At 63.6% G+C, this 57,671-nt stretch carries 47 protein-coding genes (1 of these 47 only partly in view); 33 read left to right on the top strand and 14 right to left on the bottom strand.

The annotated features are described in order from the left end of the window. Positions 1-64: 64 nt before the first annotated feature. Both FFS30_RS18945 and FFS30_RS18940 read right to left on the bottom strand, forming a co-directional pair. On the bottom strand, positions 65-718 hold the full coding sequence (locus FFS30_RS18945; RefSeq protein ID WP_137914755.1) for a response regulator transcription factor: 654 nt from the start codon (positions 716-718) through the stop codon (positions 65-67). Then, complete coding sequence (locus FFS30_RS18940) at positions 715-1,878, bottom strand: sensor histidine kinase (RefSeq protein WP_249352551.1); 1,164 nt, start codon at positions 1,876-1,878, stop codon at positions 715-717. The genes FFS30_RS18945 and FFS30_RS18940 overlap by 4 nt, the downstream gene beginning before the upstream one ends. A gap of 332 nt (positions 1,879-2,210) precedes the next feature. On the opposite strand from FFS30_RS18940, the gene FFS30_RS18935 reads away from it, so the two are divergent. The 7 genes from FFS30_RS18935 (at position 2,211) to FFS30_RS18905 (ending at position 6,899) form a co-directional block, all read left to right on the top strand. Next, on the top strand, positions 2,211-2,813 hold the full coding sequence (locus FFS30_RS18935; RefSeq protein ID WP_137914754.1) for a GNAT family N-acetyltransferase: 603 nt from the start codon (positions 2,211-2,213) through the stop codon (positions 2,811-2,813). 23 nt (positions 2,814-2,836) lie between these two features. Next, positions 2,837-3,631, top strand: coding sequence for a septum site-determining protein MinC (gene minC, locus FFS30_RS18930; RefSeq protein ID WP_137914753.1), 795 nt, complete (start codon positions 2,837-2,839; stop codon positions 3,629-3,631). A 110-nt stretch (positions 3,632-3,741) separates the two neighbouring features. Then, positions 3,742-4,554 carry a septum site-determining protein MinD gene (minD, locus tag FFS30_RS18925; RefSeq protein WP_137914752.1) on the top strand — a complete coding sequence of 271 codons (813 nt, stop codon included), beginning with the start codon at positions 3,742-3,744 and terminating at the stop codon, positions 4,552-4,554. 1 nt (position 4,555) lies between these two features. Next, positions 4,556-4,828: a cell division topological specificity factor MinE gene (minE, locus tag FFS30_RS18920; RefSeq protein WP_137914751.1), complete on the top strand. Its 273-nt coding sequence runs from the start codon at positions 4,556-4,558 to the stop codon at positions 4,826-4,828. A gap of 200 nt (positions 4,829-5,028) precedes the next feature. Then, the gene (locus FFS30_RS18915; protein ID WP_249352550.1) at positions 5,029-5,502 is read left to right on the top strand and encodes a hypothetical protein; all 474 of its coding nucleotides are present in this window, start codon (positions 5,029-5,031) and stop codon (positions 5,500-5,502) included. A gap of 221 nt (positions 5,503-5,723) precedes the next feature. Further along, the gene (locus tag FFS30_RS18910) at positions 5,724-6,362 is read left to right on the top strand and encodes a YbhB/YbcL family Raf kinase inhibitor-like protein (protein WP_137914750.1); all 639 of its coding nucleotides are present in this window, start codon (positions 5,724-5,726) and stop codon (positions 6,360-6,362) included. Between the two features lie 84 nt (positions 6,363-6,446). Continuing rightward, positions 6,447-6,899 (top strand): hypothetical protein, encoded by a 453-nt coding sequence (locus FFS30_RS18905; protein WP_137914749.1) that lies wholly within the window; start codon positions 6,447-6,449, stop codon positions 6,897-6,899. 182 nt (positions 6,900-7,081) lie between these two features. Here the strand turns inward: FFS30_RS18905 and FFS30_RS18900 are convergent, their stop codons facing one another. From FFS30_RS18900 to FFS30_RS18890, 3 genes are all read right to left on the bottom strand, one after another. Further along, positions 7,082-7,492 (bottom strand): hypothetical protein, encoded by a 411-nt coding sequence (locus FFS30_RS18900; protein ID WP_137914748.1) that lies wholly within the window; start codon positions 7,490-7,492, stop codon positions 7,082-7,084. An 83-nt stretch (positions 7,493-7,575) separates the two neighbouring features. Then, entirely contained in the window at positions 7,576-8,874 is a 1,299-nt protein-coding gene (locus tag FFS30_RS18895) for a multidrug effflux MFS transporter (RefSeq protein WP_137914747.1), read from the bottom strand. 80 nt (positions 8,875-8,954) lie between these two features. Continuing rightward, positions 8,955-9,890, bottom strand: coding sequence for a LysR family transcriptional regulator (locus FFS30_RS18890; RefSeq protein ID WP_171014735.1), 936 nt, complete (start codon positions 9,888-9,890; stop codon positions 8,955-8,957). Positions 9,891-9,989: 99 nt separating this feature from the next. Between FFS30_RS18890 and FFS30_RS18885 the strand changes: the two genes are divergently transcribed. From FFS30_RS18885 to FFS30_RS18835, 11 genes are all read left to right on the top strand, one after another. Next, complete coding sequence (locus tag FFS30_RS18885; protein ID WP_212742526.1) at positions 9,990-10,343, top strand: carboxymuconolactone decarboxylase family protein; 354 nt, start codon at positions 9,990-9,992, stop codon at positions 10,341-10,343. 202 nt (positions 10,344-10,545) lie between these two features. After that, a complete protein-coding gene (locus tag FFS30_RS18880; RefSeq protein WP_137914744.1) occupies positions 10,546-11,247 on the top strand; it encodes a pirin family protein in 702 nt (233 codons plus the stop codon). A gap of 210 nt (positions 11,248-11,457) precedes the next feature. Further along, complete coding sequence (locus FFS30_RS18875; RefSeq protein WP_137914743.1) at positions 11,458-12,288, top strand: alpha/beta hydrolase; 831 nt, start codon at positions 11,458-11,460, stop codon at positions 12,286-12,288. Positions 12,289-12,394: 106 nt separating this feature from the next. Further along, positions 12,395-14,236 (top strand): amidohydrolase, encoded by a 1,842-nt coding sequence (locus tag FFS30_RS18870; protein WP_137914742.1) that lies wholly within the window; start codon positions 12,395-12,397, stop codon positions 14,234-14,236. A gap of 130 nt (positions 14,237-14,366) precedes the next feature. Then, a complete protein-coding gene (locus FFS30_RS18865) occupies positions 14,367-15,191 on the top strand; it encodes a glyoxalase (RefSeq protein ID WP_212742525.1) in 825 nt (274 codons plus the stop codon). Between the two features lie 53 nt (positions 15,192-15,244). Next, positions 15,245-15,955: a YoaK family protein gene (locus FFS30_RS18860; protein ID WP_137914740.1), complete on the top strand. Its 711-nt coding sequence runs from the start codon at positions 15,245-15,247 to the stop codon at positions 15,953-15,955. 76 nt (positions 15,956-16,031) lie between these two features. Beyond that, on the top strand, positions 16,032-17,564 hold the full coding sequence (gene ppx, locus FFS30_RS18855) for an exopolyphosphatase (RefSeq protein WP_283235229.1): 1,533 nt from the start codon (positions 16,032-16,034) through the stop codon (positions 17,562-17,564). A gap of 10 nt (positions 17,565-17,574) precedes the next feature. After that, entirely contained in the window at positions 17,575-18,180 is a 606-nt protein-coding gene (locus FFS30_RS18850) for a phosphoribosyltransferase family protein (protein ID WP_137914739.1), read from the top strand. Positions 18,181-18,428: 248 nt separating this feature from the next. Then, on the top strand, positions 18,429-18,923 hold the full coding sequence (locus FFS30_RS18845) for a peptidylprolyl isomerase (protein WP_249352560.1): 495 nt from the start codon (positions 18,429-18,431) through the stop codon (positions 18,921-18,923). Between the two features lie 46 nt (positions 18,924-18,969). After that, on the top strand, positions 18,970-19,659 hold the full coding sequence (locus FFS30_RS18840; RefSeq protein ID WP_137914737.1) for a UDP-2,3-diacylglucosamine diphosphatase: 690 nt from the start codon (positions 18,970-18,972) through the stop codon (positions 19,657-19,659). 104 nt (positions 19,660-19,763) lie between these two features. Next, positions 19,764-20,471, top strand: a complete 708-nt coding sequence (locus FFS30_RS18835) for an SH3 domain-containing protein (RefSeq protein WP_171014734.1) — start codon at positions 19,764-19,766, stop codon at positions 20,469-20,471. A 109-nt stretch (positions 20,472-20,580) separates the two neighbouring features. Here FFS30_RS18835 and FFS30_RS18830 read toward each other — a convergent pair whose 3' ends face one another. The 7 genes from FFS30_RS18830 to FFS30_RS18800 all read right to left on the bottom strand — a co-directional run bounded on the left by FFS30_RS18830 (position 20,581) and on the right by FFS30_RS18800 (position 38,217). Beyond that, the gene (locus tag FFS30_RS18830; RefSeq protein ID WP_212742519.1) at positions 20,581-22,137 is read right to left on the bottom strand and encodes a carbohydrate-binding protein; all 1,557 of its coding nucleotides are present in this window, start codon (positions 22,135-22,137) and stop codon (positions 20,581-20,583) included. A gap of 472 nt (positions 22,138-22,609) precedes the next feature. Continuing rightward, positions 22,610-25,477: a DUF1631 family protein gene (locus FFS30_RS18825; protein ID WP_137914735.1), complete on the bottom strand. Its 2,868-nt coding sequence runs from the start codon at positions 25,475-25,477 to the stop codon at positions 22,610-22,612. 478 nt (positions 25,478-25,955) lie between these two features. Next, positions 25,956-26,792 (bottom strand): ankyrin repeat domain-containing protein, encoded by an 837-nt coding sequence (locus tag FFS30_RS18820; RefSeq protein WP_249352559.1) that lies wholly within the window; start codon positions 26,790-26,792, stop codon positions 25,956-25,958. A 123-nt stretch (positions 26,793-26,915) separates the two neighbouring features. Next, positions 26,916-27,845 carry an ankyrin repeat domain-containing protein gene (locus FFS30_RS18815; protein WP_137914733.1) on the bottom strand — a complete coding sequence of 310 codons (930 nt, stop codon included), beginning with the start codon at positions 27,843-27,845 and terminating at the stop codon, positions 26,916-26,918. Between the two features lie 174 nt (positions 27,846-28,019). Continuing rightward, the gene (locus FFS30_RS18810; RefSeq protein ID WP_171014733.1) at positions 28,020-28,856 is read right to left on the bottom strand and encodes an ankyrin repeat domain-containing protein; all 837 of its coding nucleotides are present in this window, start codon (positions 28,854-28,856) and stop codon (positions 28,020-28,022) included. A gap of 116 nt (positions 28,857-28,972) precedes the next feature. After that, positions 28,973-29,548, bottom strand: a complete 576-nt coding sequence (locus FFS30_RS18805) for a hypothetical protein (RefSeq protein WP_137914731.1) — start codon at positions 29,546-29,548, stop codon at positions 28,973-28,975. Beyond that, complete coding sequence (locus FFS30_RS18800) at positions 29,545-38,217, bottom strand: FG-GAP-like repeat-containing protein (protein ID WP_137914730.1); 8,673 nt, start codon at positions 38,215-38,217, stop codon at positions 29,545-29,547. Before FFS30_RS18800 ends, FFS30_RS18805 begins: the two co-directional genes overlap by 4 nt. A 739-nt stretch (positions 38,218-38,956) precedes the next feature. Here FFS30_RS18800 and kdpF point away from each other — a divergent pair. The 11 genes from kdpF (at position 38,957) to FFS30_RS18745 (ending at position 50,560) form a co-directional block, all read left to right on the top strand. Further along, the gene (kdpF, locus tag FFS30_RS18795) at positions 38,957-39,049 is read left to right on the top strand and encodes a K(+)-transporting ATPase subunit F (protein ID WP_137914729.1); all 93 of its coding nucleotides are present in this window, start codon (positions 38,957-38,959) and stop codon (positions 39,047-39,049) included. Further along, complete coding sequence (gene kdpA, locus FFS30_RS18790) at positions 39,046-40,851, top strand: potassium-transporting ATPase subunit KdpA (RefSeq protein WP_137914728.1); 1,806 nt, start codon at positions 39,046-39,048, stop codon at positions 40,849-40,851. Before kdpF ends, kdpA begins: the two co-directional genes overlap by 4 nt. A 148-nt stretch (positions 40,852-40,999) precedes the next feature. Next, the gene (kdpB, locus tag FFS30_RS18785; RefSeq protein ID WP_137914727.1) at positions 41,000-43,066 is read left to right on the top strand and encodes a potassium-transporting ATPase subunit KdpB; all 2,067 of its coding nucleotides are present in this window, start codon (positions 41,000-41,002) and stop codon (positions 43,064-43,066) included. Between the two features lie 17 nt (positions 43,067-43,083). Beyond that, positions 43,084-43,287 carry a hypothetical protein gene (locus tag FFS30_RS18780; RefSeq protein WP_137914726.1) on the top strand — a complete coding sequence of 68 codons (204 nt, stop codon included), beginning with the start codon at positions 43,084-43,086 and terminating at the stop codon, positions 43,285-43,287. A 63-nt stretch (positions 43,288-43,350) separates the two neighbouring features. After that, the gene (locus tag FFS30_RS18775) at positions 43,351-44,769 is read left to right on the top strand and encodes an outer membrane beta-barrel protein (RefSeq protein ID WP_249352549.1); all 1,419 of its coding nucleotides are present in this window, start codon (positions 43,351-43,353) and stop codon (positions 44,767-44,769) included. 30 nt (positions 44,770-44,799) lie between these two features. Continuing rightward, positions 44,800-45,372, top strand: coding sequence for a potassium-transporting ATPase subunit KdpC (kdpC, locus tag FFS30_RS18770; RefSeq protein ID WP_137914724.1), 573 nt, complete (start codon positions 44,800-44,802; stop codon positions 45,370-45,372). A 13-nt stretch (positions 45,373-45,385) separates the two neighbouring features. Next, positions 45,386-45,667 (top strand): hypothetical protein, encoded by a 282-nt coding sequence (locus tag FFS30_RS18765; RefSeq protein ID WP_137914723.1) that lies wholly within the window; start codon positions 45,386-45,388, stop codon positions 45,665-45,667. Between the two features lie 365 nt (positions 45,668-46,032). Beyond that, positions 46,033-46,380: a hypothetical protein gene (locus FFS30_RS18760; RefSeq protein ID WP_137914722.1), complete on the top strand. Its 348-nt coding sequence runs from the start codon at positions 46,033-46,035 to the stop codon at positions 46,378-46,380. A 354-nt stretch (positions 46,381-46,734) separates the two neighbouring features. After that, complete coding sequence (locus tag FFS30_RS18755) at positions 46,735-47,481, top strand: hypothetical protein (protein ID WP_137914721.1); 747 nt, start codon at positions 46,735-46,737, stop codon at positions 47,479-47,481. A 228-nt stretch (positions 47,482-47,709) separates the two neighbouring features. Further along, positions 47,710-49,413 (top strand): hypothetical protein, encoded by a 1,704-nt coding sequence (locus tag FFS30_RS24460; protein ID WP_137914720.1) that lies wholly within the window; start codon positions 47,710-47,712, stop codon positions 49,411-49,413. 100 nt (positions 49,414-49,513) lie between these two features. Further along, the gene (locus FFS30_RS18745) at positions 49,514-50,560 is read left to right on the top strand and encodes a glycosyltransferase (protein WP_212742518.1); all 1,047 of its coding nucleotides are present in this window, start codon (positions 49,514-49,516) and stop codon (positions 50,558-50,560) included. 34 nt (positions 50,561-50,594) lie between these two features. On the opposite strand, the gene galE is transcribed toward FFS30_RS18745, so the two are convergent. After that, positions 50,595-51,590 carry a UDP-glucose 4-epimerase GalE gene (galE, locus tag FFS30_RS18740; RefSeq protein ID WP_137914719.1) on the bottom strand — a complete coding sequence of 332 codons (996 nt, stop codon included), beginning with the start codon at positions 51,588-51,590 and terminating at the stop codon, positions 50,595-50,597. A gap of 86 nt (positions 51,591-51,676) precedes the next feature. On the opposite strand from galE, the gene FFS30_RS18735 reads away from it, so the two are divergent. The 3 genes from FFS30_RS18735 to FFS30_RS18725 are packed head-to-tail and all read left to right on the top strand — an operon-like array spanning position 51,677 to position 56,537. Beyond that, positions 51,677-54,463 (top strand): sensor histidine kinase KdpD, encoded by a 2,787-nt coding sequence (locus tag FFS30_RS18735; RefSeq protein WP_249352548.1) that lies wholly within the window; start codon positions 51,677-51,679, stop codon positions 54,461-54,463. Next, complete coding sequence (locus FFS30_RS18730) at positions 54,460-55,164, top strand: response regulator (RefSeq protein ID WP_137914718.1); 705 nt, start codon at positions 54,460-54,462, stop codon at positions 55,162-55,164. Before FFS30_RS18735 ends, FFS30_RS18730 begins: the two co-directional genes overlap by 4 nt. Positions 55,165-55,184: 20 nt before the next feature. Further along, positions 55,185-56,537 carry a hemolysin family protein gene (locus FFS30_RS18725; protein WP_137914717.1) on the top strand — a complete coding sequence of 451 codons (1,353 nt, stop codon included), beginning with the start codon at positions 55,185-55,187 and terminating at the stop codon, positions 56,535-56,537. 63 nt (positions 56,538-56,600) lie between these two features. Here the strand turns inward: FFS30_RS18725 and FFS30_RS18720 are convergent, their stop codons facing one another. Next, positions 56,601-57,494, bottom strand: a complete 894-nt coding sequence (locus FFS30_RS18720) for an SDR family oxidoreductase (RefSeq protein ID WP_137914716.1) — start codon at positions 57,492-57,494, stop codon at positions 56,601-56,603. Positions 57,495-57,594: 100 nt separating this feature from the next. Here FFS30_RS18720 and FFS30_RS18715 point away from each other — a divergent pair, with 100 nt between their 5' ends. Beyond that, positions 57,595-57,671 carry the 5' end (the start) of a helix-turn-helix transcriptional regulator gene (locus FFS30_RS18715; RefSeq protein ID WP_137914715.1) on the top strand. It continues 763 nt past the right edge of the window, so 77 of the gene's 840 nt are visible here — the first part of the coding sequence; its start codon is at positions 57,595-57,597; the stop codon falls past the right edge of the window.

Genomic DNA, 57,671 nt, shown 5'->3' with positions numbered 1-57,671 from the left:
ACGGCCGCGCCGTATCGGGCACGGCAAGCCCTCCCGGCACGTTCGCGTGCCGGGCAGGCGCCGCTCAAACGATGCCGATCTCGAACGCCTTGAGCACCGCACGCGTGCGGTCGCGCACGCCGAGCTTGGAGAGAATGTTGGAGACGTGGTTCTTCACCGTCCCCTCGGCCACGGTCAGCGAGTTGGCGATTTCCTTGTTGCTGTAGCCGCCGGCCATCAGGCGCAGGATCTCGGTCTCGCGGTCGGTCAGCGGATCGGGCCGCTCCAGGCTGACGAAATCGTTCTGCATGCGCTCGAGGCCAGAGAGCAGGCGCTGAGTCACCACCGGCGCGACGAGCGAACCGCCGCCGGCGACGGCCTTGACCGCATCGACGAGCTGTTCGAGCGAGACGTCCTTGAGCAGATAGCCGCGTGCGCCGGCCTTGAGCCCGGCGAGCACGAGCTGGTCGTCGTCGAACGTGGTCAGGATGATGGTCGGCGGCAGTTCGTCGCGCGCCGCGAGCGCATTGAGCACGTCGAGCCCCGACATGCCCGGCATGCGCATGTCGAGCAGGACCACGTCGGGCTTTGCCTGCGGAATTAAAGTGACCGCCTGCGCGCCGTCGCCGGCCTCGGCGACGACCGAAATGTCGTCGGACAGTTCGAGCAGCGAGCGGATGCCCTGGCGCACCAGGGTCTGGTCGTCGACCAGGCATACGGAAATTTTGTTCGTCGTCATCGTGCAGCCTCCAGCGGCAGCCACGCGTCCAGCGCGAAGCCACGGTCGAGATTCGTATCGATATTCAGGCGGCCGCCGACCTGCGCGAGACGCTCGCGCATGCCTCTGAGGCCGTTCCCTTGTTTGAACGCGGCGGCGCCGCGGCCGTCGTCGCGCGCGTGGATCGCGAGCTCGTTCGCTTCGGTGCGCTCGCAGCGCAGCCACAGATTGGCGGCGCCGGCGTGCTTGACCGTATTGGTGATGATTTCCTGGGCGCAGCGCAGCATCACCTGCGCGCGCAGCGGATCGTCGACGGCGAAGCGCGGCGGCAGGTCGAGATGGATGATCAGCCCCGGCACGCCGTCGACCAGGGTCTTCAGCGCCGCGCTGAGGTCGATCGCGTCGCCCTCGCGCAGTTGGCTGACCACTTCGCGCACGTCGGAGAGCAGCAGCTTGGCCACGGTCTGTGCCTGGCGCACGTGCTCCTGCGCCGTGCCGTGGACGAGATGGCTCGCGACTTCGAGATTGAGGCTCAACGCGGTCAGATGATGGCCGACCAGATCGTGCAGCTCCCGCGAGATGCGCATGCGCTCGCTCATGCGGCTCGATTCGGTCAGCAGGGTGCGCGTCGCGCGCAGTTCGGAATTGAGGCGGCGCTGTTCCTCGCGCAGGTCGGCCTGCTGCTTGGCGACCAGCGAAGCGACGAAGGTCATCGAGGAGAAGCCGATGTACATGACGCACTGCAGGATCGCTTCGACCCAGGAGAATTTGTACTCGGGGTCGATCAGGTGCACGTACAGCGGCGCCAGCGAGAAATTCATCAGCGCGAGCAGGAACGCGCCGAGCGACACCGGCAGCAGCCACGGCAGGATCACCGCGATCACCATCAGCAGGCACGAAGCGAGCGCGGGCGAGCCGAAGTAGCCGATGGTGATCGCCATCACGTACAGAAGCAGCAGCATCGGCAGGCGCGACAGCCACGAGCGCCGCGCGCCCATATTGCCGGTCGCCAGCCAGTACGCGATGCCGAACACGGCATAGGCGACCACCCAGGCGACGCGGTTGCCGACCACCGCCGCCGGGCTGTTGCCGACGAGCAGGATTGGCACACCGACCGCCGCGTAGGTGATCAGGCCCGCGTAGCGCAGCAGGCGGACGTGATTGAACAGGGGCAACTTCATATGCGCATCATAGAATGCCGCGAGGCCCTGGCAACATGCAGAAAGTAACATCGGCGTCCGCTGCTTCAGCGCATCCGGCGCACTTGGCATGCCCGAATTCTCCGGCGTTGCTACCGCGCCGGCCGGCCGCCGCGCCGGGCCGAAGACACGGGACGGTCGCCGGGCGCCGGCGGACGATAGAAGCGCTCCGCCGGCCCGGCGGCGGCCGCCCGCCACTCACCTTTCTTTAACGAAATTGCCCGCGCCGCGTCATGGCTCCAGCCGGCGGCACATGCAATAATAGGCGCCATCAAGCGCGCCCCGACGCGCCCTCGCCCACGGAGCACGTCCGCATGAGCATCACCATTCGCGACGTTCGCGAGCATGAACTGGACTCGATCCTCGCGCTCAACAACGCCGCAGGTTCCACGATTTTGCCGCTGGACGCGACCAGCGTACGCAAGTTCTACAACGAAGCCGCTTATTTCCGCGTCGCCGAAGCCGAAGACCACTTAGCCGGTTTTCTCATCGGTCTGCGCGAGAACGCCGACTACGGCAGCGACAACTTCGCCTGGTTCCGCGAACGCTATCTGCAGTTCCTCTACATCGACCGCATCGTCATCGCGCGCCCGTATCGTGGCCTCGGCCTCGGCCGCATCTTCTATGCCGACGTGACCAGCTTCGCCGAAGTGCGCGTGCCACTGCTCGCCTGCGAAGTGTTCCTCGAACCGCGCGACGACGTCGCCGTGCTGTTCCACGGCACCTACGGTTTCCGCGAAGTCGGCCAGCAGAACATGGAGCGCGTATCGCGCCGCGTGTCGCTGCTTGCAAAGGAACTGTGCAGTTTCGAGTTCGTGCGGCAGAAATACCTCGAAGGCGCGGGCGCCCTGCCGAGCCAGCCTTGGCTCGCCGAGCGCGTGCACGGTCAGGCCGCGCCGCAGGCGCGCATCGCCTGAGTCAGGGAAAGAAGCCAGTCTCCATGCGAGCGACCATAGCGGCCGTCGAGCCGATTCTCGAACTGAAATTCGGCCAGGTCGGCATCGCCAACCTGCGCCTCAACGTCAACGACGCCGAGGCGCTGCGCGAAGAAATCGCGCAGAAAGTCGCCGCCGCGCCGCAGTTGTTCGGCCGCGCTCCGGTCATTCTCGACCTGAGCCGCCTGCCGCAACTGCCGAGCGCCGCGGAAGCGCAGACCTTCCTCGACGCGATCCGCGAAGCCGGCATGCTGCCGGTCGGCCTCTCCTACAGCACGACCGAAAACGAAGCGCTGGCCAAGGAACTCGGCCTGCCGCTGCTGGCGAAGTTCCGCGCGGTCTACGAGCGCCAGAACGACGAGGGCGCCGCCGACATCGCGCCGCCCCCCGCACCGTCGCGGCCGAAGGTAGTGCCCAAGGCCGCGGAAGAAGCGCCGGTGCGCGCGCCGACTCCCGCCGCCATCGCAGCCTCAAGCCTGCGCCACGGCAAGGCAGTGCGTTCGGGCCAGCAGGTGTATGCGCGCGGCCGCGACCTGATCGTCAACGCGACGGTCGGCAACGGCGCCGAAGTGATCGCCGACGGTTCGATCCACATCTACGGCCGTCTCTCCGGCCGCGCCCTCGCCGGCGCGCAAGGCGACGCCGCGGCGCGCATCTACTGCATGGATTTCCAGGCCGAGCTCGTCTCGATCGCCGGGCGCTACCGCGTGTTCGAAGATCTGCCGCCCGAGCTGCGCGGCAAGCCCGTGCAGGCCTGGCTCGACGGCGAAAAATTGTTGATCGAGGCGCTCGTGCCGTGAACGCGGCAAGCGCTCGCAGCGAAGAAAAAACCGGATTCCCGCGCGCGCGGGGATGATGCGCAAAGGCGGATTCCGCTTTTGCTGCTTTGTATAAAAATGGAGATTTTACGTTGACCGAAAATATCGTAGTGACATCCGGCAAGGGCGGCGTCGGCAAGACGACGACGAGTGCGAGCATCGCGGTGGGCCTGGCCAAGCGCGGCAAGAAAGTCGCGGTGATCGACTTCGACGTCGGCCTGCGCAACCTCGACCTCATCATGGGCTGCGAACGCCGCGTGGTCTACGACTTCGTCAACGTCATCCACAACGAGTGCGCGCTCAAGCAGGCGCTGATCAAGGACAAGCGCTTCGAGAATCTCTACGTGCTCGCCGCATCGCAGACGCGCGACAAGGACGCGCTGACCCAGGACGGCGTGCAGCGCGTGCTCGAAGAGCTTGCCGCTGAGGAATTCGACTTCGTGATCTGCGATTCGCCGGCCGGCATCGAGAAAGGCGCGTTCCTCGCGATGTACTTCGCCGATCGCGCAATCGTCGTGGTCAATCCGGAAGTCTCGTCGGTGCGCGACTCCGACCGCATTCTCGGCCTGCTGTCTTCCAAAACGAAGCGGGCCGAAGCCGGCAACGGCAAGGTGCAGGAGCATCTGCTGCTGACGCGCTACAACCCGGCGCGCGTCGCCACGGGCGACATGATGAGCATCGGCGACGTCGAGGAAATCCTCGGCATCAAGGTCGTCGGTGTGATCCCCGAATCCGAAGGCGTGCTCGCTGCGTCCAACTCGGGCGTGCCGGTCATCCTCGACGATACGTCGAACGCCGGACAGGCTTATGAAGATGCGGTTGCGCGAATACTCGGCGACGAGCGCGAGATGCGCTTCACCGAAGCGCCGAAGAAGGGCTTCTTCCAGCGCGTATTCGGAGGTTAGCATGGGCATCTTCGATTTTCTGCGCAAAGGTCCGCAGAACACCGCTTCGCTGGCCAAGAACCGCCTGACCATCCTGATCCAGGAAGAGCGCGATCGCAGCGGCCGGGGTGCACCCGACTATCTGCCGCTGCTGCGCCGCGAGCTGCTCGAAGTGATCCGCAAGTTCGTCAACGTCGACGCCAACGCGGTCGACGTGAAGACGCACAAGGACGGCGACCACGACGTGCTCGAACTGTCGATCGCCCTGCCCGACAAAGCCACCGGCGGGGCCTGAAGAAGCTAAAGAGTTTTTTGCCACGGATTACGCAGATAACACGGATAGAGCAAAAACGATTGTTTTGCTTTTCGATCCGTGCCACTCGTGCAATCCGCGGCCGAATCATTCTTACCGATTCTTTGTGCCATGGAAGACGCGGATAGCACGCCAGAGCAAATGAATGTTCTGCTTTTAAATCCGTGTCATCCGTGTAATCCGTGGCCGAATTGCTCTTGCTGACTCTCGCCGACATCGATTGGAACGACGCCGAGGCGCTACTCGCGCGCTACGGCCTCGCGCTCGAACGCGTCGCCGACGGCGCGCCGATTCCGGGCAGCTATTGGGGCGAGCCCGAAGCCGGCGTGATCGGTGCCGCCGTCTACGCGCGCGGCGACACGCCTGTGCATTCGCTGCTGCACGAGGCTTGCCATCTCGTCGTCGCGCCGGCCGAACGTCGTGCCACGATCCACACCGACGCTTCCGACTCGCAGGACGAGGAGGACGCGACCTGCTATCTGCAGATTCTGCTCGCCGACTATCTGCCTGGCGTCGGCAGCACGCGGCTCATGGACGACATGGATGCCTGGGGCTACACCTTCCGCCTCGGCTCCGCGCGCGCTTGGTTCGAGCGCGACGCCGAAGATGCGCGCGCTTGGCTCGCCGGGCGCGGCCTGCTCGCATCAGTGGCGTAAAACGTTCCTGCGGGCCGCGATTTTGCGGCGACACACGCACTCGCGTAAAAGCGCACCTAGTCGCGCCGGAATCTTATCTCCGTGATAGATCGGAAGCGGTTCGATAAATCGAACCGCTGCGCGCTTGGTCGCGCTGTCTGATCCTGCATTCGCGGTTGCAAACGGTGCAGTTCCTCCACAATATCGGCGGCATCTTTCTTTTCCTGCGAACGAGGCATCCGATGAAACTCACCAGCCACAGCTTCGCCGAAGGCGCGCGCATTCCCGGCGAATTCGCCTTCTGCGTGATCGATGCGAAGACCCACGTTGCGCTGAGCGCCAACCGCAATCCGCACCTCGCCTGGAGCGACGCGCCGCCTGCGACGAAATCGTTCGCGCTGATCTGTCACGACCCGGACGTGCCGAGCCGCGGCGACGACGTCAACCAGGAAGACCGCGAAGTGCCGGCCACGCTGCCGCGTGTGGATTTCTTTCATTGGCTGCTGATCGACATTCCCGCCTCGGTGCACGAGATCGCGGCAGGCAGCCATAGCAACGGCGTCAGCGCGCGCGGCAAGAGCGGCCCTGCCGCGCCGAACGGCTGGCGCCACGGCATCAACGACTACACCGGCTGGTTCGCCGGCGACAAGGATATGGGCGGCACATATTACGGCTACGACGGCCCGTGTCCGCCGTGGAACGATGCCCTGGTCCATCGCTACGTGTTCACTGTGTACGCGCTCGACGTCGCCAAGCTCGACGTATCCGGCGATCTGACCGGGGCGAACCTGCGTCGCGCGTTGCAAGGCCACGTGCTTGCTCAAGCGAGCACGGGCGGCACCTATACTCTCAACCCGCGCGTGCAAAGTGCCGACGCGTAGGCCGGATCAGTCCGATAAGCGCATTTCGGAAACGATACTTCGCTGCAGTAGGCAAATCCTTCCTTCGGGCTCACCGTGTGTTCTATGGATTACGAAGCACTCTACGCGCAGTTCTCTCAAAGTCCCTGGCTGGCTCATATCGGCGAGCCGGAAGCACAGGCGAGCACGATGGGGAATCGCGATGAAATGCACGCAAGCATCGAAAACGATCCCGATGTGTTTTACGCACCACCGTATCAGCAGCCCTATGAAGACTTGTGCTGTGCGGACCATAAGCGCGCCGGTTCTCTGGCGAATGCGGCGAATCCCGCGATTACCGATCTTGCCCGCCAAGCCCATTTGCAGGCTTGGGACCGTTGTCCCGACGCGGAAGTCTGTGCGCTGCTTGCGGACGACGTGGAAACCATCGCCACACTCCTGATCCACCGGCAAGCCCTGACGGCTTTCACACAGGAGCGGATTGGCTGGTATATCAAGGGAAGGATGCCGTGGGGATACCACGGCAAATTTCCGCAGGGGCAATGGTTGGTGCTGTGAGTTAAAAAGTTGCTGCTTGAACAATCCGTAGTCGCAAAGAATTCGTCTGACCAGATTGCCCCGCTCGCATCGGCCTGCCGCTTCGGCAATCCATTTAAATTCGTGCGGCCGTTTTATAGAGCGCAGGGCAAATCGCATCGATCCTGAGCGTTGCGGCTTCCGGCTGAGGCATCCGACGATGCCTATGCGGATTCGCTCGGCGTCGTCTCTTTGAAAGGACTGTCGGGCGCGTTGAGGCGAAAACCCGACCAGATCAGCATGACCAGGGCAAACACGTTCACGCCGACCTTGGCCTGGTCGTTCCAGGTAAACGCAAAATCCAAATGTATACCGAGCCACGCGCTGTAAGAAAAATAGTGCGAAGCGAATATCGGCGCCTGCGCGGCGAAGACGACCGCGCCGAGAATTGCCGCCCAGCGCTTGCGCGCCAGCGAGCTGATTCCCGCCGCCAGTGCCGCCGCGATCAACGGTGCGAAGACCACCCATACTCCGAGCGGGATCGATGTATTCACGGCCAAATTTGCGAAAACGAGTCCGCCGACCACGGCTTGGAAGATCAGGAAATAGGCAATGGCCTTGTCTTGCTTCTGCATGCGTAACACCCCCATTCAAATTTCGTATCAACGGTCTTGCCGCACCGCATCCCCGATGCCTTGACCGTCCCCCCGTACACGCCTCAATCCGGATTCGTTCCCGTCGCCGCGACCACCGCCGCATCGCCGTCGATTTTCTCCGGAATGCGCTTGGCGATCGCGCGATACCAGCTCCAGCCGATAAGGCCAAGCAGATAGAACACCGCCGAGGCGATCGCGAGGTGCAGCGCCGAGACCGCGATGAGCGGCCCGAGCACGCCCGCGAGCAGCGCACTGCAGATCAACATGAAGAACGACTGCACCGACGAAGCCGCACCGCGGTATTGCGGGAAGCGGTCGAGCACGAGCAGGTTGAGCGCCGGGGCGACGAGGCTAACGCCGATCGCGCCGAGCCCGATCGGCAGCACCGTCCACGGCACGCGCGCCGGCTGCACGGTGGAGGCGATCAGCAGATTGAGCAGCGACGCGCTCAGCATCACCGCGTAGCCGCTGCCGACCAGCGCGCGCACCGACACGCGTCCGGCGAGGCGGCTGGTCAACAGCGCGCCGAGCGTGAGTCCGCTGATCGCCGGCACGAACAACCACGGGAAATGGTTCTGGTCGAGCTTGAGGATGTTGAGCACGAGCGCCGGCGCATTGGCGATGTAGAGAAAGAATCCGCCCGAGTTGAACGTCAGCGCGAGCGCGAGTGCGGCGAACGGCCGATCGGTGACGATCCTGCGGTAGTTGGCGAACAGCGTGCTCGGCAGGAAGGCGATGCGCCGTTCGCGCGCATGCGTTTCCGGCAGCACCGCAAGGCACAGCACGATCAGCACGGAAGTGAAGACCGCGAGCGCCCAGAACACGGCATGCCAGCCGACCAGCCCGGCCGGTGGCGGCGCGAACGGCCGGCCGTCCCAGGCCACGAGCGCCGCGCCGAACATCGGCGCAAGCGCGGGCGCGAGGCTGAAGATCATGCTGATCTGCGCCATCAGCTTCTGCGCAGGCGCACCTTCGAAACAGTCGCGCACGATCGCACGGCCGACGATCATGCCGATACCCGCACACATGCCCTGCAGCGCGCGGAACACGAGCAGCGTCTGCATCGACGGCGCGAGCGCGCAGCCTATGGTGCCGACGAGGAAGAGGATGAGGCCGCCGATGATGACGGTGCGGCGACCCCACGCGTCCGACATCGCGCCGACGAACAGCGACAACGCAGCGTAGGCGAACAGATAGACGCTGATCGTCTGCTGCATGGCGACTTCGCTCGCGCCGAACTGGCGCGCGATCGCCGGAAACGCGGGAAAGATCGCGTCGATGCAGAACGGCCCGAGCATCGTCAGCGCGGCGAGCAGGCCGGCGAGCAGGCCGCGGTGCGGAATCGGAGGAGAGGAAGGCATCGGGCGGATAGCTGCCTGGCGGTCGGCTCGGCACGGAAAAGAAGCCCGGCATGATACGCGCAAACACGCTTAGCGTTCGATCATTCCCGTGCGGACGGCCTGCCCTCCCACGGCGGCGTGCGGTCGAACGCGGCGACGAGCGCATCGATCAGCGCGCGCACGGCGCGGCTGACGTAGCGCGTCTGCGGGTAGACGGCGTAGATCGTATCGGCGGTCGGCGGCGTCTCCGCCAGCAGTTCGATCAGTCTGCCCTCGGCGAGCGCCTTCGCCGCGATGAACATCGGCAGCAAGGCGATGCCGAGGCCGGCGACGGCTGCGTCGCGCATGCTGTCGCCGTTGTTCAAGTGAGTGCGGCCGCGCACGACGATCTGGCGCGGCGCCTCGCCTTCGGCGGCCGGCGCGAACTGCCAGTACGGCGCGACCGAGGCATTGCCGTAGCAGATGCAGTCGTGGCCCTGAATGTCTTCGAGCGCGTGCGGTGTGCCGTTCTGCTCGGCGTACTCCGGACTGCAGACGAGCACGCGCCGGCTCGGCGCAATGCGCCGCGCCATCAGGGTCGAGTCGTACAGGCGGCCGATGCGCACGCCGAGATCGTAGCCGCCCGAGAGAATATCGACGTAGCGATCGTCGAGCTCGAGGGTCACTTCGAGCGCGGGGTGTTCACGCATAAACGCGAACAGCACCGGTCCGAGATATTCGGTGCCGAAGGTCATCGGCGCGGCGACGCGAAGGCTGCCGCTCAGCGAACCCGATTCCTCGCCCGACGCTTCGTCGACCGCCTGCTGCATACGCGCGAACACCTCGCGCATGCGCTCGTAGAAGCGCTGGCCCGCGTCGGTGACGGCGATGCCGCGCGGCGAGCGATGCAACAGCTTGGCGCGCAGTTCGCTTTCCAGCCGTGCGACGCGCGCGCTGAGCTGCGACTTCGACACGTTGAGCCGCGTCGCCGCCGCATTGATGCCGCCGCTTTCGACCACTTCGATAAAGGCGCGGATGTCGCCGAAGTCGTAATCCAAAGATGTCTCCCGAGCCGCGGATTTTTCCGCGGTGGACGTCCACCGCGACCGATCCGGATTTATAGTCGCCGCACCCCACCGCGAGGAGTCGCCATGAGCATGCTCGACTGGAATGAATACCACAAACAGGTGCTGGCCGGCGTCGGCGCCATCGCGCACACGAGCCCCGACGTCGTGCGCGGCTACCAGGGCCTCAGCGGCGCGTCGGCAAAAACCGCCCTGCTCGGCAAGAAGGTCAACGAGCTGATCGCGCTCGCCGTCGCCGTGACGCTGCGCTGCGACGGCTGCATCGCCGTGCACACCGCCGCGGCGATCGCCGCCGGCGCCACGCGCGAGGAAATCACCGAAGCGCTCGGCACGGCGATCTCGGTCAACGCCGGCGCTGCGCTCGTCTACTCGACGCGCGTCATGGACTGCTACGCGGCGAAGACCGCGGACGCGCAGGCCGGCTGAGCGCAATCCGCGATCGAAGGTTGGCCCGCGCGTAGCGGCGCACACGCCTGTCTCGGCGCCGCGGCCAATGCGGCGGCGGCACGCTGCGGCGCCGCGGGCATACCGTGTTCGGCAAATGCGAACACCGAGTTCGCGTCCTGCCGGCTAGGCGCGGACCCGGACGAGGCCTAAATTGTGCTCCATCGAATCCCTGGAGCACGCCATGCACATCACCCGCCTCTCGCACGACCGCGGCCTCGCCGATTTCGGCTGGCTCAAGAGCCGCCATACGTTTTCGTTCGGCGACTACTACGATGCCAAACACATGGGCTTTGGCCCGCTGCGCGTCATCAACGAAGACCGCGTCGAGCCGGGCAAAGGCTTCGGCGCGCATCCGCACCGCGACATGGAAATTCTTTCCTGGGTGCTCGACGGCACGCTCGAACACAAGGACAGCATGGGCACCGGCGCGCAGATCCAGCCCGGCGAACTGCAGCGCATGAGCGCCGGCACCGGCGTCGTGCACTCGGAGTTCAACGCCTCGAAGACCGATCCGGTGCATTTCCTGCAGATCTGGATCATGCCCGAGCGCAGCGGTATCAAGCCGGGCTATGAGCAGCAGCGCTTCGCTCCGGCCGATCTCGCCGACCAATGGCGCCTGATCGCCTCGGGCCAGCCGCGCGACGGCGCGCTCAAGATTCATCAGGACGTCGATCTCTACGCCACGCGCCTGAGCGCGCAGCACACGCTGACCTACGTGCCGGCCAAGGGCCGCAAGCTCTGGCTACAGGTCGCGCGCGGCGCGATCGAAGTCGACGGCGAGACGCTGAACACCGGCGACGCCGCAGCATGGACCGATGCGGAAAAACTCGCCGTGCTCGCGAAAGAAGATGCCGAGCTGCTGTTGTTCGACATGACGCCGTAAGCCCCTCTGCCGAAAAGACCAAGCCGGACGAGGATCGGATATCGGCGCGTTTTGCCGGGAACCGAATCCTTGTCCGCATCAAGGCGAAGGCGATGTTCAACGCCGAAGAAGGTCACTGAATCGCCATCGCATAGCGAGCATGCTGTATCCCGGTGTCCGCTGCGCGCGGCACCGCCGTCCCTCCGTTCCCTCCACTGTCAAGGATCATCCATGAGCACGATCACCACGAAAGACGGTACCGAAATCTTCTACAAGGACTGGGGCAAAGGGCAGCCCGTCGTTTTCTCCCACGGCTGGCCGCTCACGGGCGATGCCTGGGACGTGCAGATGATGTTCCTCTCCAGCCACGGCTACCGCACCATCGCGCACGATCGCCGCGGCCACGGCCGCTCGGCGCAGCCGTGGCACGGCAATGACATGGACACCTACGCCGACGATCTGGCCGAGCTGATCGAGCAGCTCGATCTGAAAGACGTCGTGCTCGTCGGCCACTCCACGGGTGGCGGCGAAGTCGCGCATTACATCGGCCGCCACGGCACCAAACGCGTGGCCAAGGCCGTACTCGTCGGCGCGGTGCCGCCGCAGATGCTGAAGACCGCGACGAATCCGGGCGGCCTGCCGATCGAGGTATTCGACGGTATCCGCGCCGGCGTGCTCGCCGATCGCTCGCAGTTCTTCAAAGACCTCGCCGCCGGTCCGTTCTACGGCTTCAACCGCGCGAACGCGAAAAAGTCGCAGGGTTTGGTCGACTCGTTCTGGCTGCAGGGCATGCTCGGCGGCCTCAAGGGACTCTACGACTGCATCAAACAGTTCTCCGAAGTCGACTACACCGAAGACCTGAAGAAGATCGACGTGCCGACCCTCGTCGTTCACGGCGACGACGACCAAGTCGTGCCGATCGACAACTCCGGCAGACTGTCGGCGAAGATCGTCAAGAACGCGACGCTCAAGGTCTACGCAGGCGCACCGCACGGCCTCGCGAGCACGCATGCCGACCAGCTCAACGCCGATCTGCTTGCCTTTATCGAAGGCAAGAACTGAAAGCACACCGCAAGGAACACACGTGCCTCACGACCGTCATTCCCGCGAACGCGGGAATGACGAGTAGAAAAGCCGCCGGCGCGACAGAATTCCCAAGGACATCGCCATGCCGCAACACGCCGATCTGATCCTGCACAACGCGAGGATCGCCACCGTCGATCGCGGCAAGCCGCAGGCACAGGCGGTCGCTGTCGCCAACGGCAAATTCGTCGCGGTCGGCGACGATGCGGAAATCATGGCGCTGGCCGATGCGAATACGCAGGTGATCGACGCACGCGGCCGCCGCGTGATTCCCGGCCTGATCGACTCGCATCTGCATGTGATCCGCGGCGGCCTCAACTACAACCTCGAACTGCGCTGGGACGGCGTGTCCTCGCTCGCCGACGCGATGCGCCTGTTGCGCGAGCAAGTCGCGCGCACGCCGGCGCCGCAATGGGTGCGCGTGGTCGGCGGCTTCAGCGAGCATCAATTCGCCGAGAAGCGTCTGCCGACGCTTGCCGAGTTGAATGCCGCCGCACCCGATACGCCGGTGTTTATCCTGCATCTTTACGATCGCGCCCTGCTCAACGCCGCGGCCCTGCGTGCGACGGGCTATACGCGCGATACGCCGAATCCACCGGGCGGTGAAATTGTCAGAGACGCGAATGGCGAGCCGACGGGCCTGCTGCTCGCCAAACCGAACGCGATGCTGCTCTATTCGGCGCTCGCCACCGGACCGAAGCTGCCGTACGACTACCAGCTCAATTCGACGCGCCACTTCATGCGCGAGTTGAATCGCCTCGGCGTGACCAGCGTGATCGACGCGGGCGGCGGTTTCCAGAACTATCCCGACGACTACAAGGTCATCGCCGACCTACATGCGCGCAGCCAATTGACCTTGCGCATCGCCTACAACCTGTTCACGCAAAAGCCGAAAGAGGAACTCGCCGACTTCACGCGCTGGACGCAGAACCATCGCTACCAGCAAGGCGACGATTTCTACAAGCTCAACGGCGCTGGCGAGATGCTCGTGTTCTCCGCGGCCGATTTCGAAGACTTCCGTCAGCCGCGCCCGCAGCTTGCGCCCGGCATGGAAGGCGAACTCGAAGCCGTCGTGCGCACACTTGCGGCGAAACGCTGGCCGTGGCGCCTGCATGCGACCTACGACGAGTCGATCGGCCGTGCACTCGACGTGTTCGAGAAGGTGCACCGCGACGTTCCGCTCGACGGCATCCATTGGTTCTTCGACCACGCCGAAACCGTCGGCGAGCGCAATCTCGAACGCATCGCCCGGCTCGGCGGCGGCATCGCCGTGCAGCACCGCATGGCCTATCAGGGCGAGTATTTCGTCGAGCGCTACGGCGCCAAGGCCGCGGAGGCGACGCCGCCGTTCAAGCGCATGCTCGAACTCGGCATTCGCGTCGGCGCCGGCACCGATGCCACGCGCGTGGCGAGCTACGATCCGTGGACCTCGCTGTACTGGCTGACGAGCGGCCGCACGCTGGGCGGCACGCGCCTCTATCCCGCGCGCAACTGCCTCGACCGCCACGAGGCGCTGGATTTGTATACGCGGGCGAACACGTGGTTCTCGAACGAACAAGGGTTCAAGGGCCAGATCGCACCGGGCCAGCTCGCCGACTTCGCCGTGCTTTCGGACGACTATTTCAGCCTGCCCGAGGAACGTATCCGCGAGATCGTTTCCGTGCTCACCGTCGTCGGTGGAAAAATCGTCTACGCCGACGCCGAGTTCAAGCCGCTCGATCCGCCGATGCCGGCGCCGATGCCGGATTGGTCGCCGGTGAATTTCGGCAGCCGCCATTGGAAATCCGACGCGGCGAAATCGGCAATGCACGCAACGCCTCGGCACGCAGCCTGCGGCGTACATCGACACCCACACGCAGCGGCCACCGATCTCGCCGATCCGCGCAGTTTCTGGGGCGCGCTCGGCTGTTCGTGCTGGGCCTTTTGACATCGTCACGCCACCTTCGTCCCACTTCCGAGGAATCATCATGCGCATCGAGTCGCCGCGAATCCGCCTGCACCACGCCGCCTTCGCGGCCGTGCTGCTCTTGCTCACCGCCGCCGCGCCGGCCAAGGAAATGCCGGCAGCAAGCGGCGTTGCGGTCGGCGCGCAGTACGACACGACCCACGTCTATCTCGACGATGCGAAGAACTACGACGCGTTCATCGCGAGCTTCACAGCGACCTTCGGCGGCAAGGCATCGCCGCGCATCACCGCCAACGTCTTGCCGGTGCCGAGCAGCACGCAGGCGCAATACGTGTGGACGCCGGTCGGCACGCTGTCGACCTTCGCCTTCTCCACACCGATTCCTTATCCATTCGGCCAGAAGCGCACCGGCTGGCTCGTCGCCGATATGGACCGAGCCGTCGCCGCCGCGCGCGCGGCCGGGGCCGAAGTGATCGTCGAGCCGTTCCGCGATCCGATCGGTCTCGACACGGTGATCCAATGGCCCGGCGGAGTGAAGATGCAGCTCTACTGGCACGACGCCAAACCGGACTACAAGCCGCTCACCCGCGTCCCGGACAATCGCGTCTATCTCTCGCGCGACGCGGTCGACGCCTTCGTGCGTGGCTTCCTCCAGTTCTCACAAGGACGCGTGGTGTCCGACGAGCGCCGCGCCGACGCGGGCGAGATCGGCAAGCCGCACGAAACCTATCGGCGCATCCGCATCGAGTCGGGCTTCGGCAAGATGCAGTTACTCGTCAGCGACGGCCATCTGCCCTATCCGTTCGGCCGCGAGACCACGGGCTACGAAGTCGATAATCTCGACGAGACCCTGACCAAGGCGCAGGCCAACGGCGCCAAGGTGCTTGCGCCGCGCTTCGACGGCAGCGACCGCAGCAGCGCAGTGATCGAATTCCCCGGCGGCTACATCGCCGAAGTGCACGCGGCGAAGCATTGATGCACGGGGCTGGTGAAGCCGATCGCGATGCGCAAGAATCCGCGCGACCTGCGATGAACACTTCCGCCACCGAATCCCGCAATGCCGCGACGCCTGCGGCGCCGTCCACCGACGTCGCCGCAAGCACGCTGTTCGCCTTCGCCGCGGGCTTCGTCGATACGGCGGCCTTCATCGCCCTGTTCGGCCTGTTCACCGCGCACGTCACCGGCAACTTCGTCCTGATCGGCGCGGGGCTCGCCGGCGGCCGCAGCGGCCTGCTCGGCAAGCTGCTCGCGTTTCCGGTGTTCCTGCTCGCCGTCGCCGCAACGCGCGTGTTCGAACTGCGCTGCGCGCGGCGCCAGCGCGATGCCGTCGTACCGATTCTCGTCGCCGAGATGATTTTCCTTGGTACGTTCCTCGGCGTCGGCGTCTATGCCTCGCCGATCTTCGACGCGGACGCGCCGCTGACGATCCTGACCGGCATGCTCGGCGTGGTCGCGATGGCGATCCAGAATGCCGCCTCGCGCACGACCTTCGCCGGCCACGGACCGACGACGGTGATGACCGGCAACGTCACCCAGATCGTCATCGACCTTGCCGACCTCGCCTTCGGCGGCGCCGCGGCGCCGGCGCGCGCGCGTCTGCGCAAGATGGCGCCGGCCGTGGCCGGCTTCCTCGTCGGCGCGATCGGCGGCGCGTTCGGCATGGTCCATCTCGGTTTCTTCTGCCTGTTGCTGCCGCTTGCTGCCCTCGCGGCCGTCCTCGGCCTGCTGCGGCGGAAATAGGATTGTCATAATTCGCTTGCATTCGCCCGCTACGATTTGCGATCTTGCGCAGCGAAAGCATCGGGAAGCCCTCAGAGTGAGCAACAGCCGCAACCAGGAAATCCGCAACGGCGAGCTGCTCGCCGCGGTGGACATGGGCTCGAACAGTTTTCATCTCGTCGTCGCGCGCTACGAGCACGGCGAACTGCGCGTGATCGACCGCCTGCGCGACAGCGTGCGCATGGCCGCCGGCCTGCGCCCCGACGGCAGCCTCGACGATGCGCGCCGCGACCGCGCGCTGGCTTGCCTTGCGCGTTTCGGCCAGCGCCTGTCGGGCCTGCCGTCCGAGCGCGTGCGCGCGGTGGCGACCAACACCGTGCGCCGCCTCGCCGTGCCGGGCACTTTTCTCGTGCCTGCGGAAGACGCGCTCGGCCATCCGATCGAGGTCGTCTCGGGCCGCGAGGAAGCGCGCCTGATCTATCTCGGCGTCGCTCACGGCATTCCCGAGTCCTCCGAGCGCCGCCTGGTCATCGACATCGGCGGCGGCAGCACCGAATTCATCATCGGCCAGCGCTTCGACGCGCTGGAGAAAGAAAGCCTGCAGATGGGCTGCGTCGCGAGCACGATGCGCTTCTTCGACGACGGCAAGCTCAGCGCCAAGCGCTGGCAGCGCGCGCAGAGCGAAATCTCGGTCGAGCTGCAGCAGTTCGCCGCCGACTACCGCGCGCACGGCTGGAGCGAGACGATCGGTTCGAGCGGCACGGCCAAGGCGATCGGCAACGTCGCCCAGGCCTGCGGCTGGAGCGACACCGGCATTTCGCGCGTCGCCGTGGAAAAAATCCGCGACGCCCTGCTCGCCGCGGGCAGCATCGACCGCATCCGTCTGCCCGGCCTCGCCGAGGACCGCGTCGGCGTGTTCGCCGGCGGCGTGGCGATTCTCGAAGCCGCATTCAACGCCCTCGACATCCGCCAGATGCGCGTCTGCGAAACGGCGATGCGCGAGGGCCTGCTCTACGACATGATCGGCCGCGCCGAGCATCGCGATCCGCGCACGGCGAGCATCGACGCGCTCGCTCACCGCTACGGCGTCGACCGTGCCCACGCGGACCGCGTCGAGGCGACCGCGAACGCGCTATTCGATTCGATCGCGGTGGACTGGCAGCTCGGCCACGACGAACGCGACTGGCTCGCCTGGGCCGCGCGTATCCACGAGATCGGCCTCGCCATTGCGCACAGCCAACACCACGTGCACGGCGCCTATATCGTCGAGAACTCCGACCTCGCCGGCTTCGCCCGCCACGAGCAGATCGTCCTCGCGATCATCCTGCGCTGCCACCGGCGCAAGCCCGATCAGAGCATCATCGACATCGCGCCCGAGCGCCTGCGCCGCTCGACCGCGCGCGTCACCGCGCTACTGCGCCTCGCCGTGCTGCTGCAACGCGCGCGCAAGGCCGAGCCGCTGCCGCAACTCACCCTCAAACTCGAAGACCGCACCCTGCAACTGCGCCTGCCCGAAGCGTGGCTCGACGCGCATCCGCTGACGCGCACCGATCTCGAACAGGAGCGCGACTATCTCAAGCATCTCGACATCAAGCTGCAGGTGAAGACCGGCGAGAAGCTCGCGGCGTAGAATCCTCCGCATGACGCCCATTTCTTCGCTCGCCGTGCCGGAACGGCGGGGCCATTTCCTGCTCGAATCCGGCTTGCACACTGACGTCTGGCTGATGCTCGATGCCTTGTTCGTAGACCCGGCGCGAACCGCTGCATTCGCCGCGGCACTCGCGGACAAGCTGCGTCCGCATTCCGTCTCGGTCGTCTGCGGCCCGCTCCTCGGCGGCGCGTTTCTCGCCCAGGCCGTCGCCGCCGCTCTCGGTGCCGAGTTCTACTACACCGAACTTGTTTCAAACGCCGCCGACTCCGGTTTGTATCAAGCGCAATACCGGCTGCCGCGCGGATTGACCGTACATGCGCGCGGCAAGCACGTCGCCGTCGTCGACGACGTGATCAGCGCAGGCTCGTCGACGCGCGCGACGATCGCGGCGCTCACCGAGGCGGGCGCTTCCGTCGGCGCGATCGGCGCGCTGCTCGTTCTCGGCGATGCGGCAACGACGTATTTCGCCGCCCAGGGCCTAGCCGTGGAAACGCTGGCGCAGCGCGGATTCGATCTGTGGCAGCCCGACGACTGCCCGTTGTGCCGGCAAGGCATCGCGTTGGACGATCCGCAGCGGCCGCAAACGCATCCGTAACCGGCACGCGCGACTGTGCGCATCCTTTGCATGCCGCTATCATGGCGGCCTTCGCACCTGGAGTTTCGTTCATGACCAAACATCTGCTGCTCAGCTTCGCTCTTCTTCTCGCCGCGCCGCTCGCATTCGCCCAGGCACCGGCCGCCCCGGCCAAATCCGCTGCAGCAAAACCTGCCGCCACCGCGCCGGCGAACAAGCCCGCAGCAAACACCGCCGCGACGCCCGCTACCGCGGCCGCGAGCAAAGCCGTGCTGCACACCAGCCAGGGCGACATCACGATCGAACTGCTCGCGGACAAGGCGCCGAAGTCGGTCGAAAATTTCCTCCAGTATGCGAAGGAAGGTTTCTACAACGGCACCGTGTTCCACCGCGTGATCCCGGGCTTCATGGTTCAGGGCGGCGGCTTCACCAAGGACCTGCAGCTCAAGCGCACGCGCGCGCCGATCCGCAACGAGGCAAACAACGGCGTATCCAACCTCAAGTACACCGTGTCGATGGCGCGCACGGGCGACCCGCATTCGGCCGCCGCGCAGTTCTTCATCAACGTGGTCGACAACAAGCGCCTCGACTTCACCGCCGAGACCAACGGCATGACCTGGGGCTATGCCGTGTTCGCCAAGGTGGTCAAGGGCCAGGACGTGGTCGACAAGATCGCCGCCGTGCCGACCGGCGCCGCCGGCCCGCTGCCGAGCGACGTGCCGACGACGCCGGTGACGATCGACAAGGTCGACCTGCTGCCGTAAGCCGCCGCGCGACGCCGGCCACGGTCGGCGTCGCGAGCTTCCGTCGATGACCACGCTGTTCATTTCCGACCTGCACCTCGACGAGGTGCGTCCGCAGATCGTCGACGCGTATGTCGAGCTGCTCGCCGGCGAAGCACGCGATGCCGACGCGCTCTACATCCTCGGCGACCTGTTTGAAAGCTGGATCGGCGACGACGACGATGCCGCCCTGCCCGCGCGCATCGCACAGGCGACGCGCGCGCTGAGCGACGCGGGCGTCCCCGTCTATTTCATGCACGGCAATCGCGATTTCCTGCTCGGCGCGGACTACGCGGCGCGCGCAGGCATGACCCTGCTCGCCGATCCGACCGTGATCGAACTCGGCGGCGAGCGCGTGCTGCTGATGCACGGCGATACGCTCTGCACGGACGACGTCGAATATCAGAAATTCCGTTCGCTCGTGCGCGATCCGCGCTGGCAGCAGCAGTTCCTCGCCAAGCCGCTGGCCGAGCGCCGCGCTTTCGCCGCACAGGCGCGCGGTGAAAGCCGCAAGCACACGTCCACGGCCAAAATGGAAATCATGGACGTCAACCAAGGCGCGGTCGAAGCAGCGATGCGCGAACACCGAGTGCACAAACTGATCCACGGTCATACGCACCGACCGGCCACGCATGCCTTCGCGCTCGACGGCAACGCAGCCGAGCGCATCGTGCTCGGCGACTGGTACGAGCAGAGCAGCGTGCTGCGCGTCGGCTAGACGCGTTCGGTTCCGCAGACTCCGTTTGCGATTCGGCGAGGTTGTGCACATTCGGCGCCGCCGAAAGCGCTACCATGAAGCGTCGCCATGATGGGGAGTCCCGTATGCGCCTCGTATCGAAACTCGTCCTTTCCGTTCTGTTGCTGTGCACCTCGCTGTCCGTCTTCGCCGCCGACGCCTACGTCAATGCCGACGTGAACCTGCGCAGCGGCCCGGGCACCGAGTATCCGGCGGTCACCGTGGTGCCGAGATGGACCGGCCTGCAGGTGCAGGGCTGCGTCGAAGGCTATTCCTGGTGCGACGTGTTGGTCGGCGCCGACCGCGGCTGGATCTACGCGCAATATTTGCAGTTCGTCCAGAACAACAACGAGACGGTCTATCTCGACGGCAACGGGCCGCAGCTCGGCATTCCGGTCGTGAGCTTTTCGCTCGGCGCGTATTGGGACAGCTACTATCCGTCGCGGCCGTGGTACCGCAACCGCGGCTACTGGATCGACCATCGGCCGATCTATCGCCCGTTGCCGCCGCGACCGCCCTCGATGCGCCCGCCGCAGCGGCCGCCGTGGGGCGGAGGACGCCCGCCGGGCGACTGGCGCCCGCCACCGCCGCGGCCGCGCCCACCCGGCGGCAATGGACCGGGAGGCCGGCCGCCGGTTACCACACCGCCGCCACGCCCACCGGGCGGCGTCGGCCCAGGCGGAAGACCGCTGCCGAATCCCGGCAACGGCGGCAACCGCCCGCGCCCCGGCGACTCGAACAACGGACGCCCGCCGCCGCGCCCGCAGACGCGGCCCGCGCAACAGAACAACTGACGGCGTTCGCAAGCGGAAGTCGTTTCACTAAGGCACCTGGCAGGCCGAAGCCGCCGGGTGCCGATATGGCGGACATCGCGCACATCCTCGCGCGATGTCCATGCAGCGACTAACGACCGAGATCGCTGAGGAAACGATCGGTGTACTGCAGCACCATGCTGCCGTTGACCGAATTGCAGGTCGACGATGCGGTGCTGGTCGGGCTCGGACATGGCGTGTCACGGTCGAGCGACCAGAAGTGCAACCCGGCCAACCCGTTCGCCGCCGCGTAGGAGACGATCGTGTCGACGTTGGCGATGGTGAACGTTTCGCTCGACACGTCATTGACGCCGATCATCGGAGTCAGCTCGATCTTGCTGAGCGGAATCCCGTAGCTGTGCTGCAAATTGACGGCCGCCTGGATCGCCGACTGGCCCATGTCGCAGACACCTCCGGCAACGACACAGACGCCCGACGACGCGCCGCCGTAGTCCATGACCATCAGGTTGATCGTGTAGTTGGACAGGCCGGCATTCTTGATCGCGTTTACCGTCGTGTCGCCGAGTGTGTTGAGCCCACCGTAGCTGCCGTCGCTCGCAGCCAGAGTGGCCAGCGTGAACGAGAAACGCAGATTCGGATACTGCGATTCCGCCCACTTCACCTGAGCGACCAGGTTAGCGATATCGGTCGATGACTGGCCGCCTTCGATGTCGAAGTCGACGCCGATCAAGCGCGACGATGCGTAGCGCTGCAGGAACGTGCTCATGCCCGACTGACTGGCGCAGGAGAACGTGCCCGCGGCGCCGCCGGTCGAGACGATGTAGTTCACTCCGGCGTTGACCAGGGCCGACACGTTCGCAGTGGCGAAACTGTCCGCGCCGACGCCGCCCCAGTTTTCGCTGCCGCAACTGCCGGTGGCGAAAGCCAGGGTGATCGCACCGAGATTCGGCACCTGCGTCGATACCAGGCTGCCCGTGCCGACGACCGGAATCGACGTGCCGGTGATCGCCGTGTGCATGATGTTGGTGTTCCAGTCGAGATTGATCGTGATGTCCTTGTACGGACTGAACACCAGGCCGCTCGGCGTGGGCGTGGGTGTCGGCGTAGGAGTCGGTGTGGGCGTTGGCGTGGGAGTCGGTGTCGGCGAACCGCTGCAGCTGCCTTCCGATGTCCACGGCTGGCCGCTGCCGCTCGGGCCACTGCTGGTCGCCGGATCGTTGCCCTGCGTCCACCAGTTCGCCTTGTAGTTGACGCCGCTTTCACTGACCTGCGCTCCGCCCGAATAAGCCGTCGTTGCGACCCAGGCCGGGTTGCAGTTGCCCGAAGGAGTTGGAGTCGGCGTGGGTGTGGGCGTCGGGGTCGGCGTGGGTGTCGGAGTAGGCGTGGGCGTCGGCGTTTCTCCGCATGCACCCAGCGATGTCCACGGCTTACCACTGCCGCTGGCGCCGCTGTTCGTCGCGGGATCGTCGCCGCGCGTCCACCAGTTCGCTTGATAGTTCACGCCGTTTTCGCTTGCGGTATTGCCGCCGGTATAAACCGTGCCGGCGTTCCACGCCGCAGCGCAGGCCGATGCTGCAGCGCCGGCCGCATGCGCCGCGCCGATCGGCGCGATGCTGATGAGGCCGGCGGACGCCAAGGCCATTCCTAGTGCATTGCCCAAAGCGAGTCGTTTCAGTTGTACAGACATGAATGCCTCCGGGATTATCGAGTGACAGAACGAAGAACCACCTGCCGACTCCGTCGACGCACTCCAGCCGGCGAGCTTCCTTGGCTTCGCCGTCGCCTTTGGTCTTGCGTACTGACTGCTTGTTCTTATGCCCCCGAATGACAACGTTATCAGACGATTTTCACGCTTTCAGTGAATTCGGTTTCAGTCCCGAAGAATTCAATAATTGATTGTCCCTATTAATAAATATTGAAGTTCATCGTTTTAGCCATATGCGAACACTCAAGAATCTTCGGACCTTTTCGGCGTGGCGATGACAACGTTTATCAAACCTCGCGCAGACCGGTGCGGCGAAACGCGCGGGCATGTAGCCGCGATCGGTATCCGTTTGATCCATGGAGAAGTGGCGCACGGCAAGGGCACCGCGCACGCAGCGACGTCCGCGCGTCAGACGCGCGGAACCGTCAGAGCAAGAGAGACTCGAATCGAATCGTCAGGACAGCGCCGACGTGACACCGTCGCGCAGCTTGCTGAACATCGACTGCAGCGAACGATCGAACAGCGATGCGCGCGGAACGATAAAGGCCAGTTCGCGATCGAGCAGATCGTCCAGATCGACACGGCTTTCTTCCCGCCAGATCGTGCCGTCGGGCTTGACCAAAATCGTACGCCCGGTGAAGGCGCCGATCCAGGAAACTTTGCCGCGACCGGCGCGGCTCGCCTTCGGCTCGGCAGCGCCCTCGCCCGCTTCGTCCTTGAACTCGATCCAGTCACCGATCGCCCAGCGCGTCGGACTCGGCTTGGTCAGGATCGGCTTGATCTTGAACGCGGAGCTGCGTCCGGCCGCCGGCGTCGCGTCCGCTTCAGCCGGCGAGGAGGGCTCGGCGGGCGCCGATTCCTCTGCGACCTCATCTAGCGATTGCACATCCTCCACCGCAGATGGATGCACGGGGTCGGCAGAAGCAGTAAATCCTTCGTGCCAATTCCACTGCTGCGCGGGATCGGCAGCCGTTTTGCCGGTGCGAACCTCGGCCCAGCGCCGGAACATGGCGATCCAGCGCGCGCGCGCCTCGGCGGACGCCGGCCCTTCGGCCAGCACGTCGCCCCAAGCGCGTTCCATTCCGGGCCAATCCTGGTCGAGATCGTTCTGCGCCTTCGTGCTCGGCTTGACCGACAACAGAGCGACGACGCTGTCGAGTTGCCTCTCCAGCCACGACGCTTCGTAAGAGCGCTCTCCGTACTGCTGGCAGATTCGCGTCTGGCGATTCACCCAAAGCAACGACAGGATATGGCGCAGCCCTTCGGGCATATCGCGGCCGTCGAGGCGCCCGTGCATGCGCGCGGTCACCGCGAGACGGATCTGATGCAGACGTGAACGTTCGGCCAGTTGTTCGGCAGACGCATTCGCCGTCATTGTCGGCTTGGCCGGCGCAGCCTCTTCGGCGAGCGGCGGCTCGGATTTCGTATCGATGATCGCTTCGTCGGCAGACGTTGCCGCGGCAGGCGCTTCGTCGGCCAGTGCTTTCGGATTGGCATTCGCCAGGGCAGTGAGCTGATCGCGCTCACGTGCCGCGGCGCGCTCGGCGACCGCATCGGACCAAGTGCGGAACTGCGTCCATTCGCGCTCGAAGAAGGCATAACCGACATCGTGGTTCGCGACGATGCGGCCGACCAGCGCGTGCATCTTCAGCATTTTTTCCGCGAGCATCGGGCTACCGGGCGTGCAGCTCTTGCCGACCTCGGCAAGACGATCCATCAGCGCGCGCGCCGGATGACCGGCATCGGTGAACATGCGCGAATCGACCAAGGCGAGGCGCAGATACGGCAGTTGCAGGCGCGCGAGCAGCGCCTGCACGCCGGCAGGCAGAGCCTGATCCTGTTGAATGTAGCTGAACATCATCGCGACCATATCGATGACGTCTTCGTGTTCGCCGAGCGGGACTTCCGCCTGATCGGCGCGACCGTCCTTCGCAGACTCTGGCGCGCCCGCAGCGGGCGCGGCCTTCGTCGCCGCGCCGGGCGGCATGCGTTGAAGCAGGGTCCGGCTCAACTCGTGCTTGAGCATGCCGGGGTCCCAGGTCTCTTCCGCTTCACCGACCCACGAGGTCGGCAGCTTGGGCGGCGGCAGCGACGCCAGCACTTCCATCAAGGTATGCAGTTCGAGCGCGCGCGGCACCGGCTCGGCCATAGCCGGACTCCAGCCGGCCATCGCGCCCATCGGCATTGCCGGTCCCGCAGCGCCCGGCATCGCCTGCGCATGTCCGGCACCGGGGGCCCATGCCGTGGCATAGCGCGCCATGCGGCGATGTTCGAGCAGCGCACGCACCGTCGCGGTCAGACGCGCCTGTTCGACCGGGCTCGGAAAACCTTCCGCGCCGAATTCGAGATTGGGTACGACGAAATTGCCGGCGGCGAAATCCGCGCCCGGCGGCATAGACGCATCATGCAGGTCGGGGCCGAGCGCAGGCACCGTCTCCAGCCATGAGGGGTCTTCCCACGACTCGCGCTGCGGCGCGGGCGCGGCCGGCATAGCCCGGTTGCTGCGCGCCATCGCCGCCCGATGCGCCGCCGCCGGCGACCAATTCCACTGCGGCACCACGCCGCCTTGCACGAGGATGCGATTGAGTTCCTTGCAGCCTGCTTCGACCGTGCTCACCACGACGCGGTCGAACAGCTTGAATACGACCAAGGCCACCTCGACCGGCAGGCTCGGCACTTCGTCGAGAGACTTGGCGAAGGTTTGCACCAGCAGAGCCGGCGCCGCGGGCACTTCGTCGGCCTCGACTACAACACCTTTGCGCAGCACGGTGAGGCGATGGCACAGCGGCGGCAGCTCCATGCGGCACAGGGATGCACCGCGTGCGATCGAGCTTTCGATCGCGAGCTTGCGCTCAAGCGTGACGTCATCGACCAGCGAGAAACCGCCGTTCGCATCGACCGGGGCACCCGCAGCGGAAACCAGACGCGGCCGAAACGAACCGGGCGCCTGCGGCCGCAGATTTTTCCATGCCTCGTCGAGACGGTCGAACCAACCCTGGATCAGCGCTTCGCGGTTCTTGCGCAGAACGCGCATGCCCTCGAAGAACTGCTGGAAAGAAGAACCGGAGCGATCGAACAACGCGTCGTCGAGCTTTTCGAAAAGCTGCGCGGACAGCGGCCTGAGCATGTCCGCCTGGGTATTGCTCAGGCGGCTCCACCAGTCCTGCCCGTGTCCGTGGCCCTGATAAGCGTCTCCCGTCGCCGTCGCGTCGGCGCGACGAAATTGCGAAGCGGAATCGGAGGCCCTGGCGGAATCGCGGTCCGCCGAGCCAGGCTCGGAGGCCGACGAGATCGTGCGGTGCATTGGGGGCGGCGAAGTCATGACGATCTCTTTCCCGGGCGACCTGCCAAGCCCCCTGAAACCCGGCGAGGTCACATCAAAAATCGGAAGCAAGCCGATGATAAAGAAATAGAACGATTGTTAACGTGACGTTGTTCGCCCTTGCCTCAAACGAGATCGATGGACTTCGCAGAATGAGAGCAAAATGAGGCCGCGCAGCGCGCGAGCGATCGCGCGACGCAGCCACTCGCCGCTGGCGCGATACGCAAGAACGCAACGGATCCCCGCAGAATCGTTGACTTGTAACCCGATCGTCAAACTATTCGCAGCGCGGCCATCGCCTCGACGACGGAGCCGTGCCCGTCCGCGTCCGCCCCATCGCTGCCAAGGCCATGCCGTCGCCTTCGGTGACGAAAGTCTTCTCGCACTCGGCAGCGGTGCCGATATTCCTTACTCACCGCGCGCGCTGCGCTGGCGCTGATGAAGCAAGGCAATTGTGTACAGAGCGCGCTCCGTCGAGCTAAGCGCACGTATACGGCTTGAGGTACTCAACAATCTGCGGGAAAGCCTCTCGATCTTCTTGAGTCGAGCCCGAGTTGCCTCGGCCCACCATGATGCTGACGGCAGTGTGACCAGAGCGATTCTTCACGCACGGATCTGCACCTGCACGAAGGAGTAGAAGGGCCACTTCGAAGTAGTTCAAGCCAATTGCAAGTTCCAGGACAGAATCTCCAGCCGCCGCGATCGGATAGTTGGTTAACTCCACGCGATTCAGATCGGCATGATGCTGGATCAACAATTCGATATTCCGGGTGCGTCGCAGCGTCACTGCATAAGAAATCGGCGTTCTTTCTGCATCATCAACCGTTAAATTGGGATTCCCTCCGTGACTGAGCAGAGCTTCCAAAAAGCGTGAATCGCCTCCTTTCGCTGCCATCCCCATCGGGCTGAGCTGAGGTCGCTTGACGTCGCAACACGACACCAGGTTCGGATCGGCGCCGTGCTCGAGCAGCCAAAGAAATCCCATCACATTGCGCTTACCCAAGGCCCATAGAAGCGGCGTCATCCCGCGCTGCCCTATCCCATTGACCGGCACACCTTGAGCAACGAGCTGCTGCATTTGCTTGGTATCACCGCGCCCAGCCGCATCAGCGAGCTTGCCTACTTGCACCATACCCAAAAAGAAAATCTCGCTGATAGGAACATCCAGCGTTCCTTCTGCGACTTGATCGCTCATCAGTTCAAAGTTTCTCGGGAACTCTTTGCGCATATCGTCTACGCTGCAGGCCGATTGCGAGAGAAGCAGTGCAGATGCTGCAAAGATTGATCGCCAAACCATATGAATGACCTCGATCATCAATACCAAAATTTCCGGATTGAATGTCGTTCGAATTGCTGCGCATGCATTTCCGCCTCATCGCGCACGATGCGTTGGCGACGATCGAGCAAGGCAATTGTGCACAGAGCGCACGTCGCAGGGCTAATCGCACGTATACCGCTTGAGGTGCTCGACAATCTGAGGGAAAGCCTCTCGATCTTGCAGAGTGGAGCCTGAATTGCCTCGACCAATCATGCCGCCAACTACGGTGTGCCCAGATCGGTCTTTAATGCAGGGATCGGCACCTGCACGCAGAAGTATTAAGGCGATTTCAAATTGCGAAGAATCGAGCGCCTGCTGAAGCGCAGTGCCGCCAAAAGCCATTACGGTAATGTCACTCAGTGTCACGCGGTTGAGATCGGCGCGATATCGAACCAGTAGCTCAATGTTCTTTTTATGTCGAAACTTTACCGCAGAAAAGATTGGCGTCCTCTCGGCGCTATCAACAATCAGATTGGCATTTCCTCCGTGTTCGAGCAGCGCCTGAAGATACTGCGAGTCTTCAATCGCCGCAGCCTCCTCCATTGGGCTTAACTGTGAATTTTTTACGTCGCAGCATGACACCAAATTGGGGCTTGCTCCGTGTTCAAGCAGCCACCGGAACCCAGTCACGCCCCGCTTGCCCATGGCCCATAAGAGCGGCGTCATCCCTCTCTGCCCGACTCCATCGATCGCCACGCCTTGATCGACCAGCCGTTGCATCTGTTCCGTGTTGCCTCGTTCAGCCGCGCTGGCAAGCTTGCCGATTTCGACTGAACCAAGAAAGAACACGTCTTCAATTCTGACAGTCATGGCCGCATGGATAATTTGACCCGCCATGAACTCGTACCCACTGGACTCTTTCCGTTTTATTTCGTCCTGCATACTACACGCCGATTGCGAAAGCAGAAGCGCGATCACGATGGAACTCCCTTGAAGAATTTTCTGAGCCATATTCTCCACCTTGATCAATGCCAAAAAATTTTGGTCGAGTATCGATCGAGTTTTTGAAAAGGTGCTGCTATTTTCATTAATTGAAATTAAAAAAACCAAACTGCGCTCAAAGTATCGCCAAAGATATAGAAATTAGTTATGCCGCGAGGACCGATGCCCGGCGCTATCCACATTGATGCCCTGCAATGCGAATTGAGATCGAAGGGATTGAATACCACCGCGCCTGCACCGAGAATTTTGCCGAACAGGTTAGTGTGGCGCACCCTCTTCTTGTCACTCGCAGGTATATTTCTTGAGGTAATCGACAACCTGAGGGAAAGCCGCTCGGTCCTGCCATGTCGCCCCGGAATTGTTGTTTCCAATCAATGCCCCGGCCACTGAATGACCTGAACGATCCTTGACGCAAGGATTGGCCCCAGCCCGCAGAAGCGTAAGAGCTATTTCAAACTGCGAAGAATCAAGTGCATGCTGAAGCACTGTATGCCCAAACGCCATAACCGTGACATTTCTCAACTCCACGCGATTGAGATCGGCACGATGCCGGATAAGCAATTCGATGTTTCGCATCCGCCGCAACGTCACCGCATAAAAAATTGGCGTTCGCTCAACATCATCAACAATTGAGTTCGGATCACCGCCATGGCTTAGCAGAGCTTCCAAAAAACCCGAATCGCCACCCTGAGCCGCCATCCCCATTGGGCTTAGCTTGGGCCTCTTTATATCGCAGCAAGATACTAAATTCGGATCTGCCCCGTGTTCAAGGAGCCAAAGAAAGCCCTTCATATTTCGCTTTCCCAAAGACCACAAAAGCGGCGTCATCCCGCGCTGCCCTACTCCGTTGACCGGCACACCTTGAGCAACGAGCTGCTGCATTTGCTTGGTATCACCGCGCCCAGCCGCATCAGCGAGCTTGCCTACTTGCACCATACCCAAAAAGAAAATCTCGCTGATAGGAACATCCAGCGTTCCTTCTGCGACTTGATCGCTCATCAGCTCAAAATTTCTTGGGAACTCTTTGCGCATATCGTCCACGCTACAGGCCGATTGCGAGAGAAGTAGCATCGACGCCGCAAAGATTGAGCGCCAAACCACATGAATGACCTCGCTCATCCTTCCCTCCCGAAACGACCGACGCTTCACCGCCGACCACAGCGGTAGCCACATATCGCATTCCAGAATTGCTCAGTTGCCTGATGCTTGGCGCAAATGCTGCCGAAACGCCGGCGCTAACGCGAACAGCGCACAATATCTTTTGAAACAAGCGCTCTCTCTAGAACTAACTCCATTTCCTTCCAACTGGCTAGATCGGTGCCGGAAAAATAGTAGACCCCAGCCAATCCTTGGTAGTTGAAGGAACGCGAGCATTCATCGTCAGCCCTGTAGCGAAGATCACGACACTCAGCAATAAAGCGTCCCAAAATCGCCGAAGTGCTCGGACCGACAATCTTCTTCACTCGATAAGGACTCTCATCGCGTGTCGTTTCCACCAAACCGTCTATGCCTTCTATCGGCATAGCCCGCGTCTCATCAAAGCGCGGAGGATTAGGAGCACTTTCATCAGTCGGCCGCACATAAATCTGCAAAACGCTCGGAGCCCCCACAGATTTCGTACCCAGCCCCCCCGCGTAAGTGACTCGTAGTTCGCGAGCGTCGCCACCTAGCCAGCCCCCAGCAGGGTAACTTTTGACCGAAAGCCCAGCCCGTACACATAGCGCCGAGCGATGAACGGCGAATCGCTGATAGTCGTCTTTCGACGTCAGGATCAAGGCAAGCATAGCCACCAGCGTGTACGCACTTGTCATTTGTAGTTCACCTGGTTGGGGTAGACGCGGCCACGGACCCAATCGGCCTGCTGTTCTACATTGAGCTGCTTGTACGGCACACCGGATGGAACTGCATAAACGTCGAACATTCTGAACGTTCCGTAGTACAGAATCTGAAGCGGCGCCGCTTTCCAAAAGACACTTACTCCTTGCTGATACTGCAAAACGTGAGTCATCTCGTGGATCAACAATCCGATGTCCTCCGGATCGCCCGTAGTTGCCAAGTTCCCAGGATCATTGGGGTAGTGAATGATTCCGTTCGGTGTGATTGCTACATTGTCGGACTGAACTGGAATGAATTTTTGGTTGGTGACGTACACTGAATCGTAATCGATAGTGTCTTCACCAAACGCAGCCATCATTGCCTGGTGAGTTGCTGTGATTTCCTGTGGCTCAAGAGGGCGCCCCAGTTTAGCTGCACGCTGGTCGGGGGTCTCTTGTGCTGCTTGTCGCGCCGCATCCAAGCCATCTGCAATCGCTTTTTGCATCACCGCGCTTTCGGCGCCATTTATGAATTTTCCACCCGACAGCGCCGATGCCGTGCCGCCAACCATCGCGGTGGCCATGTACTGGAGTGCACCGTTGTGAATACCGTTCACTGTCGGCATCACCGCCGCACTCACTCCGGCAGAGAAAAAACCACTTCCAAACTTTCCACCCTGCAACTCCGACGTCACGCCGCCGACAATGCCGTTGCCTACTACTCGCGCGGTCTGCCCGACGGAGTTCAACTCCCTCGATCCATTCACGATATTAGTAGCCCAAGGTTGTCGGCCCAGATAGCTTCCTATCCCGTAGAACGCCGCCGCGGAGAATGCTCCAATTAACCCGCCTTGCAAGGTGCCCGTCTGGATCACTCCGGCTGCGAATCCGGCAACAGCGTACGCCGCCATCATTGAGTTCCCCAAAAACGGGGCCAACGCAGGAGCAAAGTAAAAAATCGCCGCGCTTACAGCAATCTTCAGAAGATTTCCGAACCACGAGTATCCGGACGGGTCTGTCAGTGTCAGTGGGTTATTCGCGACGTAGGCATATCGATTCAGCCCTTGGCTTCCTGGGTTCTGTACCGGATCGGCCTGCAACATCCTCCCCAGCGTCGGATCGTAAATCCGCCCATTGAAGTGAATGAAGCCCTGGCTGTTCACGTGCTCCTGCCCCGTGAAACCGATGTAGCTCGTCGCCGCCACGCTGCCTTGCCAGGTCATCGGGTCGCGTTGGTTGCCGTGCGCGTCGAAGCTCTGGCTTTCCAGCACCTGGCCCGCAGGGTTCGTGATTACATCCGTACTGCCCAGATGGTCGACGAAGACGTAGCGCGTTTCGTGGGCGCCGGTCGAGCGTACGTAGTCGATCGCCTTGCCGCCCATCAGATAGCGCCGTACGTTTGCCTGCCCCGCTACGAACCGGATTTCCACTTGCCCTACGTAGTACAGCGTTGCGCCGGCATCGCTGTCCGTACGCTTGAACCGATCGCCGTCCGGACCGTACTCGAAGGCTACCGTTACACCATTGTCGACCGACTGCGTCACCTGATTGAGCGCGTTGTAGCTAATCGCGCGTCCATCCGCGTTCGTGGTCTGATTGCCGTTCGCATCGTAGCCATACGCTTTGCCGGCCACGAATATCGCCGCGTGCGGACTGCCGAGCGAGCCATGCTGACTGCAGCCGGCGCGACCTGCGTACTGATACACCACCGCACCGCCGCTCAGCGGCGTTTTCGTGCAGATGTTGCCGAGCTGGTCGTAGCTTAGGTTTAGGGTCGGAATTGGTACGGGCGTTGCACCCTGAATACGGATCAATGCCGCCCGTGTCACCCGGTTGATCGCATCGTAAGTGAAGCTCTCGGACGTCGCCGATCCGCGATAGGCACGCGTGCGCGCATCGAGATTGCCGGCCGCATCGAAGTGATATTGCAGATCCTGTAAACCGCAACTCGTGCCCGAACATACCGAACTGAGCCGGCCTGTCGCGTCGTAGTAAGTCAACGTACTCTGCAGAGATGTGCTGCCGCCGCGCATGTCGCCGACGACTTGGCCGCGTGCCGTCGTCGTCTGCAGTTGGTACAGAGTACCGATGCGGCTATCGATCAGGCTTGCCGAATACCCGTTCGCGCTGTAGCCCGGCGTCACGTAGTGACCGCTTATGTCCTGCTGTGCCTTTAGCCGACCGTAACCATCGTAGGCCGTACTTTCCGGGTAGTCCTTGCCTGCTATCGTCGTCGTTCGCGTACGCAGACGGCCGTAGCTGTCGTAGGCGAAGCCGCGCGAGAACGATGTCGTCGCACCACTTGTTCCGCTGCGCGACTCGCTGGCGAGTTGGCCATATCCATTGAGAGCCGTGTCGTAAATCCAGGTATCGGTCAGATTGTTGCCGTCCGCCGCATTGCTCGTCGTGCGTTGCCAGCGCCGGCCCTGAGCGTCGTAGCTCAACGCGATCGTCTGATTCTTCTGATCCGTCTGACCGATAACCTCGCCTGCGGCGTTGTAGCTGAAGTAGGTCGTTCCGCTGTCCGGATCGCTTTGACTGATCTTGCGACCCAGGTCGTCATAGCTGTAGCTCGTAACGATGTCGCCGCTGCCGGCGTTGCGCACGATCGTGGCGACATCGCCGAACACATCGTACGTCTGCGTCACGGTCAGTCCTACGCTTGCGTCGCCCGTCACCTGCGGGTCCTGGGTCGAAACCAATTCGCCGAGCACGTTGGTGGTTTGGGTCCATCTCCAGACTGCGTTGCGCGGGCTGCTCGTCGTGGTCGTCAACGTGGAATAGGTTTTGCTGATCGCACTGTCGTCAGGCTGAGTCAATCGCACGACGCGGCCGATCACGTCATAAGTCGAAATCGTTGCATACGTGGCGCTTGCACAAGGCGAGGCCGATGAAGCTGTGAGATTAGGTGCGCCGTCGGTAGATGCCGCCACCGGCAGGAAGAACGGCTCCGATTGATAGGTAGTACGGTTATGTGCATCGGTATACGCGCACACGCCGCTGAACTGCTTGGTCGTATCGTTGCCGTCGTAGCTGCGCGTCACCTGCAACACCGGGCGGCCGAGTACGTCGTAGTAGGTCCAGCTCGACGGCGCGCCGACCGTCACCGTCTGCGAACGGAACTTGAAACGCGTATCGCTCGAGCAACCGACCGCTTCGGCGCCGCTGCAGGAGCGGTAAGTCGTCGTGCCTGCCTTGCCTGTGCCGTCCGCGGTGAAATACGGCCTGCCGAGAACGCCGTACTGCGACCATTGGGTCGTCGCGATTCCGTTGAGCGTGTAGCCGCTGCTGTCGTTGATCGACTTTTGCTGTACCGGATTGCCGAATTCGTCGCGCCTGCCTACGCTGAGGACCTGCTGCTCGTTCCATGCGCCAGCGGCCGAATAGAACGGCAGGACGCTGCCCGTACTGTAACGCCCGATCGCGTCGTAGCTGGTTCTGGCGTAACGCAATACCGTCAGGCCGTTCTGGCGCTGATTGACGCCGCTGCGAGTACGGCATTGGCCATCGGTCAGATTGGCGCTGCATTGATAAGCCGCCGTACGATTTCCCCAAGCATCCAGATCGTACAGTGTGCGCAAATCCTGATCGCTTTGGCCGCCTGTCTGGATACGTTCGGAAGTCAGTAGCCCGCTGCCTGCATCGTAGGTATAGCTCGTCGTCCGTGAACGCGATGTCTGCCCGGGCCGGGCAAACTTCACGACACTTTGCGTCAGCCGGCCCAATTGCCAGATGCTCGCGTTGTCGGTGTAGGCATTCGCGACGACTTTCTCTGCCGATGCCGTGCCGTGACCGTCAGTCGTCAGCGTACGACTGCCCATAAGGTTGCCCGTGCCGGCCGTACTGCCGTTGCCGTCGTAGCAGAACCAGTTTTCGACCAGCGCGTAGATGGCGCGTTGCGCAGGCGAGCCCGTCGCCAAATCGTAGGTCGCATCCTGCGTATAACTGATGTAGGTAAAGACCGGCCCGACGCTCGAGGAGCCGGTGAAAACACCCGCGGTGTAATCAGGCGGACGCGCCATCGACTGACTGCCGTTTCCACCCAACGTGCAGACATTCGTATTGATGTTCGCCAAACAACCCGGGCCCGCACACACGGGCGTTTGCGCGCCGACGCTGAACACGGTGCCCCATGCGCTCAGAATGTCAGGCCACGGAAACTGAAAATCGGGGGCCGATGCGTTGCCGACGACGCCCGAGAAACAGTTGTAGCCCGCCGCTTCCGCATTCGCAGCGCAGGCATCCAACTGCGAGCTCCCGCGCGTGACAGTCGCTCCATTGACGGCCTGCTTCAAGGTCGCAATCGGCATGCCCGTGATCGGATAGCGCTGGGCATAGCGATTGATGGTAGCGACATGCTGCGCTGTAGCCGCGCCGTCGTTGCCGTCGAAACTCCACGTCTCGTAAAACCCGAGGAAGCCGCGACCGCCGGACTGCATCGTCGCGCCTCGATAGCGATAGTAGACTGTGCTGAAAGCATTGGCGTCGGCCTGCGTGGGCGCACTGCTCGATGCCTGGCTGACCACATACATCGGTGCCAGCACATCGAACACGGGCGAAGCCCATCCGTAGTCGAGCGCTCCGGTCAATGCCGGATAACCATTGATCCCGCCGCGCTGATAGACGCCTATGTTGGTCAGCGGTTGATAGGTAACGCGCGTGATCGCACCGAGGCCGTTGGTGAAATCGGTAATCACATCGCGCGGCCGATAGCGGCTGCCGGCGCCCGCGCGGCTCGTGTATACATTGTTGCTGCTGACCGTGGTCGACAGACCGAGGTAGTCCGGAGCGCCGTCGCCGTCGAAATCACCGATCAGCGCGATCCAGTCGCTATAGCCATACAAGCCGCCGCCAGGCACTGTGCCGGGCACCGACATGAAACTCCAACCCTCCGTCGTGGCAGAGGTCGGCACGAGACTTTGATAGTTGTACGTGCTGAACGGCGAGCTGCCGACCGGATAGACCAGATCGGTCTTGCCGTCGCCGTTGATGTCGGCCAATTGCAGCAAATCACCGTTGCTGATGTTGTCGACCGAGATGCGCGTGTTGTAACCCCTGCCGTTGTTTATCAGCGCCCAATATGTCGTAGCGCTGGTCGTGTCTTGATAGAGGATGTCGCTCAGCCCATCGCCGTTGAGATCGGCTACATAGACCTTGCGGTTGTCGTCGGGCAAGGTGAAGCTCGTATCCCACCATCGCTCTTGCAAGAGGACGGTGCCCGGCGTCGAACCGCTCGGCGGCGTGATCTGCGAGACGACGAACTGTGTCCAGTAATTTCGTCGGTTCGTGGCAGGACCACAGGTCGAGCAACCCTCGCGAAGGGTGACGGCCTGCACGAGTGCCGTGAGGTCCGCCCTTCCATCGCCGTTGACATCGGCAGCAATCGCCGAGCGGTGCACTGCCGAATTGGTGTTGAAGATGGAAATGTAGCAATCGAGCGAACTTGCATTCGGGAAATTCGCATAGGTACAGGTCGTATCGCTGACCCTGTAGCTGAGGTTGTACGCCGACGAAAACGTCAGGCCGCTCCCTTGCCGAGTCAAGAATCGCGCGCTGAATCGGTTGCCGCCGGTCGGGTAGATGAAATCCGGCAAACCGTCGCCGTTCAAGTCCGCAAGCAGGCCGGTGGCCGCCGTGGAAGCATTCCCGAGTGGATCGTTATAGCTCATCACGACAATCGGCGATGCGAGTGTCGCCAGCAAATCGGCACTGCCGAAAACGGCAGCACCTGCAACTGGGCGGCCAAGGCTGGAGAAAACCTTCCAGTTGCTCCCTATCGCACCGCCAATCAGCAAGTCCGCACGTCCGTCCCCGTCGTAGTCCAGCAGATTCCATGACTGATCGTTGCCGCTCAGATTGATCGGCGCACAGGTTCTCGCTTGTCCGGCCGTGCTGAGGGTCATCTCGCCGCCGGCAGTGCGATCGAGAAAACCGACGTAAATGCTGCTCTTACCGCTGCCGCAAGCATTGTCGTTGACGGCCCAGACGAAGTCCTGACGTCCATCGCCATCGATGTCGGCGATTTTGTATCCGGCGAAACTGGTGAAATTCGGGCCGCTCTGACTTTGATATTTCGTCCCGGGCTGCAGCGTATTCTGAGCAGCGGACCAGGTGAATTTCGTCGGTGCGAAACAAACTGCCTTACTGCTGTCGCGGCACTCCTGAACCTGCCTGAGTTGCTGGAACTGCGATCCCGACAGAGAAGACTGATAAGCCAATTCGTAATAGCGCAGCATGCCCGACGCATCGGTGACCGCCACACTGGAAAGCTGCTGCGTTTGAACGAAGGCAACTCCGCTCTGGTAGCCCAGTCTGACTAACGTGGTCGGCAACGCCGCATATGAAAAACTGATGCTCGCATAAGGAGAGGAGACCGGCGCGGTCGCATGCCCCGTATAGCTGATCCGGGCCAATGTCGTTTCCACTGCCGCGGCGGCAAACGGCAACGAACCGCTCGCCGGGCGGCTGTTGTACAGATAGTCGATGTAATTGCCTTTCGAATCCTGCGTGCGCGCAAGACTCCAGCTGATCGCCACGTTCTGACCGTTCAGCGATGCAGTGGCCAACGCATTCGGCGACGACGCCATATAGCCGTAGGTGCTCGTCGTGCCATCCTTGCGCTGGACAATGAAGAAGTCGGGCCCGGCATAGCTGCCCGAGACTCGCGCCGTCACTTTCGTGGTCGGGTCGGTCTCGGGGGAATAGATCGTGTTGTCGGCCCCGTAGTTACCGCTGTTGTCGGTCAGCAGCAAACGAACCCCATCCAGACAGAAGCGATCCGACGCGGTGAAATTTATGGGTTGCGGGTTGCCGTCTGCTTGACCGAAGTCGCCGCTCTCGCGCGTTTGCCGGCAACGACTGATCTGCGAGGAGGCTTCGATCGCCCAGCCAGGACCCATCAATCCGTTTGGCAGGCGACTGTTGTAACTCAGCGCAACTTTCGGTGCGACTCCGGCTGTTCCCGGTGGTGCCTGGATCGGTATCGAATAAGTCGCATTGCCCGATTCGTCCACGCGGAACTGCGCAGCGGTCGCGCCGACCCGATCGGATACCGGGTCGGTAGCGGGTATAGATGCAATGACGGGGGCGTCGGAAACCGGCATTGCCGGAATCCAGGAAATAGCCGCTCCGGGATTGCTGACCGTGTAAGCACTGCATCCTGCCGCATTGCAGGCAGCGACTCCGTAGTAATAGGTCGCGTTCGTAAACACCAACTCGGCCATTTGCCCCGACGTCGCCGGCGTATAGCTGCCGTTGACCGCTGTCCAAGGTCCAGCCAGATTGGTCGCCCGCTGAATCTTCAGATACGTCGGTGCCGCCCCAGCGGCATTCAAAGTCCAACTCGCAGTCAGAGAATTGCTACCTGTAGCTGCGGAGACGGCAACACTGGCCGGAGGCAGCGGCGGACCGGAACCCGCGCTCGGAAACCATGCCACCACATCGGCCAAAAGATGCGTCGAACCATTACTGTTGAACAGCGAGACTTGACCGTTCGGCCCTACCTGAGCGATCACCAAGCTCGGAATGACGTCTCCGGCCCTGAAGTTGATGTCCATCGCACGAGGTGGGAAGTTTCCTGATGTCGTCCCGGTACCCCACGCCACGACATAACCGGCAGCCGACGGGACTACCGCGGTGATGTTCAAAGCCACGGCACCAACGCCGGCGCTCGGCACGCCGCCGCGCCCCAGCACGGTGAGATTGAGCGTACCGCCGGCGCCTACCGCTCCCTGCCCTGAGAACTGGCCGTCGATCGTGGCGAAACCGGGCCTCGTATCCAGCAAACGGGCGGGAACCAGCGGCGACAACGTCGTGTTCGAGGAAAAATAGCCGACGACATCGACGATCAAATCGGTCGATCCCGCGCTATTGAAGAGAGATATTTTGCCGCCCGTTCCCGGAGCAACGATCACCAGATTCGGAATGGTCTGCCCGGCAACCGCATTGAGGTTGGACGCATTCGGCAAAGCCGTTCCCGTCGGCCATGCCGTCACGAAAATCGATGCGGTGGGATTGGCGGTCGTGACATTCACTACGACAGCCTTGACCCCGCTAGCCGGCACTCCGCCGCGCCCCAACACGGTCAGGTTGAGTGTGCCGCCGCCGGGGATGGCGCCGCCTCCGGCGAACTGCCCGTCTATCGTGGCCATTCCCGCGCGCGTATCCAGCAGCCGCGCGGGTGTAAGAGGAGAAAAATCCGATGTCGTAGGGAAGTAGCCTGCAACGTCGGCAATGATGTTGGCCGTGCCGGTTCCGGCATAGACGAAGATCGAGACTTGGCCGTTCGCTCCGATCTTGGCTATCACCTGGTTGGAAATACTGAGGCCCGCGGTGAAATTGAGATTCGAGGCATTCGGTACCGGCGTACCGGTCGGCCATGCCGTGAGATAGCCCGAGCCGCCCGGATCGGTCACTGTGATGTTCAAAGCCACCGCGCCCACGCCGCTGGCCGGAATGCCGGCTCGGCCCGAAACTGTCAAATTCAAAGTGGAAAGACTCGCCACCGGCCCGGTGCCGGCGAACTGTCCATCCACGGTCGTATTACCCAATCGAGTATCGAGCAGGCGCGCTGGCACCATCGGGACAAACGGCGACGATTGCGCCAATAAGGTGCCGCTGCTCAGCAGGCCGAATACGAATGCCGCGCATCTCAGAATCCAATTCATTCCCCTTCCCCTTTTTTGTGTTCGCAACGCAGCGCAGTAGGTAAGTCGCTAAGGAGGCTGCGCCAACCGCGCGGGAAGATCGGTGCGAGTCAATTCGACTGCACCCATACATACGTTCCCCTTACGGAGCTTTTTACGCGCGCAAAGGAACTCTGCCGCGGCATTGGCAGCGGAGCGAAATTCCACAGTGGAGTACGAAGGGAATCGAGAGGTCGCGCTTAAGCGCAAGTCGATGAAGAAAGGTCGCGTGCAGTACGGGAAATTCAACGCCACGGCACGAATAAAAGAAGAATATCCCGCAGGCTGCGGAAGCCGTTTCATTGTCCGGCTGAGCGCAGCGCCTCCCTCTGCCCAGCAGTTTCGCCATCTCCCCATAGCGATCCTTCCAGATTAAGCCTTCGCATCATTGCGAAGCCGTCTTATTCTTGCCACAACGACAATCGATTTGCAAGAGCATTGGTGCCGTTGGATTTTTACGTGTTTTTTATACGGCACGACAAATTCCTACGCCTTTCTTATGGGCGCAAACCTACAGTGGCGGCCGTTCCCAACAGGGCCACTGCTATGGATGCTCTCTACCTGCTTTTTCTCATCGCGCTGATCGGTTCGACCGTCGCCTTCCTGCGCCTGTGCGCGCGCCTGGAGGACAAGTCGTGATCTACCTCTTCGTCGTCGGCGCCACGATGGCGCTCACCCTTACCGGGCTGTACTTCGCCCTGTGCAAGAACGGAGCGAAACGATGAGCTCCCTGTATTGGATCGCCGGCCTCGTCGCGCTCGCATTGAGTGCCTATCTCGCCGTGGCCCTGCTCAAACCGGAGTGGTTCGAATGACCGCCAATGCGTGGCTGCAAATCGGCCTCTATCTCGTTGTCCTGCTGCTGACGGTCAAGCCGCTCGGCGCCTTTATGGCTGCCGTGTTCGCGGACAAGCCGAACCGTGTCAATCGCATCGGCGCGCCGGTCGAGCGTTTGATTTATCGCGTGTCCGGCATCCGCGCGGACGAGGACATGAGCTGGAAGCGCTATGCGATCGCGATGCTTGCGTTCAACGTGCTCGGCCTGCTCGTCGTCTATCTGCTGCAGCGCGTGCAGCAGTGGCTGCCGCTCAATCCGCAGGGCTTCGGCGCAATCGCGCCCGATTCGGCGATGAACACCGCGATCAGCTTCGCCTCGAACACGAACTGGCAGGGCTACGGCGGCGAGTCGACGATGAGCTATCTGACCCAGATGCTCGGACTCGCCGTGCAGAACTTTCTTTCGGCCGCGACCGGCATCGCCGTGCTGATCGCGCTGATCCGCGGCTTCGTGCGCAAGACCGCCAAAGGCATCGGCAATTTCTGGGTCGACCTGACGCGCAGCACGCTGTACGTGCTGCTGCCGTTGTCGTTCGTCGTCGCCCTGCTGCTCGCCTCGCAAGGCGTCGTGCAGAACTTCAGCGCCTACCAGGACGTGCCGCTGCTGCAGCCGACCACGGCGACCGAGACGGTCAAGGACGCCGACGGCAATGCGGTGAAGGACGCCGCGGGCAAGGAGGTGACCAAGGAAACGCCCGTCGCCGCGCAGACCCTCCCTTTCGGGCCGGCCGCGTCGCAGATCGCTATCAAGCACCTCGGCACCAACGGCGGTGGCTTCTTCAACGCGAACTCGGCGCATCCGTACGAGAACCCGACGCCGTTTTCCAATTTCATCGAGATGCTCGCGATCCTGCTGATTCCCGCCGCGCTCTGCTACACCTTCGGCGCCATGGTCGGCGACCGCCGCCAGGGCTGGGCCCTGCTCGCGACGATGCTGGTGATCTTCGTGCCGCTGGTGATCGGCTGCACGATGGCGGAGCAGGCCGGCAACCCCGCGCTAAGCGGCCTGCCGCTCGACCAGCAGGCGAGTGTGCTGCAGGCCGGCGGCAACATGGAGGGCAAGGAGACGCGCTTCGGCATCGCCGCGTCGAGCCTGTTCGTCACGATCACGACGGCGGCGTCGTGCGGCGCGGTCAACGCGATGCACGATTCGCTTACCCCTCTCGGTGGCCTCGTACCGATGTGGCTGATGCAGCTCGGCGAAGTGATCTTCGGCGGCGTCGGCTCGGGTCTGTACGGTCTGATCGCGTTCGCCGTCGTGGCCGTGTTTATCGCCGGCTTGATGGTGGGAAGAACTCCGGAGTATCTCGGCAAGAAGATCGAAGCCTACGAGATGAAGATGGCGAGCCTCGTCGTGCTGATTCCGTGCGCACTGATCGTTATCGGCACTGCGATCGCCGTGCTCTCTCCGGCCGGGGTGGCCGGCATCGCCAACCCGGGCATCCACGGCTTCAGCGAAATTCTCTACGCATTGTCGTCGGCGTCGAATAACAACGGCAGCGCATTCGGCGGCCTGTCGGCGAACACGCCGTTCTGGAACGTGCTGACTGGCCTATGCATGTTCCTCGCGCGCTTCCCGCTCGCGATCGGCATGCTCGCGATCGCGGGTTCGCTCGCGGCGAAGAAGCACGTGCCGCAGTCCGCCGGCACGCTGCCGACGCACACGCCGCTGTTCGTCGTGCTGCTCGCGAGCACGGTGATCGTGATCGGCGCTCTGACCTTCCTGCCCGCGCTTGCGCTGGGGCCGATCGCGGAACAGCTGATCGCGTCCGGCCACTGAAATCCTGCTCGTCATTCCCACGTGCTTCTAGCGGGAATCCAGCGACTTTGTCTTTGGCCTCGACAAACAACAAAACAAGCAAAGGCACTGGATTCCCGCCTTCGCGGGAATGACGAGCCAAAGCAAGGAATCACATACGGAATTCATTATGACTACTGCAACTACCAGCGCACTGAGCAAAGAATTGCTGATCCCCGCGATCGGCGACGCGTTCCGCAAGCTCTCGCCGCGTGCGCAGTTCCGCAACCCGGTGATGTTCGTCGTCTTTGTCTGCAGCGTCCTGACCACGGCCCTGTGGATCCAGGCCTTGGTCGGACAGGGCGAGGCACCTTCGGGCTTCATTCTCGGCGTCGCCCTCTGGCTGTGGTTCACTCTGCTGTTCGCGAACTTCGCCGAGGCGATCGCCGAAGGCCGTGGCAAGGCGCAGGCGGCTTCGCTGCGCGGCGCGCGCAAGGACGTCGTCGCCAACAAGATCCCTTCGCTCGACAAGCGCGACGCGATCACTGTCGGCTCAGCGAGCGACTTGCGTAAGGGCGACCTCGTCATCGTCAAAGCCGGCGAGTTCATTCCCGGCGACGGCGAAATCGTCGAAGGCGCGGCCACCGTCGACGAAAGCGCGGTGACCGGCGAGTCGGCACCGGTGATCCGCGAATCGGGCGGCGACCGCTCTTCAGTCACCGGCGGCACGCGCGTGCTGTCGGACTGGATCATCATGCGCATCGTCAGCAATCCGGGCGAGAGTTTTCTCGACCGCATGATCGCGATGGTCGAAGGTGCGACACGGCGCAAGACGCCGAACGAGATCGCGCTGACCATCCTGCTCGCCAAGTTTTCGCTGATCTTCCTGCTTGCCTGCGCGACCTTGCTGCCCTACTCCCTGTACGCCGTGCAGAGCGCGGGCCACGGCGAGCCGGTGACGATCACGGTGCTCGTCGCCCTGCTCGTCTGCCTGATTCCGACCACGATCGGCGGCCTGCTTTCGGCGATCGGCATCGCCGGCATGGATCGCATGATCCAGGCCAACGTCATCGCGATGTCGGGGCGCGCGGTCGAAGCCGCCGGCGACGTCGACGTGCTCCTGCTCGACAAGACCGGCACGATCACCCTCGGCAACCGCCAGGCGGTCGCGTTCTATACGGCCCCCGGCGTGGACGACAAAGCGCTCGCCAACGCCGCGCAACTCGCCTCGCTCGCCGACGAGACGCCCGAAGGCCGCAGCATCGTCGTGCTCGCCAAGGACAAGTTCGGTCTGCGCGAACGCGAGCTCGGCGGCAGCGGCGTGGTGTTTGTGCCGTTCACCGCGCAGACGCGCATGAGCGGCGTCGACATCGGCACGCAGCAGATCCGCAAAGGCGCGCTCGATGCGGTGAAGAAGTACGTCGAAGCGCAGGGCGGCGCCCTGCCGGCCGCGGTGACGCGCGCCGCCGAAGACATCGCGCGCAAGGGCGGCACGCCGCTCGTCGTTGCCGAGAACAGTCAGGCGCTCGGCGTCATCGAGCTCAAGGACATCGTCAAGGGCGGCATCCGCGAGCGCTTCGCCGAACTGCGCCGCATGGGCATCAAGACGATCATGATCACCGGGGACAACCCGCTGACCGCGGCATCGATCGCCGCCGAAGCCGGCGTCGACGACTACCTCGCCGAAGCGACGCCCGAGGCCAAGCTCAAGCTGATCCGCGATATCCAGGCCGAAGGCCGCCTCGTCGCCATGTGCGGCGACGGCACCAACGACGCGCCCGCGCTCGCGCAGGCCGACGTCGCCGTGGCGATGAACAGCGGCACCCAGGCGGCGAAGGAAGCCGGCAACATGGTCGATCTCGACTCGAACCCGACCAAGCTGATCGAGGTCGTCGAGATCGGCAAGCAGTTGCTGATCACGCGCGGATCGCTGACCACGTTCTCGATCGCCAACGACGTGGCCAAGTACTTCGCCATCATCCCGGCGGCGTTCGCCTCGACCTACCCGGCGCTCAACGCACTCAACATCATGCATCTCGCCACACCGCAGAGCGCGATTCTCTCGGCGGTGATCTTCAACGCGCTGATCATCATCTTCCTCATTCCGCTTGCACTGAAAGGCGTGCAGTACCGCGCCGTCGGCGCGGGCGAACTGCTGCGCCGCAACCTGCTCGTCTACGGCGTGACCGGCCTGATCGTGCCGTTCGTCGGCATCAAGATCATCGACATGATCCTCGTCGCCCTGCACCTGGCGTGAAAAACAAGGAGAACACCATGCACATGCATTTGCTCAGAACCGTCTACCCGCATCCCGAAGTTGAAGCGATCGAACCCGAAGCGCCGAGCGCGGCGAACGACGCAAGTTATGAAGCGACGCGCTTGACCTCCGTCACCGCGCTACCGGCCTCGACGCAAGACAAGCCGAAATACGCCAGCGCCGAAGACGAGTACTACCTCGGCGGCTACGCCGGCATCTGAGGCAAGCCTGTGAGCGTTTCGCCCCGCTCGATGAAACCAATCAATTAAGAATAAGGAATACCTGTGCGTCTACTGCTTCTTTCCACCGCCCTGCTGCTCGCCGCGACAAACAGCGCCCATGCCGATACAGGCAGCGGCGATTGCAGTCAGGGCTTTTTTTCACGTCTCGCGGCAGCCTATCGTGAGGACGCCAATCCCGCGCCGGCTGACCCGAATGCGCCGGCACCGGCGCGGCGCGCAATGGATTCGCCGTTCTCCTCGCCGCCGTTTCCCTCCGCCGAATGGCAGCTCGGCGGCGTCGCTTATCCGATCGGTGTACCTAACGAGAACTCACAATATCCGCTGGAAAAGGCGCTCGCGTGCACCGACCTCGGCCAGTGGATGCAGAAGAACCGTATCGAGGTCTACGGCTGGATCAACCCTTCGGTGAATCTGAGTTCGTCGAGCCATACGAACTATCCGCTTTCGTATGCGTCGCGCCCGAATCGCGTCGAATTCAACCAGTTCCTGTTCCGCATCGAGCGTATTCCCGACACGGTGCAGACCGACCACATCGATTGGGGCTTCCACTTCGACAACCTGTACGGCTACGACTATCACTACACCACGATGAAGGGCATATTCAGCAATCAATTGCTCAATAACCCGAATCCGAATCAGCCGCTTAACGGCAAGATCTACGGTTATGACCCGATGCTGTTCTACGGAGACATTTATATTCCGTGGGTCGCCCAAGGCATGGACGTGCGCATCGGCCGTTGGCTGTCGCTGCCGGACATCGAAGCGCAGTTTTCGCCGAACAACTATCTGCTGACCCATTCGATTCTGTACACGGTCGATCCTTACACGCAGATGGGCGTGATGACGACCACCAAACTGAGCGATCAGTGGACGGTCCAGCTCGGCCTCAACGGCAGCAACGACGTGGCCCTGTGGAATCCGTCGGCGCGCCTGTCACTGCAGGCCTGCGTGCGCTGGGTGTCGGCCGACAACAACGACATGATCTATCCCTGCGTCAACAACTGGAACAAGTCGGACTACAACTACAACAACATCCAGATGTTCGTCGTCACCTGGGGGCATCGCTTCACCCCGAATGTGCACACTCTGACCGAGGTGTATCGCATCTACGGACGCAACATCCCAGGCTACGGTCCCGGCGCCACGCCGGGCGTCGCCGGTTCGTCGCCCTACCCGGGCAATGCCGGCGCCTTCGGCATCGTCAACTACCTCAACGTCGAACTCGATCCGGCCAATATGATCTCGTTCCGCAACGAGTGGTACAACGACGAAAAGGGCCAGCGCACCGGTTTTCCGACCCACTACACGAGCCACACCCTCGGCATGACGCACTGGGTGTCGCCTGATCTCGAGCTGCGTCCGGAGTTGCGCTACGAGCATTCTTACGACGTCCCGGCCTACGACGGTGGACGCAAGAACAGCCAGACCACGCTTCTGCTCGACGCGATCCTGCATTTCTAATTTGTAAGGCCAATGTCCTACGGTGCTCTCATGAAAACGCTATTCCGCCCCGCTCTGACCCTGCTGCTCGTCCTCACTCTCGTCACCGGCGTGCTCTATCCGCTGATCGTCACCGGCATCGCACAGGTATTGTTCGGCAATGCCGCCAACGGCAGCCTGATCATGCGCGACGGCAAGGCGCTCGGGTCGAGCCTGATCGGCCAATCGTTCAACGATCCGAAGTATTTCTGGGGCCGGCCTTCGGCAACGACGCCGTTTGCGAACAATTCGGCGTCTTCGACCGGTTCGAATCTTGGGCCGACCAACTCGGCGTTGACTGACGCGGCCAAGCAGCGCATCGATGCGCTGCATGCGGCCGATCCCGGCAACACCGCGCCGGTGCCGGTCGATCTGGCCGCCGCATCGGGCTCGGGCCTCGATCCGGAAATCTCGCCGGCCGCGGCCCAGTATCAGCTAGCGCGCGTGGCCCGCGTGCGCGGGCGTACCGAAGCCGATGTCGCCAAGTTGATTGCCCAAGCCACGGAAGGCCGGCAGTTGGGCATCCTCGGCGAGCCACGCGTCAACGTACTGCGCCTGAATCTGCTACTCGACGGCAAGCTGTGACAGGAGCGTGGCAATGCATGCCTTGCAAGTCCTCGGCACCCTCGCTGTCATCGCCGCTTTTGCCAGTTGCGCTTTCGACAACGGTTCTCTGCGTTGGGCGCTCGTCGCTCTCGTCGTGTGCGCCGTCGGCACCGTCATCGAATTCGCACTCGGCGCGTGGCCGCTCGGTCTCGCGGCCGGTGCGCTCAGCATCGTTGCCGGTTGCCGTGGGTGGCGGCGTTTGATTCAACGACGTATCGACGCGCGCGCCCTGCTCGCCTCGAATCCACCGCAGAATCTGCATCCGCATGTATGAGCCCGCACGAACCTTGACCAGTACCGAGAGCACGCAGCGTCCATTTTGACGTGGCTTGGCAACACTGCCGTTCGCCACGGGCGAGAGGCATCTGAGAGTCGCAGCTACCACTCTTTTTACGAGGCCGCACTCAGCGGCAGCTCGAACACCGATATTGCGACGATCGGGCTGCGCCAAAGAATTTGGCCACAAGCCTGATCAGGCAGCTCTCGCGAATGACGCGTAGCGTCCAGACGTGAACGTCCGCCCCGAGCGGGCGTCTTATTTCTTTTCTTTACTCAAAATTTATCCCATACCCCAAATTTTGCGTACAAATTTTATAAGCAAAGAAATAAAATAATCGCCTCAAAAAATCTCTTACCTTCATGAAACCCAATATCAAAAACGCATTTCTCAAATTAACGATTTCGACAGTGACGTCCCTATCGCTTTTTTCCATTTCACATGCGGACGAAGAAAAATTTGGCCGCGTTCGAGACAGGCAAAACGATGTCATTCACGTCTGTTTCCACGAAAACGCAAGGTTGCTGGTCGGCGATGCTTTTTCCCTTGAGCGCAACACGGTCGGCACACATCCCAAGGGAGAAACGATGATTCGCCCGGAAGAAGTCGGGACGATCCGGATCACCGCCGCCACTTCGGAAAAATGCGCCGCAGCGCAACTGCTCAATGGCACGGTTCAAGAATCGGATTGGGTTATTCGGCCGCGATAGCTCGGCAGAGGGGTGCCAAGACCCCTCGATGCTTTCGTCCAAGTGAGAGATTCGAGGCCAGCTTGAAATTCTGCCCGCAGCGCAGCCTCCGGGGCGATGCGGGCGACCGACGGAGCGCGCGGACAAACGCGTGTATCGCGTTGCGGAAGCGCCGAGCCCGGCCACACCAGCGCGGCTCGCGTCCCGCCAGCCCGACGTGCCCGGCAAACCGCGGGGCAGTGCGCTGCGCCTGAACCCGCTGCTCGACGGCAAGGGCTGAGCGCGGTGCTTACACATCCTAAAATGTGGCGCAGTCGACACTCCAAAAGCCCTGCGCCGACGTATCATCGGCGCCTGTCTCAGGGGGACTCGCTCGTGGAAAAAATTCGCCAAGCTTTGTTGGTGTTCGTTTTGCTGTGCGCCGCGTCGACGGCGTCGGCTCAAGTCGTCGTGCCGGCAGGCGGCTCGCTCGCCCTAGGCGGCGGCAGCCTCAATCTTTCCGGTTCCAGCCTGCAGATCAGCGGACTGCTCTCGCTGGCCGGCGGCAGTCTGGCCAACGTAGCCAACCTGATCATCGGCGCGGGCGGCACACTCGATGCCGGCAGCGGACAGATCACCGTGAAAGGCGACTGGTCGAACTCCGGCAATTTCCTCGCCGGCAGTAGTTCGGTCAACTTCGTCGATGGCGTGGCTTCGTCGCAAATCCTCGGCAATACGGGCTTCGCCAACGTGAGCTTCCTCAGCGCGACGGGCAAGAGCTATCTCTTCGCGGCGGGCACCACGCAGACGATCGCCGGCCTGCTGACCATCGGCGGCGTCGCCGGCTTGCCGATCCAGTTCCGCAGCACGGCCGCCGGACAAGCCGCGAACATCAACCTACTCTCGGGCGGTTCGCAAAGTATTACTCACGTCGGTGTTTCCGACGTGCACGCGGTCGGCCAGCAGCTCGCGCCGAATCAGACCAACGAAGGCGGCAGCGGCAATGCCACCGGATGGTTCGCTGCGGTGATCAACAACACCGCCATACCCGCAAACGCGCTGTCGCCGCTCGGCATGCTCTTGTTCGGACTGGCGATGCTCGCCGGTGCCGGCCTCGCGCGCCGGCCCGGCCTGAAAGCCTAGAACGACGCTCAAGGCGGTTTCGACAGGAGCGTCACCCTGCGCAATTCCGCCTTGCGCCTTTCACCGCTGAATTTTCCGTCGCCGGCATCGAGACTGCCGGCGATATCGCAGTGAAACCGCCCGCAGGCGGCGATTTGGTTTGGTAATCGTCAACGGCAATTTCGTATAGCGCCGACACCCCGGTTTGCCCGTACATCCTTCTCCGCCGGATATCGATCGAGACCGTCCATGAACACACTTTCTCTGCGCCAGTCGCTGCTCAGCGTCGCCATCGCCGCGACCTTGCCTTTCACTTGCGCATCCGCCCAGGACGTCACTGTCACGCCGCCGAGCGGCGGCGGTTTCGTCGTCAAGGACAGCAGCGGCAACGCGATCCGCCTTCGCGTCGACGCAAGCGGCAACCTGATCCTGCCCGGCCTCGGCGCTTCCACCCAGCAAGGCGCCCTGGTCTGCTTCAACACGGCCACCGGCACGCTCGGCCCCTGCGTGCCGGGTACCGGAACGGGCAACGGTCCGGCCGGACCAACCGGGCCGATGGGCGTCACCGGACCGACCGGCCCAACGGGCGTTACCGGCGCGACCGGCGCAGGCGTAACCGGAGCGACCGGTGCCGTCGGCGCAACGGGCCCGACCGGGCCCGGAGGAACCGGCAGCATTGGCCCGACCGGCCCGACGGGTGCCGTCGGCACCGCCGGCGCAACAGGCCCGATCGGACCCGTTGGCCCGACCGGACCCGGAGGAACCGGCAGCGTCGGTCCCACCGGCGCGACGGGCGCCGTCGGCGCCGCGGGAGCAACCGGCCCGATCGGATCCATAGGCCCCACCGGCCCGCAGGGGCAGCAGGGCGTTCAAGGGATCCAGGGCGCGACCGGTTCTACCGGTGCCACGGGCGCGACGGGCAGCGCGGGCCTGACCTATCTAGGTACCTGGGACAACGCGACGAGCTATGCAGTCAACTCGGTCGTGTCCTACAACGGATCGAGCTACGTCGCAGTCAACAGCAACCTCAACGTCGCCCCTGGTTCCGCCCCCACCGTCTGGTCGGTGCTTTCGGCACAGGGCGCAACCGGTGCGACCGGCGCCGGCTTGACCGGCGCAACAGGTCCGACCGGTGCCGTAGGCGCAAGCGGTGCTACCGGCGCGACCGGCGTCGCCGGTGCGACGGGAGCAACGGGTGCAGGTGCAACGGGTGCGACTGGCATCACCGGTCCGATAGGAGCGACGGGCCCCACAGGGCCGGCCGGACCGGCAGGTGCCACCGGACCGACCGGCGCCGTCGGTGCTGCCGGCGCGACGGGCGCGACCGGTGCCGGCTTCGCCAACGGCACGGCCGCAGGACAAATTTACGTGACCGGCACCACTCCTTTTTCGCCGCAGACCCCGGCGACCGTCACCGGCGACGTCACCCTGAGTTCGGCGGCGGTGACGACGCTCGGCACCGCGCAGGCCACGGGCAACCGCGTCGTCACCGCGCTCGGCAATGCGAACACGGGAACCATTCCGACCGCGCGGCTCGGCAGCAATTCGGGCGCGGGCGCCACGGCGTTCCTCAAGGCCAACGGCGCGTTCGCGGTTCCGACCGCCGCGTCGAGCAACGTCCTTTCCGCCAGCACCAACGAGATCAATTCCAGCACGACGATCGCCGATACGGACACTCACTCCTACTTCGGCGTCGGCACGGCCGGCCTCACGGTCACCTTGCCCACCTGCGTCATGGGCAAGCGCATCATTTTCTTCGTGCCGAACTCGGGAACGACCTTCGCTTCGCAGGGCGGTGCGCAAATAGTCCGGGCGGCGGCAGGCGGCAGCGGAACCTCGGTGCTGATTCCGACCACGCCGACGACGGCGCCGCCGACCGTCGCGTTCGCCGGCTTCTATCCGGCCGGAAGCACCGGTACTTGCCAGTGGTGGTACGCAATCAATCAGCTCTGAGCGAAACGCGGGCGCCGCGCGCGCCCGATCGTTCCAACGAAACCCTTTTCGGAGAACCGTGGCAATCGTGCACAATCCGCAGATGCGAATCTGCCTCTCGATGATCGTAAAGAACGAAGCCGCCGTGATCGAGCGCTGCCTGCGCTCGGTCCGGCCGCATATCCACGCCTGGGCGATCTCCGATACCGGATCGACCGACGGCACCCAGGACATCATCCGCCGCACGCTGGCCGATCTGCCCGGTGAGCTGATCGAACGACCCTGGGTCGATTTCTCCACCAATCGCAACGAGGCGCTCGACCTCGCGCGCAAGCACGGTGACTACGCCCTGGTCATCGACGCCGACGACACCATCGTCGCCTCGGACTTCGGCGAGCTGAGCGCCGACTGCTACGACATGGTCATTCAGTTCGGCGCGTTGACCTACAGCCAGCCGCATCTGGTCCGGCTCGACAAAGGTTTTTTCTATACCGGCGTCACCCACGAATACATCGACTGCGCTCAGACTTTCACCCGCGCCACCTTGAAGAACGCGTTCTATCGCATCGGCGACGACGGCGCGCGGCGCACGAGCGGACGCAAGTACGTCGAGGACGCGCGCATTCTGGAAAAAGCGCTGGCTGCCGATCCGGGCAACGCGCGCTACCAGTTCTATCTCGCCCAGAGCTATCGCGACGGCGGCATGATCGACAAATCGATCGCAGCCTATGCCAAGCGCGCAGCGATGCCGGGCTGGGACGAAGAGACTTACGTCGCAAAACTGCAGTTCGCCCTGCTCAAGGAGCGCAACGGAGCGAAGCACGCCGACATCGTCGAGGCCTATCTCGATGCTTACGATTTCCGCCCGACGCGCGCCGAAGCGCCTTGCGAACTCGCGCGCTACTGGCGCCTGCGTCAGCGCTACGTGCTCGCGCGCGACTTCGCGCGCATCGCCGCCGCGATCGTCCAGCCCGAAGATCGCCTGTTCATGGACCAGAGCATCTACGACTGGCGTGCGCGCGACGAGTTGTCGATCGCGCTGTACTGGTGCAACGATCGCGAAGAAAGCGCGCGCCTCTGCCGCGAACTGCTCGCCGATCCCCGTCTGCCGCGAAGTGAGCAAGACCGCGTAACGCGCAACCTCGCGTTCGCGCTGGCAAAGAACTGAGCGGCATTCGCGTCGGCGCGGTTCGGCAAAATCTTCAGTCCGCTTTCTCGGCGGCAGCGCATTTGCGCTCCCAGGCCAGCGCGGTGCTCGCGATCAGATCGAGATCGTCGCAGCGCGGCTGCCAGTCGAGCACGCGGCGGATTCTGCCGGCGTCGGCGATCAGGGATGGCGGATCGCCCGCCCGCGGCGGCAGCTCCCTGACCTCGAGTGCCGAGCCGGCCGCACGCTCGACTGCGCCGATCACTTCGCGCACCGAATAGCCGTGGCCGTAACCGCAGTTCAACGTGGTCGAAGCGCCGCCGTCGCGCAAATAGCGCAGGGCTTGCACATGCGCGAGGGCGAGATCGTGTACGTGGATGTAGTCGCGCACCCCGGTGCCGTCGGGGGTGGCGAGATCGGTGCCGAAAATCGATACGTGCGGGCGCTTGCCGACCGCGGCCTCACAGGCGACCTTCATCAATAGCGTGGCATTGCGCGTCGACTGGCCGATGCGTCCGTGCAGGTCGGCACCGGAAACGTTGAAATAACGCAGCGCGACATAGCGCGGGCCGCCGGCCGCGGCGAGGTCGCGCAGCATCCATTCGCTCATAAGCTTGGAGGCGCCGTAAGGATTGATCGGCGCGGTCGGCGTTTCCTCGCTCGCAACCCCGCTGGCCGGCATGCCGTATACGGCGGCCGTCGACGAAAAGACGAAGTGCGCAATGCCATGCGCCTGGCACGCGGCGAGCAGGCTGCGCGTCGCGCAGGTGTTGTTGGCGTAATAGCGCAGCGGATCGGCAACCGATTCGGGCACGACGGTGCGCGCGGCGAAGTGCATGACCGTGTCGATGCCGTGCGCGGAGAGGGTGCGCGCGACGAGCGCAGCATCGCCGACGTCGCCGACCACGAGTTCCGCGCCGAGCACGGCGGCGGCGAATCCTGTGCTCAGATCGTCGAGGACGACGACTTTCTCGCCGGCCTCGGCGAGCTGCAGCGCAACGTGACTGCCGATATAGCCCGCGCCGCCGGTGACGAGTATGGCTCCCCGCATATTGAATCTCGATCCAAATTCGACGATGGCGCGATTGTCCCAAATTCCGCGCGAGCCTACCGCAAACCGCAGCAACGGGCATCCGCATGCCGCGCACGACCGAATCGCCTGCCGTGCGTGTGCGACAATGCCGCATGGCTGCAAACCTGCCCGAACGCCGCACGCAAAACCAGCGGCTGGACCCCGACGAACTGCTCGCGCGCATGCGCCGCGAAGAAGCCCGCGCGCAACGCGGCCGGCTGAAAATTTTCTTCGGCGCCGCGCCCGGCGTCGGCAAGAGCTATGCGATGCTCGAAGCGGCGCGCAAGCTCAGAACGGAAAACGTCGACATCGTCGTAGGCTATGTCGAACTGCACGGCCGCGCCGATACCGAGAAACTTCTCGAAGGTCTCGAAGTACTGCCGCCGCAGCAGCTCGAACACCGCGGCGTGGTGCTGACCGAGTTCGACGTCGACGCGGCACTGCGGCGCCATCCGCGCGTGGTCTGCGTCGACGAACTCGCACACAGCAACCATGCCGGCGCGCGCCATCCCAAGCGCTGGATGGACGTCGAGGAACTGCTCGGCGCCGGCATCGACGTCTACACCACGGTCAACGTGCAGCACATCGAAAGCCTCAACGACGTGGTCGCGCAGATCACCGGCGTGCAGGTGCGCGAGACCGTGCCCGACCGCGTGTTCGACGCGGCCGACGAGGTCGAACTGGTCGACCTGCCGCCCGACGAATTGATCCAGCGCCTGCGCGAAGGCAAAGTCTACGCGACCGAGAAGACCGGCCAGGCGCTGACCTCGTTTTTCCGCAAAGGCAACTTGATCGCGCTGCGCGAACTCGCTTTGCGCACGACGGCCGATCGCGTCGATGCGGCGCTGCGCGCGTATCGCGAAGATCATGCGATCGCGGAAACCTGGGCCGCGGGCGAGCGCGTGCTCGTCTGCATCGGTCCCGACCCGCTGTCCGAACGCCTCGTGCGCGCCGCACGCCGGCTGGCGACCGCGCTGCACGCGGGCTGGATCGCGGTCTACGTCGAGACGCCGGCGCTCGCGCGCATGCCGCGCGCGGCGCGCGACCGCGTGCTGGCGAATTTGAAACTGGCCGAGACGCTCGGCGCGGAAACGGCGAATCTGTCGGGCGAATCGGTCGCCAACGAACTGATCGCCTACGCGCGCCGGCGCAACGTCAGCAAGATCATCATCGGCAAACCGAGCCGCAGCCGCTGGCGCGACCGGCTGCGGCCGTCCCTGGTCGACGAGATCGCGCGGCTCAGCGGCGTGATCGATGTTTACGTGATCTCCGGCGAGAAGAACGAAGACGCGCCGCAGCCGCAGCGCGCGCCGCGGCGTACGAGCCCGTGGTCGGCCTACGCGCGCAGCGCGGCGGTCGTCGCCGTGATCACGCTGATCTGCGAACTGCTCTACACGCATATCGAGCTGACCAATCTCGTCATGCTCTATCTGCTCGGCACCGTCTACGTCGCCGCGCGTATAGGCCGCGGGCCGTCTGCGCTCGCCGCCGTGCTCAGCGTATGCCTGTTCGATTTCCTGTTCGTGCCGCCGATCTACTCGTTCGCGGTTTCCGACGCGCAGTACCTGATCACCTTCGGCGTGATGCTCGCCACCGGCTTCGTCATCAGCCACTTCGCCGCGCGCGGAAAGCGTCAGGCCACCGTCGCGCGGGCGCGCGAACGACGCACGAACGAACTCTACGCTTTGAGCCGCGAGCTGGCCAAAGCGCGCAACGTCGACGACCTCGGCCGCATCGTGATCAAACACATCCTCGCCGACATCGACGGCGAAGCCGCCGTACTGCTGCCCGACGCCGACGGCCATCTGCTCGATCCGAGCCACTTCTGCACGCGCGGCGCCGTGGTCGCAAACGCGGCGCGCTACCCGGTGCCCGGCAACGATCTCGGCATCGCGCAGTGGGCCTACGATCACCGCCAGAAAGCCGGACGCAATACCGACACACTGGCCAACGGCGATGCGCTTTACCTGCCGCTCAACGCACTCAAGCGCTGCATCGGCGTGGTCGGACTGCGGCCGAAAGACCCGGCGCGGCTCGACGTGCCCGAACAGATGCAACTGATCGAATCCTTCGTCAGCCAGGCCGCGGTCGCGATGGAGCGCGTGCAGCTCGCCGAGACCGCGCAGGCGGCCGACGTCGAGATCGAATCGGAGAAAATGCGCAACGCCCTGCTCTCTTCGATCTCGCACGATTTCCGCACGCCGCTCGCGAGCATCGTCGGCGCCGCGTCGACCTTGCTCGACGAATCCGGCCAGCCGATCGAGGCACCGCAGCGCAAGGCGCTGCTGCGTACCGTGCTCGATGAGGCCAACCGCCTGCACCGCCTGGTCGGCAACCTGCTCGACCTGACCCGGCTGACCTCGGGCAAGCTGAGCCTGAAGCGCCAATGGGTGCCGCTCGAGGAAATCCTCGGCGCTGTGCTGCATCGCCTGCACGAAGCGCAGGGCGGACGCGAGATCAAGGTAGACCTGCCGGCCGACCTGCCACTGCTGCACGTCGACGAAGTGATGATCGAGCAGCTTTTGTTCAACCTGCTCGACAATGCGCAAAAGTACACTCCGGGCGGCAGTTCTATCGAAGTGAGCGCGGGCACGGCGCGCGACGAAATCGTCGTCAGCGTGCGCGACCACGGTCCGGGCCTGCCGGCCGGCGAAGAGACGCTGGTGTTCGAGAAATTCCACCGCGGCCGCGACGAAGCGGCGCAGAGCGGCTTCGGTCTCGGCCTCACCATCGCCAAGGCGATCGTCGAAGCGCACGGCGGCGACATCCGCGCGCGCAACTACTCGGCCGACCGCGGCGGCGGCGCCGAATTCACCTTCACTCTGCCGCTGATCTCGGAACCGCAAGGATGAACGCCGCTGCGCCGCGCGCCAACGTGCTCGTGATCGAGGACGATCCGCAGATCGCGCGCTTTCTCGCGACCGCGCTCGATGCACACGGATATGCCGTGCAGATCGCGACCAACGGTACCGAAGGCCTGCGCGAAGCGGCGCTGCGCCAGCCCGACATCACGATCGTCGACCTCGGCCTGCCGGATATTTCCGGGCTCGACGTGATCTCGCGGCTGCGCGAATGGTACGCGCGCCCGATCCTCGTGCTGTCGGCGCGCAATCGCGAGAGCGACAAAGTCGGCGCGCTCGACCTCGGCGCCGACGACTATCTGACCAAACCGTTCGGCATCGGCGAACTGCTCGCGCGCCTGCGCGTGGCCGAACGCCACCGCGCGCACAGCGAGCGCCCGGATACCGAGGCGCGCATCGAAGCGGGCGACCTGGTCATCGACCTCGCCGCGCACCGCGTCCAGCGCGGCGGCGCCGACGTGCATCTGACCCCGATCGAATATCGCCTGCTCGCCGCGCTCGCGCGCCACCGCGGCAAGGTCATGACTCATCGCCAGCTGCTTGCCGAGGTCTGGGGCGCAGCGCATGTCGAGTCGCCGCACTACCTGCGCATCTACATGCGCGCGCTGCGCCACAAGATCGAAACCGATCCCACGCAGCCGAAACATCTACTGACCGAGGTCGGCGTCGGTTATCGTCTTGCCGACGACTGAGAGAGGAAACCCGGATTCGCATGGATACTTTCGCCGCCGACCTTTGGCGCATCGCCGCGGTACTGTTGCTCGTGTTCGCCAACGGCTTTTTCGTCGCGGCGGAATTTTCCCTGGTGTCGATGCGCCGCAGCCGTGTCACCGAACTGGTCGAACTCGGGCGCATGAACGCGACCGCCCTGCATCGCGCCGTGGAACGCCTCGATGCTTATCTCGCCGCGACTCAGCTCGGCATCACCATCTCGTCGCTCGCGCTCGGCTGGATCGGCGAGCCGGCGCTCGCGCATCTGATCGAACCGCTGCTCGCGCCGCTCGGCGGCAGCGCGGCAGCGGCATCGCATGTGATCGCGGTCGCCATCGCCTTCGTCGTCATCACCGTGCTGCACATCGTCCTCGGCGAACTCGCGCCGAAGAGTCTGGCCTTGCAGCGCAGCGAACGCACGGCATTGCTTATCGTGCGTCCGCTCGCGGCGTTCCTGTTCGTGTTCCGTCCGGCGATCTACGTCCTCAACGGCCTCGGCAACGGCGTGCTGCGGCTGTTCGGCCTGCGCCCGGGCAGCGGCGAAGAAGGCGCGCTGCATTCGCCCGACGAGTTGCGCATGCTCGTCGCCGAGAGCAGCCGCGCCGGCCTGCTCCAGCACGCACAGCAGGAAGTGGTCGAGCGTACGTTCAATCTCGGCACGCGGCGCGCGCGCGACATCATGACGATCCGCCCGGACGTGGTCTGGATCGACGCGGACGATTCGCACGAGACGATCCTGCGCGAAGTGCGGGAGTGCCGCCACGAACAACTGCTGCTCTGCCGCGGCGGCATCGATGAAGTGCTCGGCGTGGTGCGCAAGCGCGACCTGCTCGACCAGTTGCTCGACGGCGCCGAACTTGCGCCGCAGGCGGTCATGCAGAAATCGCTCGTGGTGCACGAGGCGACGCCGATCTTCAAGGTCATCGAAGAGTTCCGCACGCGCCCCGTGTCGATGGCAATCGTGACCGACGAATACGGCACGCTCTGCGGCGTGGTCACGCGTGCCGACCTGCTCGAAGCGATCGCCGGCGACGACGAAGACCAGGAGAGCGAACCGGAAATCGTCGTCCGCGACGACGGCTCGTTCCTGATCGACGGGCTCGCCGCGGTGGCCGACGTGTTCGACCGCCTCGGCATCCGCCGCTGGCCGGAGATGCGCGATTTCAACACGCTCGCCGGCTTCGCCCTGCAGGATTTCGGCCGCATTCCGACGGCCGGCGACGCCTTCGTCTGGGAAGGCTGGCGCTTCGAGGTCACCGATATGGACGGCCATCGCATCGACAAGCTGCTCGCCACGCGCCTGCCCGAAGCGCGCGCGGCCGGCGGCGACGAGGGCGACGAACATAGCGGATAAGCGTTCGCCGGCGGGTCGATCCGCGAATTTGCGAATCGACGCGCCGGACGAAGACGGTGTTCCTTAGCCCGTCGCGAGCTGCAACCGTTCGAGGTCGGCGAGCAGGCCGGGACCGACGGGCTGCCAGCCGAGCCGCTTCCGCGTCAGCGCGCTGCTCGCCGGCATATCGCGCGCGGCAAACGCGGCAAGCCAGCCGAAGTAGGCCGCCGCCTTTTCCGCAGCGATGGATACCACCGGCACCTTCAATTGCCGGCCGACGACTTCGGCGATATCGCGGTTCGCTACGCCCTCTTCCGCGATGGCATGGTATTTCGCACCGCGCTGCGCTTTTTCGATCGCAAGCCGATAGACGCGTGCCGCATCGAGCAGATGCACCGCAGACCAGCGATTGCTGCCGTCGCCCACATAGGCGGCCTGTTGCTTCTCGCGGGCGATTGCAATCGTGTAGCTGACCAGACCCTGCCGAATCGTGTTGTGAACCTGGGGCAGGCGCACGACCGAAACATTCGCGCCGGCCGCAAGCGCGGCGTCGGCCCCTTCCTCGGAGGCCGCGCGCGGCACGACCGACGCAGGCAAATGCGGATCTTCCTCGGTGGCGGCGTGGCCGGGCGGTACGTCGAGGCCGGTGCCCGAAGTGACGATCAACGGGCGGTCGGAGCCGGCCAGCACTGAACCCAAGGCTTCGATCACGCGCCGATCGTCTTCGCAGTTCTGCGCGAATCTGGAAAAGTCGTGGTTGAACGCGGTGTGGATCACGCCGTCCGCTTCGGCTGCGCCGCGCTTGAGGCTGTCGATGTCTTCGAGCGAACCGCGATGCACTTCGGCCCCGGCCGCGATCAGCGCCGCAGCCGAAGCGTCGGAGCGCGCGAGGCCGAGCACCTCGTGCCCCGCGGAAATCAATTCATTGACGACGGCCGAGCCGACGAAACCGCTCGCACCGGTGACAAAAATACGCATGGTTATCTCCTGTCCGGAATGGACGGAGACTAATTTCGGCGCATAATGTATCGGGGTACAGTAGTGACGTTATACAGGTATAAAAACTAACAGGACGGGCATGTCTGCCATGCAAGACAACCAGTTCGGCGACTATCTCAAGGATCGCCGCGCGAAACTCGATCCGGCTTCGTTCGG

This window comes from Rudaea sp. 3F27F6 (genome assembly GCF_005503555.1).
Lineage (GTDB): Bacteria > Pseudomonadota > Gammaproteobacteria > Xanthomonadales > Rhodanobacteraceae > Rudaea.
The sequence above is the reverse complement of the archived record's forward strand: the minus strand, read 5'-3'. Positions and strand labels throughout refer to the sequence as shown.

Excerpts from the sequence above, each read along its gene's own strand:
- FFS30_RS18945 (WP_137914755.1), bottom strand. The coding sequence starts at position 718 with ATGACGACGAACAAAATTTCCGTATGCCTGGTCGACGACCAGACCCTG.
- FFS30_RS18940 (WP_249352551.1), bottom strand. The coding sequence starts at position 1,878 with ATGAAGTTGCCCCTGTTCAATCACGTCCGCCTGCTGCGCTACGCGGGC.
- FFS30_RS18935 (WP_137914754.1), top strand. The coding sequence starts at position 2,211 with ATGAGCATCACCATTCGCGACGTTCGCGAGCATGAACTGGACTCGATC.
- minC (WP_137914753.1), top strand. The coding sequence starts at position 2,837 with ATGCGAGCGACCATAGCGGCCGTCGAGCCGATTCTCGAACTGAAATTC.
- minE (WP_137914751.1), top strand. The coding sequence starts at position 4,556 with ATGGGCATCTTCGATTTTCTGCGCAAAGGTCCGCAGAACACCGCTTCG.
- FFS30_RS18910 (WP_137914750.1), top strand. The coding sequence starts at position 5,724 with ATGAAACTCACCAGCCACAGCTTCGCCGAAGGCGCGCGCATTCCCGGC.
- FFS30_RS18905 (WP_137914749.1), top strand. The coding sequence starts at position 6,447 with ATGGATTACGAAGCACTCTACGCGCAGTTCTCTCAAAGTCCCTGGCTG.
- FFS30_RS18900 (WP_137914748.1), bottom strand. The coding sequence starts at position 7,492 with ATGCAGAAGCAAGACAAGGCCATTGCCTATTTCCTGATCTTCCAAGCC.
- FFS30_RS18895 (WP_137914747.1), bottom strand. The coding sequence starts at position 8,874 with ATGCCTTCCTCTCCTCCGATTCCGCACCGCGGCCTGCTCGCCGGCCTG.
- FFS30_RS18885 (WP_212742526.1), top strand. The coding sequence starts at position 9,990 with ATGCTCGACTGGAATGAATACCACAAACAGGTGCTGGCCGGCGTCGGC.
- FFS30_RS18880 (WP_137914744.1), top strand. The coding sequence starts at position 10,546 with ATGCACATCACCCGCCTCTCGCACGACCGCGGCCTCGCCGATTTCGGC.
- FFS30_RS18875 (WP_137914743.1), top strand. The coding sequence starts at position 11,458 with ATGAGCACGATCACCACGAAAGACGGTACCGAAATCTTCTACAAGGAC.
- FFS30_RS18870 (WP_137914742.1), top strand. The coding sequence starts at position 12,395 with ATGCCGCAACACGCCGATCTGATCCTGCACAACGCGAGGATCGCCACC.
- FFS30_RS18865 (WP_212742525.1), top strand. The coding sequence starts at position 14,367 with ATGCCGGCAGCAAGCGGCGTTGCGGTCGGCGCGCAGTACGACACGACC.
- FFS30_RS18860 (WP_137914740.1), top strand. The coding sequence starts at position 15,245 with ATGAACACTTCCGCCACCGAATCCCGCAATGCCGCGACGCCTGCGGCG.
- FFS30_RS18850 (WP_137914739.1), top strand. The coding sequence starts at position 17,575 with ATGACGCCCATTTCTTCGCTCGCCGTGCCGGAACGGCGGGGCCATTTC.
- FFS30_RS18840 (WP_137914737.1), top strand. The coding sequence starts at position 18,970 with ATGACCACGCTGTTCATTTCCGACCTGCACCTCGACGAGGTGCGTCCG.
- FFS30_RS18835 (WP_171014734.1), top strand. The coding sequence starts at position 19,764 with ATGCGCCTCGTATCGAAACTCGTCCTTTCCGTTCTGTTGCTGTGCACC.
- FFS30_RS18830 (WP_212742519.1), bottom strand. The coding sequence starts at position 22,137 with ATGTCTGTACAACTGAAACGACTCGCTTTGGGCAATGCACTAGGAATG.
- FFS30_RS18825 (WP_137914735.1), bottom strand. The coding sequence starts at position 25,477 with ATGACTTCGCCGCCCCCAATGCACCGCACGATCTCGTCGGCCTCCGAG.
- FFS30_RS18820 (WP_249352559.1), bottom strand. The coding sequence starts at position 26,792 with ATGATCGAGGTCATTCATATGGTTTGGCGATCAATCTTTGCAGCATCT.
- FFS30_RS18810 (WP_171014733.1), bottom strand. The coding sequence starts at position 28,856 with ATGAGCGAGGTCATTCATGTGGTTTGGCGCTCAATCTTTGCGGCGTCG.
- FFS30_RS18805 (WP_137914731.1), bottom strand. The coding sequence starts at position 29,548 with ATGACAAGTGCGTACACGCTGGTGGCTATGCTTGCCTTGATCCTGACG.
- FFS30_RS18800 (WP_137914730.1), bottom strand. The coding sequence starts at position 38,217 with ATGAATTGGATTCTGAGATGCGCGGCATTCGTATTCGGCCTGCTGAGC.
- kdpF (WP_137914729.1), top strand. The coding sequence starts at position 38,957 with ATGAGCTCCCTGTATTGGATCGCCGGCCTCGTCGCGCTCGCATTGAGT.
- kdpA (WP_137914728.1), top strand. The coding sequence starts at position 39,046 with ATGACCGCCAATGCGTGGCTGCAAATCGGCCTCTATCTCGTTGTCCTG.
- kdpB (WP_137914727.1), top strand. The coding sequence starts at position 41,000 with ATGACTACTGCAACTACCAGCGCACTGAGCAAAGAATTGCTGATCCCC.
- FFS30_RS18780 (WP_137914726.1), top strand. The coding sequence starts at position 43,084 with ATGCACATGCATTTGCTCAGAACCGTCTACCCGCATCCCGAAGTTGAA.
- kdpC (WP_137914724.1), top strand. The coding sequence starts at position 44,800 with ATGAAAACGCTATTCCGCCCCGCTCTGACCCTGCTGCTCGTCCTCACT.
- FFS30_RS18765 (WP_137914723.1), top strand. The coding sequence starts at position 45,386 with ATGCATGCCTTGCAAGTCCTCGGCACCCTCGCTGTCATCGCCGCTTTT.
- FFS30_RS18760 (WP_137914722.1), top strand. The coding sequence starts at position 46,033 with ATGAAACCCAATATCAAAAACGCATTTCTCAAATTAACGATTTCGACA.
- FFS30_RS24460 (WP_137914720.1), top strand. The coding sequence starts at position 47,710 with ATGAACACACTTTCTCTGCGCCAGTCGCTGCTCAGCGTCGCCATCGCC.
- FFS30_RS18745 (WP_212742518.1), top strand. The coding sequence starts at position 49,514 with ATGATCGTAAAGAACGAAGCCGCCGTGATCGAGCGCTGCCTGCGCTCG.
- galE (WP_137914719.1), bottom strand. The coding sequence starts at position 51,590 with ATGCGGGGAGCCATACTCGTCACCGGCGGCGCGGGCTATATCGGCAGT.
- FFS30_RS18735 (WP_249352548.1), top strand. The coding sequence starts at position 51,677 with ATGCCGCGCACGACCGAATCGCCTGCCGTGCGTGTGCGACAATGCCGC.
- FFS30_RS18730 (WP_137914718.1), top strand. The coding sequence starts at position 54,460 with ATGAACGCCGCTGCGCCGCGCGCCAACGTGCTCGTGATCGAGGACGAT.
- FFS30_RS18725 (WP_137914717.1), top strand. The coding sequence starts at position 55,185 with ATGGATACTTTCGCCGCCGACCTTTGGCGCATCGCCGCGGTACTGTTG.
- FFS30_RS18720 (WP_137914716.1), bottom strand. The coding sequence starts at position 57,494 with ATGCGTATTTTTGTCACCGGTGCGAGCGGTTTCGTCGGCTCGGCCGTC.